This is a genomic window from Micromonospora sp. NPDC051296 (assembly GCF_040682255.1).
In the GTDB taxonomy this organism is placed as follows: domain Bacteria; phylum Actinomycetota; class Actinomycetes; order Mycobacteriales; family Micromonosporaceae; genus Micromonospora; species Micromonospora craterilacus.
Genome location: NZ_JBFBAO010000005.1, coordinates 1 through 51,613 on the forward strand (window position 1 = coordinate 1; position 51,613 = coordinate 51,613).

At 71.7% G+C, this 51,613-nt stretch carries 34 protein-coding genes and 1 tRNA gene; 7 read left to right on the forward strand and 28 right to left on the reverse strand.

Features of this window, described 5'->3' with window-relative positions; translation table 11 throughout:
• Positions 1–75: 75 nt before the first annotated feature.
• The 11 genes from AB0M52_RS01105 to eccD form a co-directional block, all read right to left on the reverse strand.
• Positions 76–249, reverse strand: a complete 174-nt coding sequence (locus tag AB0M52_RS01105) for a hypothetical protein (protein WP_363947126.1) — start codon at positions 247–249, stop codon at positions 76–78.
• Positions 246–1,292: a hypothetical protein gene (locus AB0M52_RS01110; protein ID WP_363947129.1), complete on the reverse strand. Its 1,047-nt coding sequence runs from the start codon at positions 1,290–1,292 to the stop codon at positions 246–248. The genes AB0M52_RS01105 and AB0M52_RS01110 overlap by 4 nt, the downstream gene beginning before the upstream one ends.
• A 77-nt stretch (positions 1,293–1,369) precedes the next feature.
• On the reverse strand, positions 1,370–13,699 hold the full coding sequence (locus AB0M52_RS01115; RefSeq protein WP_363947132.1) for a hypothetical protein: 12,330 nt from the start codon (positions 13,697–13,699) through the stop codon (positions 1,370–1,372).
• Positions 13,700–13,747: 48 nt separating this feature from the next.
• Positions 13,748–14,065: a hypothetical protein gene (locus AB0M52_RS01120; RefSeq protein WP_363947135.1), complete on the reverse strand. Its 318-nt coding sequence runs from the start codon at positions 14,063–14,065 to the stop codon at positions 13,748–13,750.
• A 5-nt stretch (positions 14,066–14,070) separates the two neighbouring features.
• Positions 14,071–14,487, reverse strand: a complete 417-nt coding sequence (locus AB0M52_RS01125; protein ID WP_363947137.1) for a YbaB/EbfC family nucleoid-associated protein — start codon at positions 14,485–14,487, stop codon at positions 14,071–14,073.
• Between the two features lie 29 nt (positions 14,488–14,516).
• Positions 14,517–16,817 (reverse strand): hypothetical protein, encoded by a 2,301-nt coding sequence (locus AB0M52_RS01130; protein ID WP_363947140.1) that lies wholly within the window; start codon positions 16,815–16,817, stop codon positions 14,517–14,519.
• A 59-nt stretch (positions 16,818–16,876) separates the two neighbouring features.
• Complete coding sequence (locus AB0M52_RS01135; RefSeq protein WP_363947143.1) at positions 16,877–17,224, reverse strand: hypothetical protein; 348 nt, start codon at positions 17,222–17,224, stop codon at positions 16,877–16,879.
• A 20-nt stretch (positions 17,225–17,244) separates the two neighbouring features.
• Positions 17,245–17,541, reverse strand: a complete 297-nt coding sequence (locus AB0M52_RS01140) for a WXG100 family type VII secretion target (RefSeq protein WP_363947146.1) — start codon at positions 17,539–17,541, stop codon at positions 17,245–17,247.
• Between the two features lie 34 nt (positions 17,542–17,575).
• Complete coding sequence (locus AB0M52_RS01145; protein ID WP_363947149.1) at positions 17,576–17,875, reverse strand: hypothetical protein; 300 nt, start codon at positions 17,873–17,875, stop codon at positions 17,576–17,578.
• 66 nt (positions 17,876–17,941) lie between these two features.
• Positions 17,942–19,333 carry a type VII secretion protein EccB gene (gene eccB, locus AB0M52_RS01150; protein ID WP_363947152.1) on the reverse strand — a complete coding sequence of 464 codons (1,392 nt, stop codon included), beginning with the start codon at positions 19,331–19,333 and terminating at the stop codon, positions 17,942–17,944.
• 3 nt (positions 19,334–19,336) lie between these two features.
• Complete coding sequence (gene eccD, locus AB0M52_RS01155) at positions 19,337–20,728, reverse strand: type VII secretion integral membrane protein EccD (RefSeq protein ID WP_363947154.1); 1,392 nt, start codon at positions 20,726–20,728, stop codon at positions 19,337–19,339.
• 140 nt (positions 20,729–20,868) lie between these two features.
• On the opposite strand from eccD, the gene eccCa reads away from it, so the two are divergent.
• Positions 20,869–24,858 carry a type VII secretion protein EccCa gene (gene eccCa, locus AB0M52_RS01160; protein WP_363947157.1) on the forward strand — a complete coding sequence of 1,330 codons (3,990 nt, stop codon included), beginning with the start codon at positions 20,869–20,871 and terminating at the stop codon, positions 24,856–24,858.
• Between the two features lie 30 nt (positions 24,859–24,888).
• On the opposite strand, the gene AB0M52_RS01165 is transcribed toward eccCa, so the two are convergent.
• Both AB0M52_RS01165 and AB0M52_RS01170 read right to left on the reverse strand, forming a co-directional pair.
• Positions 24,889–26,085 (reverse strand): S8 family serine peptidase, encoded by a 1,197-nt coding sequence (locus AB0M52_RS01165; protein ID WP_363947159.1) that lies wholly within the window; start codon positions 26,083–26,085, stop codon positions 24,889–24,891.
• Between the two features lie 10 nt (positions 26,086–26,095).
• On the reverse strand, positions 26,096–26,623 hold the full coding sequence (locus AB0M52_RS01170; protein ID WP_363947162.1) for a sigma-70 family RNA polymerase sigma factor: 528 nt from the start codon (positions 26,621–26,623) through the stop codon (positions 26,096–26,098).
• A 156-nt stretch (positions 26,624–26,779) separates the two neighbouring features.
• Between AB0M52_RS01170 and AB0M52_RS01175 the strand changes: the two genes are divergently transcribed.
• Together AB0M52_RS01175 and AB0M52_RS01180 are read left to right on the forward strand one after the other, a co-directional pair.
• Entirely contained in the window at positions 26,780–27,841 is a 1,062-nt protein-coding gene (locus tag AB0M52_RS01175; RefSeq protein WP_363947165.1) for a hypothetical protein, read from the forward strand.
• Positions 27,835–30,195 carry a hypothetical protein gene (locus tag AB0M52_RS01180; RefSeq protein ID WP_363947168.1) on the forward strand — a complete coding sequence of 787 codons (2,361 nt, stop codon included), beginning with the start codon at positions 27,835–27,837 and terminating at the stop codon, positions 30,193–30,195. The genes AB0M52_RS01175 and AB0M52_RS01180 overlap by 7 nt, the downstream gene beginning before the upstream one ends.
• Here AB0M52_RS01180 and AB0M52_RS01185 read toward each other — a convergent pair.
• Positions 30,179–31,264: an RICIN domain-containing protein gene (locus AB0M52_RS01185; RefSeq protein WP_363947171.1), complete on the reverse strand. Its 1,086-nt coding sequence runs from the start codon at positions 31,262–31,264 to the stop codon at positions 30,179–30,181. The genes AB0M52_RS01180 and AB0M52_RS01185 overlap by 17 nt on opposite strands.
• Before the next feature lie 131 nt (positions 31,265–31,395).
• Entirely contained in the window at positions 31,396–32,115 is a 720-nt protein-coding gene (locus AB0M52_RS01190) for a zf-HC2 domain-containing protein (protein ID WP_363947174.1), read from the reverse strand.
• A 234-nt stretch (positions 32,116–32,349) separates the two neighbouring features.
• Between AB0M52_RS01190 and AB0M52_RS01195 the strand changes: the two genes are divergently transcribed.
• Positions 32,350–33,177 (forward strand): DUF72 domain-containing protein, encoded by an 828-nt coding sequence (locus AB0M52_RS01195; protein ID WP_363947218.1) that lies wholly within the window; start codon positions 32,350–32,352, stop codon positions 33,175–33,177.
• A 28-nt stretch (positions 33,178–33,205) separates the two neighbouring features.
• Here AB0M52_RS01195 and AB0M52_RS01200 read toward each other — a convergent pair whose 3' ends face one another.
• Entirely contained in the window at positions 33,206–33,940 is a 735-nt protein-coding gene (locus AB0M52_RS01200) for a PHB depolymerase family esterase (protein ID WP_363947177.1), read from the reverse strand.
• Between the two features lie 277 nt (positions 33,941–34,217).
• Between AB0M52_RS01200 and AB0M52_RS01205 the strand changes: the two genes are divergently transcribed.
• Positions 34,218–35,192, forward strand: a complete 975-nt coding sequence (locus tag AB0M52_RS01205; RefSeq protein WP_363947180.1) for a helix-turn-helix transcriptional regulator — start codon at positions 34,218–34,220, stop codon at positions 35,190–35,192.
• Positions 35,193–35,225: 33 nt separating this feature from the next.
• Here the strand turns inward: AB0M52_RS01205 and AB0M52_RS01210 are convergent, their stop codons facing one another.
• From AB0M52_RS01210 to AB0M52_RS01220, 3 genes are all read right to left on the reverse strand, one after another.
• Entirely contained in the window at positions 35,226–35,627 is a 402-nt protein-coding gene (locus AB0M52_RS01210) for a hypothetical protein (RefSeq protein ID WP_363947182.1), read from the reverse strand.
• Between the two features lie 13 nt (positions 35,628–35,640).
• Positions 35,641–37,776, reverse strand: coding sequence for a M48 family metalloprotease (locus AB0M52_RS01215; RefSeq protein ID WP_363947185.1), 2,136 nt, complete (start codon positions 37,774–37,776; stop codon positions 35,641–35,643).
• A gap of 1,184 nt (positions 37,777–38,960) precedes the next feature.
• A tRNA-Lys gene (locus tag AB0M52_RS01220) sits at positions 38,961–39,036 on the reverse strand.
• Between the two features lie 185 nt (positions 39,037–39,221).
• Here AB0M52_RS01220 and AB0M52_RS01225 point away from each other — a divergent pair.
• Positions 39,222–40,475, forward strand: a complete 1,254-nt coding sequence (locus tag AB0M52_RS01225; protein WP_363947221.1) for an Ig-like domain-containing protein — start codon at positions 39,222–39,224, stop codon at positions 40,473–40,475.
• A 125-nt stretch (positions 40,476–40,600) separates the two neighbouring features.
• On the forward strand, positions 40,601–41,893 hold the full coding sequence (locus tag AB0M52_RS01230) for an Ig-like domain-containing protein (protein WP_363947188.1): 1,293 nt from the start codon (positions 40,601–40,603) through the stop codon (positions 41,891–41,893).
• A 101-nt stretch (positions 41,894–41,994) separates the two neighbouring features.
• Here AB0M52_RS01230 and AB0M52_RS01235 read toward each other — a convergent pair whose 3' ends face one another.
• The 9 genes from AB0M52_RS01235 to AB0M52_RS01275 all read right to left on the reverse strand — a co-directional run.
• Entirely contained in the window at positions 41,995–42,741 is a 747-nt protein-coding gene (locus AB0M52_RS01235) for a GntR family transcriptional regulator (protein WP_363947191.1), read from the reverse strand.
• Positions 42,742–42,829: 88 nt separating this feature from the next.
• On the reverse strand, positions 42,830–44,032 hold the full coding sequence (locus AB0M52_RS01240; RefSeq protein WP_363947194.1) for a membrane dipeptidase: 1,203 nt from the start codon (positions 44,030–44,032) through the stop codon (positions 42,830–42,832).
• A 38-nt stretch (positions 44,033–44,070) separates the two neighbouring features.
• Positions 44,071–45,060, reverse strand: coding sequence for a dipeptide ABC transporter ATP-binding protein (locus AB0M52_RS01245; protein ID WP_363947197.1), 990 nt, complete (start codon positions 45,058–45,060; stop codon positions 44,071–44,073).
• Complete coding sequence (locus tag AB0M52_RS01250; RefSeq protein ID WP_363947200.1) at positions 45,044–46,027, reverse strand: ABC transporter ATP-binding protein; 984 nt, start codon at positions 46,025–46,027, stop codon at positions 45,044–45,046. Before AB0M52_RS01250 ends, AB0M52_RS01245 begins: the two co-directional genes overlap by 17 nt.
• Positions 46,024–46,860 carry an alpha/beta hydrolase gene (locus AB0M52_RS01255; protein WP_363947203.1) on the reverse strand — a complete coding sequence of 279 codons (837 nt, stop codon included), beginning with the start codon at positions 46,858–46,860 and terminating at the stop codon, positions 46,024–46,026. The genes AB0M52_RS01250 and AB0M52_RS01255 overlap by 4 nt, the downstream gene beginning before the upstream one ends.
• Positions 46,857–48,038, reverse strand: a complete 1,182-nt coding sequence (locus tag AB0M52_RS01260) for a Xaa-Pro peptidase family protein (protein ID WP_363947205.1) — start codon at positions 48,036–48,038, stop codon at positions 46,857–46,859. Before AB0M52_RS01260 ends, AB0M52_RS01255 begins: the two co-directional genes overlap by 4 nt.
• A 3-nt stretch (positions 48,039–48,041) precedes the next feature.
• The gene (locus tag AB0M52_RS01265) at positions 48,042–48,926 is read right to left on the reverse strand and encodes an ABC transporter permease (RefSeq protein WP_363947208.1); all 885 of its coding nucleotides are present in this window, start codon (positions 48,924–48,926) and stop codon (positions 48,042–48,044) included.
• 85 nt (positions 48,927–49,011) lie between these two features.
• Complete coding sequence (locus AB0M52_RS01270) at positions 49,012–49,965, reverse strand: ABC transporter permease (RefSeq protein ID WP_363947211.1); 954 nt, start codon at positions 49,963–49,965, stop codon at positions 49,012–49,014.
• Positions 49,966–49,996: 31 nt separating this feature from the next.
• A partial coding sequence (locus tag AB0M52_RS01275) for an ABC transporter substrate-binding protein (RefSeq protein ID WP_363947215.1) occupies positions 49,997–51,613 on the reverse strand: 1,617 nt, incomplete at its 5' end.

A 51,613-nucleotide genomic window follows, 5' to 3' on the forward strand; every position in this document is an offset into this window, starting at 1 on the left:
TCAACGCCAGGACCGCAAGCAGCCTCCGCTGTTGGCGTGGCCCGAGGTCGAGTTGCCGTTCCCCGGACCATGCCTCTACGGCGCCCAGAAGCCGACGATCGTGACGTCACCGATGAGTCGCAGTTCCTCCTCGTACACCCCGGGTTGGAGCATGACGGTCGTCCCGGCCCCGGCGACTGCCAGGGCGTCGCCGATCCGCGGCAGCCCGCCGGGTTCGTTGTGCGACACCGATACGACGGCTTGGTTCATGGTCGCGGCCCTCCGCTGGTCGCTGGTGTCGGTGCCGGGAAGGGGTGCCCCTGCGGGTCGAGGCCGAGCGCGAAGTCGAGGCTGGACGGCTGGTCGGCGACAGTGGCCTGGCCGTGCTGCCGCAGCCGGCGCAGCGTCTCCTCCCGCCACGTGCCGTCGCCGGGTCGCTGGCCGGTGCGGTCCCGCAGCAGCACCCGCATCGGCTGGTCGCCGGCGGGCTCGTCGACCGCCAGGACCGCGAACCGGCTGCCCGGTGGGAACGTCGCCACCGGCTGCGCGGCCGGCATGAACTGGTCGACGCGGCGCGCGCTGACCGACCAGATGACGTACTCCACCGCCACCGCGCGTCCGCCGCCGGTGAGGTGAACATCAACGAAGGCTGGTTCGACGAGTTCGTCACCCGCTCGATAGCTGGCGACCACGCTGGTCGCGCTGGTGGCGTAGACCGGACCGATCACCGTGGGCAGTCGCCGCAGCCCGCTCACCGCGCCGCGGGCGATGAGGCTCTGCGTCTCGCTCCGGCCGTCGGCGCCGCGCAGGACCTGGTTGACCGCATCGCGATCGGCGCCGTACGCGCACAGCGCGACCAGGTCGCCGACCAGGTCTGCGCCGCCACCGGCGGCCCGCAACCCGGGTTCTTCGGCGAGGGTACGGGTGACCACTCGGGCGTAGGCGTCATAGCGTTCGGAGAGTGCGCGGCGCAACTGCGCCCGGTCGTCCGCGCCCCACCGGGTGGTGTCGATCCATCTCGGCTGGGAGGGTGCCGCCGACGCAGCGGCCTGCGGCGGCGGTGGTTGCGGCGCCGGGCCCGGCGGGTGCTCGGCCGGTGCCGGCGGGGGTGGCTCGCTCACCGGCGCGGCCTCGACGCTCAGCGCCGGCGTACGCGGCACGGTCAGCGCGGCGGCCCGGTTGAAGCGACCGACCCAACGGCCTCCGTCCAGTACGCCGGCCTGACCGCTCACCACCTCGGGCGTGTCGTTGCACGGCGGTGCCGGGGCGACCGGAAGGGCCAGGGCGGCACCGGCTTTCGTCGGGCTGCTCACGTCGCTCCCCCTCTCGACCGGCTGTCCGGGACGCGGACGTGTCCCGGAGACAACGGCCGGATCGACGCACCGGTTCATCAGGCGTCGCCGCCCTGGTCACCGGTGGCCGGTGGTGGTGAGCCAAGGTCCCGCCGACGGGTCGGCAGGTAGTGCTCGTTGACCAGGACGATCACGTTCATCTCCGGGTCCGACAGCCGTTCCACCTGCACCGGATTCTCGGTCAATACCTCGAAGTCGACGTCGAGGTCGCCGTCGGTGTCCTGCGCGAGCTGGCGTCCCCAGCGGAGGAACTGGCCGATCAGACTCGCGAAGCGGACGCCTGCCTCGCCGCCGTAGCTGCCGTGCTGCCGCAGCGCCGCCGCGAAGGTCGCCACGTCGAGCTGGCCCGGCTCCGGGTCCGGCACCACACCCATGTTCCCGAGCGCCAGGGCAGTGTGCACGTCGGGGTTGGTCCGTCCCTGCTCGACCAGCAGGGCGAGGAAGTCACGCAACGCGGGCGCGTCCGTGAGCTGGCCCGGCGGTGCGAGCCCGACCGCGTTCGCGACCAGGCCGGCCGCGGTGCCGACCCGCTCGGCGGAGAGGGTCGCCAGGACCGCGGCGAAGGCGCAGTCACCGTCCGGGCTGACCCAACCGACCGCACGCCCGTGCTGACTGAGCCAGCGCTGCTGGGCGGCGTTCGGTGCGTAGAACTCACCGGGTCGGTTGCGTTCGCCCTCGTGCCACCAGTCCGGCGGCACCGGCCGTGACCGGGCGGCCCGGTCGTCGGAGGTTCCCGCGTGGGCCGGGACCCCGGTGCCCTCGTTCAGATCGTCGCCGTCGCCCTCCGGCAGGAGGTCGTCGTCGCCCTCCCTCAGGTCGTCGTCGCTCCCCTCCGGGGCGTGCATGCCGGCCTGCGGGTGCTCGGCCCCGTCGCTGGTGCCAGCGGGTCCACCCAGCCGGAGCACCGACGGACGCGGAGCCTTGTCCTCGTCCTGGTAGGTCGCCAGCAACCGCCGCAAGATGCCGATCAACTCGCTGGTGGTGGTGACGCTCTGCGCTGCCGGTGCCGAGGTGTGCAGATCGATGGTCCGCAGTCGCGTTTCCCGGCGCGGGTGGGCGTCGACGTAGTCGCGTAGCTCCCGCTCCACCGTGGCGCGTTGCCGGTCCAACTCGCGCTGGCCGCCCAGGAACCGGCTCAACAGCGTCGTCGACGTCTCGGCCGTCAGCTGCGCCGAGGTCGGCGTGAGCGGCGGCTGGACGGCCGGTTCCTCGGCGACCTGTTGGCTGATCGGCGACTCAGCCGTCGGCTGGCTGGCCAGCGACTGGGTCACCGGCTGGCTGGCCGGCGACGGAGGCGTCGGTATGCGCGGCGGCCTGACGAGGGTGGGCGGGGTGAGACCCTCCAGCGTCAGGCTCAGTCGACGCGGCATGGGCGGCACCGACGCGGGTGCCGGCTCAACTGCTGCTGCCTGCTCCGGCTCGGACTCGGACTCCGGGTCCCGCTTCGCCTCGGACAGCGGCTCCCGCTTCGCCTCGGACTCTGGGTCCCGCTTCAGCTCGGACTCCCGCTTCGGCTCCTGGATTGGCGACGGAATGGGAGCCTCGCCAGCCTTGGAGGCGGTCTCGTCGACCGTGTCGAGGCGGGTCGGGTCGTCGTCCGTCTTGACGCCGAACTTCGGCGGCAGCTGTGGCGGTTTCGGCGGCGGCGGGACGGGGACCGGCGCGGTCGGCCGGTAGCGGGTCTCCCCCACCGTGACCACGGTGAGTGGTGGATCCACCATCGGTCCGGTCAACGGAGCGGACCGCGCGCTCCGGCCGTCGGCACCGGCGATCGACCCGGTCCCGTCGGCGTCGATGGTCTCCACCCGGATGCCGAGCGTGGCGGCGATGGCGGTACGCGACGGCAGGGGTGCGTCGTCGGCGAGCCCGCGCCGCTGGGCGATCGTCTCGCGGAGGCCGTCGACCGTCGCCGCCGCGACCTCCCGCACCGCCGCGGACGGGTTCGGCTGGTGCCGCGCCGTCGTGATCAACGCCTCCAGCCAGGCATTGCGGCCGGTCGCCTGGTCCAGCGGCCGCAGCCCGCGCGCGAGGAGGGCCTGCGTCTGGGCATCGGTCAACGGTGCCGGCGGCGGGGTTGGGATCGCCTGCCGGCGGGCCTGGACCAGGGCCTGGACCAGGGCCTGGACCTGTTCGGAGAGCCGGGTCCGGCCGTCGTGGAGGGCAACCAACTCGTCGCGGCCGATGCCGAGTTCGGCGGCCTCGTCCCGCAGCGGCTGCGGCAGCATGCGGACGGCCTGTTCGGCGGGAACCAGACGCTGGCTGCCGGCGGTCGGCACCAGCTCCGCGTACCAGCCGTCCCGGTCGATGCCGAACCGCTGGTCCAGGCCGCCGGTCGCCCCGTACAGCCGCAACTCGACCGGGGCGTGCAGCTCCCGCGCGAGCGCCCGGGCGGTTTCCAGCGGGTCGCGGTGCAGCCGGGCCAGCAGCGGCGGTTCGAGCCGTCGGTCGTCCGGTCGGGCCGCGTTGACCTCGTCGACCATCAGCGTGAAGAGGTCCGGGCCGGTCGGGTTCCGGCGGTGCCGGTCGTGCACGTCGGCGATCTGCCGTGCGGTGAGATGCGGCCGGGCCCAGGCGTCGAGGACCTCGCCGAGCCGCCGGGCCTGCTCGGCTGGGTGGACCTCGGCGACCAGGGCGTCGTTCTCGCCGACCTGCAGCCCGGCGGCAACCGCGCGGAGGTGCTCACGTACCGCGATGTCGGCACGTCCGGGCGGCCCGGCCGCCCCGGTGACCACGGCCGGTATCCGGCTGAGCGCCGTGGTCACGTCGACCATGGGCGACCCCTGACGACCGACCGGGGGAACGGTGCGACGCAGTTCGTCCCGGCGCTGCTGGGCGACCATCTCCTCGTAGTCGGCCTTGAACATCACCACGTAGACGTCGCCGGTGAACTCGTCGCTGATCCGCTGCCGGCCGGGCGAGGTACGGCGCCACTTGTGCACGATGTGCTTTCTGCCGTCGAGCCAGTACCGCCCACGCATCCGGACGAGCACCGCCGGCCCCTGCTGCTTCACATGGTTCTCCCGCCGGTACGCGTCGGCGGTGGTGTCGGTGTGCGATCTGGGCGCCTGCCGGCTGTTGTCGGTGTCGCCCTCGGTACGGTGCGCGCCGTACGGCTCCCCCGGGCTGTTCTCGTCCGAGACCGCGACCCGGATGGGGCCGCCCGAGGAGCCGGAGAGCGCGACGTACGGGGTGCTGTGTGTGGTGCTGGCGCTGACCCCCTGCTGGTACTTCACGTACCGTCCGGTCCCGGTGTTCTCCAGCTCGGCGACCGCCACCAGTTCCTCGAGCCGGCCACGCAGGCTGACGTCCGCCCGGCGGCTGGAATGGCCGGGCAGGAACACCCCTTCGGCGATGGTCACGCCGTCCGGTGCCAACGCCGGAACGAGGTTGGCGGCGAGCATGTCCCGCGTCGCGAGGGCGCGCATCGCCGGGCTGGTGTGGTAGCCGCGCCGGGTGGGCCAGCGCGAAGGCCACCAGCGGTCCCATTTGACCGGGCGGGAGAAGAGCGCGCCGAGCAGGTCGCGGCTGGCGTCGTGCGCGCCGTGCAGCTGCACCGCGTCGACAAAGGAGTCCGGCGGCATCCGGAGCGGGGTGATGGCCCCGCGCAGCCCGGTGGGCGGGGCCATCGGGGTGGCTTCGGCAACGCTCTTCGGCACCTTGAGCAGCACCGTTCCGGCCGTCTGAGCGGTGTGCGTGACGCCCAGCATGCGGGGCCGCCGGCCGCTCCAGGCGCCGAGCCGGTTGATCTTGGTGGTCATCCAGTTGGTCGGCCGCCGCCCGCCCAGTTTGACCCGGCGCACCTCGACCGTGATCGCGACACGCGCCTCAGCCCGATAGTGGTCACCCCAGTCGTAGACGGTCGACTCGTAGGTGAACTGCTCCGTGGCCGTACGGCCGCGGCTGACCCCGTCGGCCCAGCGCACGCCCGGGCCGCCGGTGAACTTGACCTCGTTGTCGGCGCGCTGCTGCTCCGAGGTGGGCGGCTCCTCCGGCCGGTCGTCCATGGTCATCTTGAAGCCGAGCCCGGTGCCGCGGTTGAACTGGCCCCGGCTCGACTCCTGCCGCTCGACGTACCGGTGCCGGTAGGTCTCCAGTCCGCTCTCCGGCACGTAGTCGCGGTACTCCGGCGTGCTGGTGACCCGCGCGGTGACCTTCACCTCGATCATGTCCTGGGCGATCCAGGCGTGCGGGTTGGCGAGAGTCAGGGTGACTCCCTCGGGGTCCAGCATCTGTTCGAGCAGCGGCTTGGCCCGGCCACCGTCGAAGATCGCCTGGATGGCGTCGATACCACCCTGGAGCCGGCCGACGAACGGCAGGACCTGCGGGGCCCGGTGCCACCACCGGCGCAGCCCGGTGTTCTCCACCGTCGGCAGATCCCGGTGCTTCCTGCCCAGCAGGCCGGGCTCGAACGCCTCCACCGCGTCGGCGACGAGGTCCGACAGTTCCCGGCCCTGGTCGAAGTTCAGCGAGTGCACGCCGGTGTGACCGAGCGAGATCTGTCCGGTGCCGGGCCGCAGGTAGTCGGGCACCACCAGGCGTCGGGCGGTCGCGGCCGGATCGCGTTGCAGTGGTAAGCCGAACTCGGCCAGGAAGTCGTCGGCGACCTGCCTCGGCATCTCCAGATCCGACCACCCGTAGCTGCGCGCCAGGTCCCGGGCCGCGTCCGCGCGCAACTCCGACAGCGGGTCACCGTCCGGGGCGGCGTGGTTCCACTGCGTCAGGACACGGGCCATCAGCCGGTGCGAGAGCTTCAGCTCGCCGCTGCTCCACCGGGTCAGTACGTCGAGCAGTTGGTCGGTGTCGAGCGGCACCTCGCCGTTGGCGTAGTGCTCGAGCGCGTCCGGCTCGGAGAGCACGTAGATCATCGGCTCCGCCGTGACCTGCTCCTGTCTCGGCACGTAGTCGCTGTTCGGAAAGAGCTTCGCCCGCTTGGTCTTGCCGGTGACCAACGAATAGTCGATCGGCGCGCGGAAGGCGTACGCCCGGTGGAAGTTCAGCTCCAGCAGCTCCCGCCCACCGGTCTGCTTGGCGGCCTGGCCGCGCTCAGATCCCCATCGCATCCCGTGGCCCATCGAACCGCTGAGCCCGACCACGTCCGACCGCTGCGGGTCGCCGCCGGCCGCGATGTCCACCGGGCTGACTCCCACGCCTTGGCTGCGGCTGGAGGACGTGCCGGCCTGGGTCAACGAGAGCTTGATCAGACCCAGCACGTACGGGTCGTCGGTCGCCCCGACGAACTCCGACGCGCCCAGCTGCGCCTGGACCGACAGGGTCCGGTACTTGTCCCGCCAGAACTGAGCCTCGAACAACGCGTCGGTGGTGTAACGGCCCGCGACGATCTCCGGCAGGTGGGAGATCACCTGCGCGTGGTCGAGGAAGGTGGAGACCTCCTCGTCGGCGGTGCCGCCGGGCCGCGCCATCGCGCCGACCGCCTCCCGGCCGCGCGGGATCAGGCCGGTGGAATCGAGGTAGGTGATCGCGGCGTGTTCGAGCACCGAGGCCGGCGTCGCCGGGTTGCCCGGCAGCGCCCGGCTGCGGCCGGGCTTGTGCACGTCCCTCGAGTTGAACGCCGGCACCACCCGGGCCAGCGCGGTGCTGCGGACCCGCTGCCCGACGTACGACGGCCTGGTCCACATCCAGAACCGCCGCCAGGACCAGGTCCGTCCGTAGTCGATGGTCACCTGGTAGTCACTGGTGGATTCGAACTCGGTCAGCTCGCCCTGGTACTCCATCAGCCGGGGCATGTTGCTGACGTGGTTGACCGACTGGTTTCCCGACACCCCTCGGTCGTACTCGATGCCGAAACCGACGCCCTGCACCTCTGTAGCCCCGGTGGGGATCAACCGGGCCTTCACCCCGCCGGTGATCCGCTTTCCGCCGCCAGCCGAGGAGCCGGCCGAGTCCAACCCCATCTCCAGGTTGACGATCTGCTTGTCCCTGGTCAGCCGGGGATTGCCGGTCGACTCCATGGCCGGGCCGAGTTCGCCGTCGTCCAGCCGGTCCCGGGGCGCTTCGGCCTTGATCGTCACCCGGGCCGTCCGTACCCGGTAGAAGGTGAACCAGCCGGTATGCCGCTTGCGCAGGGTGATCGGCAGGCCGTCCTGGTGGATGCCGTCGTAGTTGGATTCCAGGCTGGCGTTGGAGAGCAACTTCCGCAGTAGCGCCCCGTTGTTGACCTGGCTGTCCCGTTTCCGGCTCCACCGCGACCGCGACTCGAACGGCTCGTCGGGGTCCACCACGACATAGCCGTGCTTCTCCAGCTCGCGTTCAATCTCGTCGACGAGGTGGTCGATCAGTTGCGGGTCGACCTCGACCATCCCCTTGCCGATGCCACGGCCCTGGCTGGCATGGTGCGGTACGGCGGCCGGCACCTTCGTGGTGAACGTCGTCGGCGGCACGGTCGGGGTCGCGGTCGGCGTCGCCGTCGCGGTGTCGGCCGATGGCGGCTGCTCGATGCCGTGCGCAACCGCGTCGGCGGTGGGCAGCCGGACCATCGCCCGTCCGGGCACCGTCTGCGGATCGTGTGGCGGGCGGTGCCTTCGCGACAGGTTGTTCCGCAGCCGGACCCGCCAGGGCGTGCCCCTGGGGTGCCGGCGCAGCACGTTGCGGCGCCGCCGGACGTGCACGGTCGCCTGGTGTTCGAAGTCCATCTTGTACGCGGTGGTGAAGCCGGCGTACCGGGACACGAGGACCCACAGCCCGAGCCGGCCGGAGCTGTTGCCGTCCCGGTTGCTCCAGCTCCAGCGCAGGAACGGCGCCTTGACGGAGGCCCGCAGCGCGGGCACGCCCGCACCGGCGATGACGAAGTCCAGACCGGGTTCGATGCTGGTGTCGTTGCTGACCGTCTGCCCGGAGGTGGTTCCGCTGATCGCTGTGCGGACCTCCTCGATGTGTGACTTGTCGTGCGGCGCGCTGATCGCCTCGCCGTGTCCACTGCGCCGGCTGCGGATCCGGACGTCGGCGATGACCCGGCCGTTCTCGACCAGGGTGAACGTGTAACCCCGGTGCCGGTTGACCGCCTTGTCCAGGTGGGTGTCCAGGTTCGACACCCGTTGCCACACCGCGGCCCGGATGGGGTCGCCGAGCGGGATCCGGCCGCGGATCGCCTCCAGTTGCCGGATGATGTCGTCGGCCAGTAGATGCGTGCCGGTCAGGCCGGAGGCGTACAGCACCTTGGGCAGGCGCTCGGCGGCACCGGCCGGTGCCTGCCGCCGGGGGCGCTCCGCCTCCGCGATCTGGCCGGCCAGCCCGGGTTCACCACGCTCCAGGTAGTTCTCCGGCAGCGCGATGGTCAGCCGCTCGGCTGCGTCAAGTGTCTCGCCGGTGATCCCGTCCCACGTCTGCTCGGCCCGGTCACGCACCTGGATCCGATAACTCGCGGCGGCCGAGAACAGCGTCGCGGGTGACCGGGTGTCCTCCACCCGCCCGACCTCGGCGTCGCGCACCGTGCCGGTGGATCGCGAGACGAGATTGCCCATGAACCGCAGGGCAACGCCCAGGCGTACCGCGAGCAGGCCGGTCGGCGCGACGCCGATCGCCGCGCCGATCGAGAAGCCGCCACTCGTGTACTGGGTCGGCGCGCCGCGGCTCTCGCTGTGCGCGCCGACCTGGAAGGCGCCGTGGATGGTCTCGGTGGCCTTCACCTGGGCGGTCCGGCTCGACGGGTCGGGCGCGGTCGTCGGCTGCGGTGCCTCGGGCGCGACGGTTTCCCGACGCGGATCGGTCGGCGTCAGTTGGACGAGCACCTCGATGTTGCCGAGGAAGAGCACCATGCCGTTGCCGACCAGGTGCCGGTAGTTGTTGATCAGGTAGCCGGGGAGTTGCTGCCAGGCCGCGTCGTCCAGCGGAACGCGGTGCTGGTCGCCGATCTCCCGCAGTCGGGTGGCCAGGCGTTGCAGGTCGGGCAGGGTGTGGGCGGGGATGCCGGCGGCGAACGCGATCGCGTCGAGTTTCCAGTCGTCCGCCTCGTACTCGGGGGTGTTCGGGGCCAGCCCCGGGTTGACCGGCGTACGGCTGGCCTGCCACGAGTCGCGCACGCTGATGTCGATCGTCACCGCCCGGTTCGCCGCGCCGGGTGCCCCGGCCGGGCCGGCCGCGCCGGTGGCCCCGTCGGCCGGCTGGTCACCGCGGGAGCGCTGCCGGAAGGCGACGACCGGCGCCCGGGCGCCGAGCCGGCGGTTCAGCTCGGCCCGGACCGCCGGCTCGATCAGCTCGGCGACGGTCGCCGCGCGCCGGGCACCCATGTCGAACGGCGCGGTCCATCGACGCCGGGTGTTGCCCCCACCCTCGACCGTGACGACGATCGGCGCCCCGTCCGCGGGCCGGTTGGCCGCCACCCGCGCGATCCGGTCGGCGATCTGGGCGGCCAGCAGGGTCGGGTGCTGACCGGGGGCCAGCGTCTGGTATCTGCCCCGGGCGAAGTGGACCACGGCCCTCGGCTGGTTGACCGTCGTCGGATCCACCGGCGGTGGCACCCCCGGCAGGGCCGGTGCCGGTACGGGTGCCGCGGGCTGTGCCGCGGACTCGAGGTGGGCGTGGAACTCGGCGCTTCCGGTGCCGTTCTGGACCCGGCGGAACAGCCGGATCGGTTCGTTCGTCGTCCCGGGGCGGTCCAGCAGCGTCGCGCCCGTGCCGTCGTCGACCACGACGGGACGGTCCAGCAGCGCCCCGATGAGCAGCGGACCGGCGGCGGAGTGGTCGTGCGGCGCATCGGCGTCCAACACGTTCCGCAGCGCGTTGATCAGGGCGGGGTCGTCACCAAGCTGGGCGGTGCGCAGGGCTGGACTGTCCACCCGCCGCAGGGCCGCGAGGTCGGCGGGGGCGAGGTGGTCGATCCGGCCGGCGAGGTGCCGGCGCAGTTCGCGGACCGCGTTGGTGAGCGCGGTGGTGCTGACGGTACGCCGGCCCTCGTCCCGCCAGCTGCGCAGGTTCGCCAGCTCGGCGCGGGCCTCCGGGGTCCATGGCACCCGCGACTCGACCGCGTCGATGTTCCCGTACAGCACCGCGGCCAGCAGGTGGTTGCCGTCGCCGAGCAGGTACGCCCGGTCCTGCGACCGCAGTCGCTCCGGGGCCGTCGTGGTCGTGGTGGAATCGCCCTGCGGTGACCCGCCGCGGGGTGCCGGCCGGGTCGGCCTGGCGCTGTCCCGTCCGTCGTCGTCGGACTCGTGCGCCTGCTCGGCCCGCGAGTGCCAGCCCGTGAACTGGGCAGCGCCGCCGCCGCTGGAGGTCGGTGAGGTCGAGGTGCCCGCTCCGATGGACCCGATGTACAGCGGGTCGTCGGAGGTCAGCAGCCGGCGCCGGCGGGCCCGCTCCTGGTCCGCCAGAAAGTGGAACTCCGGCGCGCGCAGGGGGCCGTGCTCGGTGGCCAGCTCGGCGTCGAGGGTCCCGTGCTCGGCGTCGACCGTCGCCTGTTCGGCCGGCTCATGCCCCAGCGATTCCAGCTCGATCGGCTCGTCCTCGACCGTCCGCTGGACTCGGCCCTTGCCCTTGTCCTGCTGCTGGCCCGGAACCCCGGCGGCGGCGCGGGCGCCGGTGGGCGCGTCGGTCAGACCGGCCACCCTGAGGCCGCGCGGTGCCAAGGTGAGGTCGACGGGCCGGCCGTCGGGCCCGAGCACCAGGATCCTGGTGTCGGGAGAACGGAGCTGCTCGGCCCAGAACTCGGTGTCCGGGGTGGTCGCCCGGGCGTCGTGGTCGAAGATCTCGGACTGCTGGGGATCCACCCACCGGGGCACCACCGGCCCGTTCCGGCCGTCGGCCACCATCCAGAAGACGTGCGAGCGGTCCTTGCGCGGGCGCGCCACCACCAGCGCCATCGCACCCGGGGTTCCGTCGAGGTAGTCGAGCACGGCGGAACCGTCGTTGGTGGTCGGCGTTTCGCCACCGAGCGTACGGACCAACTCGGCGGCGTCGATGGCGGTGGTGCCCTTGGAAAGGGTCTCCGCCACCCCGGAACCGGCGGTCAGGTTGCCCGGCAACGGGTTGGACCGGCGGCCGTGCATCTCCGCGAAGACGTCCCAGGCCCGGGGCACACAGTCGACGGCCGGATCACCGGTCAAGGCAGCCTCGGTGCCGGCCGTCCGGTGCAGCCACCGCTCCAGGTCGGCGACCTTCCCGTCCGGCTCGGCGGCCACCGGGCGGTCCCACGGGTGGAGCCGCCCGTTCCCGGTACCGTCCAGCAGCGAGCGGGCCGGACCCACCGGACCTGGCTGCGATGCGGCTGCGGGAGTCGCGGTGGGGTTACCCACCGTGGTGGCGGGTACGGTCGGGCCACTGCCGTTCGCAGCCACGATCGGGGCGCCGTTCGCGGTGGTGCTCGGGTTGCCGTTCCGCAGCACGGCGCCGGTTGGGGTGGCGAACTCGTCGCCCGATTCCAGCGACGGCACCGCCGCCGGATCGGCGTCGGCCCCGGAGTCGTGCTCCGTCCCGTGCGAATCGGCGGACCATGCGCCGGGCGGTTCGGCCGGTCCGGCGGCGCCGAACTCGGTCGCCGACGGCGACTCCGGGACGCCGTTCTGCTCCGGATCTTCACGCCCCTCGTCGAGGTTGCCGTCGGGAATCCCGTCGGCGTTGCCGTCGACGGCGGCCGGCGGGCCGGTCGAGGCGTCGCTGGCCGCCGTCCGAGGGTCGCTGGTGGCCTCCGGGTCCGCCCCGGCCTCCGGGCTCGGACCGTCGCCGCCGGTCCGCGACGCGGAACCGCCCGCCTCAGCTCCAGCCTCCCCCGAACCGGAACCATCCGCCCCGGACACGTCGCGATCGGCAGAGCCGGAACCACCTGCCGGGGACGTCCCGGAGCCGGAACCACCCGTCCCGGACAGCCCGGTGCCGGCCCCTCCGGTGCCAGACCCGCTGGACGTGGAACCGCCGGAACGGGAACCTTCGGAGCTGGAACCGCCGGGTCCGGAGCCGGTTGCCCCAGTGTCGCTGCCGCGTTCGGTGCCGACGGGCTCGCTGCCACCTCGACCGTCGTTGCCGGCAGGGTCACGGCCGGCACCCGTACCCGAAGTGCCGTCGGGGTCGACCGGATCGTCCGCCTCGGGCGGCACCGTCGTCACCGGCGGAGACGAGGGGTCCGATGCGGACGGGGCGGTGCCGTCGGTGCCCGTACTCTCGGGCTGTCCTTCGGGGTTGTTGATCCTCTGGTTCAGGGCGTTGCCGCCGGCTTCCCCGCCGATGTCGAGGGTGGCGCCGATGGCGGCCGAGGTCGCGATCCCACCGTGCACGGTGAAGCCCTGGCCGTTGATCGCCGAGAGGCTGCCCTCGACGATGACCTCGGTGACGATCGCACTACCGACCTCACCGACGAACCCGCCCGCGTTGTCGAGCAACCGTTGCCCGCGACTGGGTGGCTGGCCGCCGGGGTGGTCGCCGCGCGGGAGATCGGACCGGTTGCTGCCGACGGGCAGCAACTCCGGTGCCGGATCGCTACGCGTCGGAGTCGGCGGGCGCGACGGGGCGGGTGAGGGCGTCGGCGACGGCGGGCGCGAGGGCGAAGGCGTCGGCGTCGGCGAAGGCGAAGGCGTCGGCGAAGGCGTCGGCGTCGGCGTCGGCGAAGGCGAAGGCGAAGGCGTCGGCGACGGGGTGGGCGTGGGCGACGGGGTCGGATCAGGGGTGCGATCCGGCGTAAGCCGGGGCGGGTTGTCCGGCCCGTCGGGGAGGTTCAGGCGGATGTTGTTGAACAGATTGCCCCGGGCGAGGACGTTGCCGATCCCGCTGAAGGCGGCACCGAGCGCCAGGGTGATCACTCCGGCGATCGAGCCGTCGCGGACCGCCTGCCAGAACTGCTCCTCGTCGAACTCGTCGCGGGTACCCAACCGCATCTGGATCCGCTGGATGATGCCGTCGAGGAATCCCTCCAGCGCGGCCTCGCTGCCGACGACCAGCAACGCCGCCATCAGCAGTCGGGCGAAGAGCGACCGGATGATGAACCGGAACACCGCGACGCGGGCCGCGAGCCAGGCCATGGCCGGGCCGGGGTTGCCGAACGCGAAGGCGAACGCCAGCACGAACGAGGCGAACATCTCGATGGTCGACGCCAGGATCATCATCTTCTGGTACTGGACCTGCGTGCCCGCGTCCCGGGCGGTCCGACCCGTCGAGCGCGTGTGCTCGGCCGAGCTGGTGACGTAGCCCGGGCTACGCACGTAGTCGTTCATGCTGGCCAGGAACGCCTCAAGGGAGTTGCCGCCGACGCCTTCGCGGATCCGGCGCACGGCGGCGGCCAACTGCGGGCGGGATTCGTCGACGCCGTCGGCAGCGGCGGACAGCGCGGCGTCGATCGCGAAGAGCCGGTCCTCGTTGCTGCCGGGGAACCGTTCTCCGGTCAGCCAGTAGAGGAACTCGGCGAGCCGGTTGGAGATCTCAATGGCCACGGCCGTGCCCTTCGTCGGGTGCGCTGCGGTCTTCGGATGTGCCTGGCGTCAGGTGGTCGTTCTGCCGAAGTCGGCCACGTCGGTGTTGAGTTCCTCGACCTGACCGAGTAGCTGGCTCAGGAGCTCTACCTGGTTCGCGTCGCCCCGGGAGAGGTCCCGCAGCCCGACCAGGATCAGCCGGATCTGGGCGATCTGGGCGGCAATGCCGTCGACCAGGGCCTGGTCGGACTCGTCCCGGATGGAGTCGGCCACCGGCAGGTTGCCGTCGAGGGCGGCTTCAAGGGCGTCGATCACACCCTGCATGTGCTCGACGAAGGCGGCAAAGGATTCGCCGCGCAGCAGGTCGGTGTCCGCGTAGACCGCCATGTCGGTCAACCCCGGCCGGTGCTCGGCGCGCCGGGCTGGTCGCGGACCAGCCGTACCGCGTCGCTGATCATCTGGTCGATGTCGGCGGTGCCGTTGAGCATGTCGACGATCGGGGTGCCCTGGGGAAGCACCGCCGTGAACATCGCGGCGAGTTCGTCGGTCGCCCGCCGCCGGGCGTCCGCGATCGTCTCGATGAGCAGCGCGGCGAGTTCCGGCCCCGCCATCGACCGGTAGGCGCGAGTGGGGAACGTGATGTCGACGATCGTTCCCTGCGCGTCGACCACCACGGTGAGCGCCCGATTCGGCGCGGTGACGGTGACCGTACGCTCCGACATGTCCCGCTGCACCTGGGCTATCGCCTCCTGGCTGCGCTCAAGTTCGGCGTACGCCCGCTCGATCTCCTCATGCCACGACGTCGACATGGCTGCCTGCCTCTCTGTTTGTGGCCCTGCTATCGGGTGCCGCGCCCGCGGGTGGGCTCGTACGTCGGTTGCCCGGGACGCGGGGCGCTCGGACGCCGGGTCGGCTGGTCGGCGGGCTCGGGCTGGTAGTCCTCCCGGCCGATGACCGCCGCGGTGACGTCCGGCTCGGTACCCCAGACGTCCTGTTCCTCGGCGAGCCAGGTGGTGCGCTCGCGTTCCTTCTCGTTCTCCCGGCCGCCCGGGTTGCCCATGCCCCCGCCGCCCATCGGCATGAACGGCATGCCGCCCATGCCACCCATCCCGCCGGGCAGGGTGCCGGCGTTGTGGCCACCGGCGGCCAGCGAGCCACCGGCGAGGGCGGCGGCCGAGTAGTTGTCCAGCGGGGAGGGAAGGTGACCGGCCGGCGGGGTACCGAGGGGCCCGAGCGCGAAGCCGGCCGGGCGATCCGAACCGAACTCGCCCGCACCGCCGGACCCCAGGCCACCCGAGCCGGACCCGGAAGCACCGGAGCCCGGTCCGAATCCGCCCAGGTCGAACCCGGACCCACCGGAGCCCAGACCAGCGCCACCGGAGCCGGAGCCGGAGCCGCCGGACCCCGGACCGAGACCGCCCAGGTCGAGCCCGGACCCGCCGGAGCCGGCCCCGGAGCCGGAGCCGCCCGAACCGCCGCCCGAACCGCCCGAGCCGAGACCCCCGGAGTCGAACCCGGAACCGCCCGGAACCAGCGGGGACGGCGTTCCGCCCACCACACCCCCGCTGCCGGCACCCGAGCCGCGATCGTCCGAGCCGGGGAACGAGCCACCGGAGCCGGACCCGGCACCGGGGCGGCCCGTGCCGCTCCCGCCGCCGATCCCGCCGATGGCGCCACCGACGCCGGGGAAGCCGCCACCGCCGATCACGCCGCCGGCACCACCGGACCCGAGACCACCCGACCCGATACCCGCCCCGGCACCGCCTGAGCCGAAGCCGCCAGGCTCGAAGCCGCCGGATCCCCCGGACTCTCCGCCGCCGAGGCCCAGGCCACCGACGTCCAGGCCGCTGCCGGATCCGCCACCGGATCCGCCACCATCGCCACCGGAGCCACCAAATTCGGACCCGCCATCATCGCCACCGAAGCCACCGAACTCGGACCCGCCACCGGACCCGCCACCACCACCGAACTCGGACCCGCCGCCGCCACCACCGCCGCCGAATTCCGAACCACCGTCACCGAACTCGGAACCGCCGCCACCACCACCTCCGCCACCGCCGAAGTCGCCGTCGCCGTCGCCACCGCCGAACGGGTTGGCACCGGGGTACGGGATGTGTGGCAGCGCGATCACGCCCCGTGCGAACGCCTCCAGCAGCTCGTCGTAGCTCGCGATCAGCGTCCGGGTGGCGCCCAGCGAGGCCTCGTTGAGCTGTTCGTATCCGGTCCACCACTCATTTCTCAGGTCGGTGTCGAGCCGGTTCCACTCGGCGAACTGGATCAGGTCGTAGCTGGAGTTGGCGCTGTTGGGCAGCACCTCACCGAAGTCGAAGACCCACGCCTCCTGCCGGTTCCCGGTCCGGCCCCGGCGGGGCGCCGCGTCGACCTGCCGCTCCATCGACAGCAGCAGCTCGCGGACGAGCCGGGACGGATCGTGGTTCGTCAGGGCCAGAAAGGCCGACCAGGCGCCCTCCATCCGGTCGCGGAAGTGGTCGATCGTGGCCGCCGTCTCGTCGAGCACGTACGGCCAGCCGGTGTTGAGGTAGTGGTTATAGAGGAGTTCGAAGCGTCCGCTGATGTTCTCGGCGAGCTGCTCCATGCCCAGCGCCATGTCCCGCATCGCCCAGGCGAAGGCGTCCGCCGCCGAGCCGTCGATGGCACCGCCGTTCTCGATCTCCTCGTGCAGGGAGCGCAGTGGCGTCTGGCCCTCGCCGGTCAGGTATGTGTGCAGGTTGCGGAAGTAGGTGGCGACGTCGCGGAACATCTGTGGGTCGAGATGCTGGTTGCCGCGGATGCCGTCGATGGTGGCGCGGCTCGTGTCGATCAGCAGCTGCGCCTGGTTCCTGGGCGAGTCGTTGCCACCCTCGTAGAAGTTCACGGTGGCCCGGATGAGCTGGAAGTTGATCGTGTTCCGGCTGCCGAGGTTGCGGTAGCGGTAGAGGGTGATCTTGTTCCAGTCGGTGCCGTTGGGCATCAGGTGCTGCCACGGCCGGGCGGTGTGGCCCTCGGTGCTCTCCCGCGACTCCCAGAACGACATGTCGAGGGTGATCCAGACCCAGTCGATGACCCGGGACGGGTCGATGTCGGCCTCCGCCCCGAGCACGGTGCGGATCGTCGGGGCCCACTCCAGCGGCTGCGTCATCGTCGTTCCTTCGGTCGGTGCCGGTCGGCACGGCCGCTGCGGCCGTGCCGACCGGCGGGTCAGCTACCGGAGCCGCCCGGCACGTTCCAGGCGGGCGTGGTGGAGAGGAACTCGGCGGCCGAGACGTTGTTGATGCCCTCGGTGTTGTCCGAGATCGCGACGTACATGTCCAGCTGTGCCGACCGGTTGTTGGCGGTGTCCCGGATCTCGGTCAGCCGCGCGTGCATCGCCGAACCGACTCCGGAGACGGCGGTCTGCACCCGAGCACCGAGCGCGAAACTGATGTGCCCGGGCCGGAGCGTGATGGAGTCGATGTTGCCGCCTGGGGCGGTGGTGACCTCTTCGGCGATCCGGCTGTTCAGGTCCGAGGCCCGGCGTAGGAAGGCGTCGTCCACGTTGATGGGCATGGCTGCATCTCCCGCGCGAGCTAGACGTTGCCCTGGAAGAGGGCGGCGCCCTGCGAGTCGGCGATCTGGTAGTTGTCGCGAATCTGGTCGATCGCGACCGCGCCCCGGTCCAGCGCCTGGTTCATCTGGGCCAGCCCCTGGTTCCAGGTGTTCTGCGCGGTCTGGTACGCGACCGCGGCGCCACCGGCGTTGCTGGCGATGAACTGGTTCACGTACCCGTTGAGGTCGTTGATGGCGTTCTGGATCGAGTTCGTCACGCCGCGCAGTTCCGCGCCCGAGTCGAGCAGGCCGTTCGGGTTGAGCGAGTACGTTGCCACTTCGGAGTCCTTTCTGGATGGGGTGCGGCGCCGGTCAGGCGTACCACTGGGCGTGCTGGGAAGCCTCGTCCTCGGCGTTGGACGAGATGCTGAGGTGCTGGGTCATCGCCGTGCGCAGCTGTTCGAGGCCGTTGCGGACCCGGATCACCCCGGCGCTCCAGTCCTGCAGCGCGGTCCGGTACTGGTTGGCCGCGACGCCGGTCCACGGCACCGACGAGCCGACCGCCTCGACCGACTGCAACGCCGCGTTCACGTTGGCCATCGTCGTCTCGAAGGCGTTGAGGGTGTTGACGATCGTGGCGTCGTCGACCTGGTTCTGGAACTGCGTACTCATCTGTCTGCCTTTCGGATGGATCGTGGTTGGTGGCACCGGTGCGGTCCGGCGGAAGCGACTACCGCATCACCTCCTCGCCGCGGCGGGGTCGAGCACCGGGCCGGTGGCCAGCAGGGCCAGCAACGGAGCCGGCACCGTCTGCGCGGCCTCGAGCGGGTAGCCCAACGCCTTGGCCGCGTCCGCGCTGGCGATCGGGTACTTCACCCCGGCGTCGGTCACCAGGAAGAAGCTGGTGCCGTTGACCTGGCCGGGACGTCCCTGGCGGACGAGACCACCCGCGCCCGGGTCGACCGAGACGGCGACCGCCGTGTGCCCGGCGCGGTCGAAGCCCGGCACGTCCCCGGGCACGATCCCGACCGGCACCGACCGGGTGGTGATCACGACCGGCCCGTCCGGAGTGTGACGCTCGGCGCACCAGGTCTGCCCGGTGGGCGGGGTGACCGGGGCCGGAGGTCGCACGGGCAGCCCGGCGGGCAGCGGATCCCCGGCCGACACCGCGAGACCGGCCAGCGCGCCGGCGGTCAGTTCCCGGGGGCGTACCGGCTCGTCGGGGTAGGCCGCTGCGGTCGCCGGGTCACCGAGCAGGAGAGCCACGGCGGTGTCGCCGGCCGCGCTCAGGCCGTCGCGTTGCAGCACGAAGTAGCGGTCCGGGGTGCCCACCACCCGGGCCACGAAGACCTGGCCGATCCTGGTCGGCCGGCCGTCCACTACCGGGCCGGGATCGCCCAGGCCGGCGATCACGATCGGTTTGACGTCGGGCCCGGGCGGCAGTTGGTCCAGCCAGCCCGCCGGAACGGTCGGTGCGGCCGGATAGCCCAGCACCCGAGGGATCCACGGCTCGGTCAGCGCCATCCGCCGGCCGTCCGCGACGAGAAACGTCCGCCCGCCGGGCGCGGTGACGGTGAACCCCCCGTCGACTCGGACCGGCGTACCGCCGCCGTCCCGACTCAGGATCAGCATGGTGCCGGTACGCGTCGGCTCGGTGTCGCCGACCGGGCCGAGCGCACAGGCGCTCCAGGTGACATTGGCCAGGCCGTCGACCGGGGGCAGCGAATCGGGTGCGCCGACGATGCCGAGCGGCAGCCCCCGGGGCACCGAGTTCAGCGACGCCGCCGACGCCCGCACCACGGCCGGCCGCTCGCCGAAGATGAGGGCCGCCGACGCGTAGTTGTGCACCGGGCGGAGCTGCCCGTCCACCAGGATGAAACGTCCGCCCGACTCCTTCTCCGCGATCAGCGTGCCCGGCTTCTGCCAGCCGGTGGCGCCGCCCGGGCGCAGCAGGCCGAAGACGACGAACCCGCCGGCCACCAGGCAGCCGATGAGCAGCCCGGCGAGGATTCCGGTGAGCATCCGGCGGTGTGGGTTCTCCAGCGCCTCCGGCTCACCCATCACCAGCGCGGCGGTGAGCCGGCCCACCATGTACGACTGGGCCTGCGCCTGGTCCCGCCTGGACTGCACGGCTCAGCCCCCGATCCCACGGGCGAACCCGTACACGTCGAGGACGGCGAGGAAGACCGGCACCATCGCGGTCGCCGTGACGGTCTGGACGAGGTCGCCGGCCCGGCCCCAGTACGGGGTGAGCCGGCGGTCGGGCAGCACCCGCGCGGCGGCGAACAGCGCGGCGGCGCCCAACGGCACGACGACCAGCGGCGCCACCAGCCGGGCGGCCGGGTCACCGGCGGCCGACAGCGCGACGGCGAGGGTGACCAGGCCCACGGCGGCGGGCAGCAGTTGGGCCGCTCGATGCCACGCGCTGGTCATCGGCCGGGCCGCGAGGAAGCGTCCGACCACCACCAGGGCGACCAGCGTCGCCGGTGCCCAGCCCGGCGCGGCAGCCACCAGCACCACCGCGACCACGGTCGGCGCCGCGATGCCGGCGTACAGGGCGGTCATCAGCCGGTCGGCGGTGGCGGCGTTGGGCAGCAGTTCGGTGCTGGGGATCGGGTCCAGATCCTCCTGGAGGTGCTCGGGCTGGGTGGGCAGCGGCGGCAGCCGCAGGCCGGTGAGGCGGAACGCGACCACCGGCACCAGGATCCCGGCGAGCGTGGCGGCCACCAGTAGCCCGGCCGCGGCCTGGAGCACGGTCAGGCCGGCGTAGGTCGCCAGCGCCGACGCGCCGGCGGTCAGCGTGCCGGCCACGATGACGCAGAGCAGCAGCGGCCGGGCGGCGGCGAGGGCCAGCGCAGCCAGGACCGCGGTGGCCGCGACCGCCACGGCGGCGGTGAACAGGGTGGGCGGATCGAGGCGGAGTGCCACCACGCCCAGCCGCGGATCGGCCGCGGACAGCCCGGCGAGACCGGCGTACGCGAGCGCCGCGATCAGGAACGTGACGCTGGCCGTTCGGTCGATGACGGCGTACCCGGCGACGAGCGACCCGATGAGGCAGGCCAGCGCGAGCCCTCCGGCGGCGAGCGCCCGGTGCCCGGCGTGTCCCGGCAGGGCGAGCACGGCGATGCCGGTGCCGAGCAGCACGACGAGTCCGGCCAGCGCCGTCCAGCGGGTCAGCGCGGGGGTCCACCGTCCCGGCCGTTGCTTGACACCGTGGGCGATCCCGTCGACGAGGTCGTCGAAGTCGACGGGCGGTATCTGCTCCGCGCGCGGTCGCAGGTGGACCACGTCGCCGTCGCGCAGACCCAGCGCGGAGACCGTCGAGTCCTGCGGGAAGGGAGCCGAACCGAGCCGCTGCAACACCCAGCCGCCGTGCAGCAGGCCCGTCTCGACCAGATTCTCACCGAGGTACTCGAGCAGCACCGGCAGCAGGTCCGAGACCACGACGTGCGCGGGCACCGACACCTCGGCCTCGCGGGTCGGTCCACAGACGACCAGGCGGCACATCTCGCCGGCAGCGGTCACGGTCATGGCGTAGACAACGTCTGCCCGCGCCCAGGGTTCATCGCCGGGACGAAAAATCAGAACCGGATGATCCCCGGGTACGGCGGGCCGCGTTGTAATGCCCGGCCGGCCCGACCCGGTGCCGGCAGCTGGAGGTGACCGTGAGCACCGTCTATTTCCGGCGTCCGGCACGCCGGGCCGGACCCGAGCTACCCAGCGGCGAGATCAGCCTGCAGGAGCCGCCGGTGCTGCCCGAAGTGACCCCGGGCGGGCTGCGCGGTGTCATGACGATCCTGCCGATGATGCTGATGTCCGGCGTGATGGTGATGATGTTCCTCGGCGGCAGCCGCGGCATGCTCACCTGGGTGATGGCCTCGATGATGGGCGTCGCCATGATCGGCATGGTCGTCGGGCAACTGGCGATGAGTTCGGGCGAACGCAAACGCCGGATGGGCGGCGATCGACGCGACTACCTGCGCTACCTCTCGCAGCAACGCAGGCGCGTCCGCCGCTCGATCGAGACGCAGCGCGAGGCGACCGTGTGGCGACATCCCGAGCCGGGCGCGCTCTGGTCGGTGGCGTCGACCACCCGGCGCTGGGAGCGACGGCCTAGCCACCCCGACTTCCTCGAGGTACGGATCGGCACCGGCCAGCAGCGGTTGGCGACCCGGATGGCCCCTTTGCAGACCAAGCCGATCGAGGACCTGGAGCCACTGGCGGCCAAGTCGCTGCGTCGGTTCATCAACGCCTACAACACCGTGGCCGACCTCCCGGTGGCGCTGTTCCTGCCGGCCTTCCACCAGCTCCGGGTCACCGGTGACGCGCAGCGGCGGCGCTCGTTCGCGCGGGCCCTGATCGCGCAGGTCGCGACGTTCCACGCGCCGGAGGAGGTGCTGGTCGCCGTCTGCGTCGGCGAGGAGACGGCGCCCGAATGGGAGTGGATCAAGTGGCTGCCGCACGCGCAGCACCCGACCGAGCAGGACGCCGCCGGCCCGGCCCGGCTCGCTGCGGAGAGCGTGGACGCCGTCGAACGCCTGCTCGGCCCGGAATTCCTCGGCCGACCGCGCTGGGAGGCGGGGGCGACCCCCAGCCGCGACGAGCCGTACGTCGTCGTGGTCTGCGACGGCGGGCGCATCCCGCCCGGCTCGCGGATGACCTCCGGCGGTTACCGCAACGCCGTCCTCATCGACCTGGGTACGCCGCCACCGGCGGTGCCACGCGGGGTGCTCTGGGCCGACCTGACCGACGAGGGGCTGCACCAGGTCAAGCACGACCAGGTCAGCCGGGAGGTGCGGACCAGGCTGGCCCGGCCGGACGAGTTGACCACGGCGGAGGCCCGCACGGTCGCCCGGATCCTCTCGCCGTACCGGCTGAGCATCGCCACCGAACCGGCGGCGGAGGCGCTGAGCACCGACTTCGACCTCGGCACCCTGCTCGGCGTGCCCGACGTGGGCGACCTCGACCTGGTTCGACAGTGGGGGCAGCGGTCGGTCGCCCAGCGACTGCGGATCCCCATCGGGGTGGACGCGGACGGCCAGCCGGTCGAGCTGGACATCAAGGAGTCGGCGCTGGGCGGGATGGGCCCGCACGGCATGCTGATCGGTGCCACCGGCTCGGGAAAGAGCGAGCTGCTGCGGACCATCGTGCTGGGCCTGGCGATGACCCACTCCTCGGAGATCCTCAACTTCGTCCTGGTCGACTTCAAGGGCGGCGCCACGTTCCTCGGCCTCGACCGGCTTCCGCACACCTCCGCCGTGATCACCAACCTGGCCGACGAGGCCGCCCTGGTCGGCCGGATGCGGGAGGCACTCAACGGCGAGCTGGTCCGCCGGCAGGAGTTGCTGCGGCAGGCCGGCGGCTTCACCTCGGTGCTCGAGTACGAGCGGGCCCGGGCCAGCGGCGAGCCCCTCGACCCGCTCCCGACGCTGTTCGTGGTCGTCGACGAGTTCAGCGAGCTGCTCGCCGCACACCGCGACTTCATCGAGCTGTTCGTGATGATCGGCCGGCTCGGCCGGTCGCTCGCCGTGCACCTGCTGCTGGCCAGCCAGCGGCTCGACGACGGCCGGATCACCGCCCTGGAGACGCACCTGTCGTACCGCATCGGGCTGCGCACGTTCTCGGCGATCGAGTCCCGCACCGCGATCGGCGTACCCGACGCGCACGAGCTTCCGTCGCAGCCCGGGCACGGTTACCTGCGGGCCGACGTCTCCTCCCTGATCCGGTTCAAGGCGGCGTACGTCTCCGGGGCGCACCGCGCCCAGCGACGCCGGCTGGACCTCGACGTGGTGCAACGGCAGGTGGTGCCGTACCGGCTGCTGCACACGCCCCAGCCGGAGGTGACGGCGGTCGCCGAGCCGGACCCGGCAGAGAACGCCGAGGCCACCGCCGCAGGCGAGCCACCGGAGGGCCGGGGACCGTCGGTGTTGCAGGTCGTCACGGCGCAACTGGTCGACCAGGGCCCGCCGGCGCACCAGGTCTGGCTACCGCCACTGCTGCGCCCGCCCACCCTGGACCAGATGCTGCCCGCGCTGGCGCCGGATCCGGAGGCCGGGCTGCGGGCGGTCGGCTGGCCCGGCAACGGCGCCCTGGCCGTGCCGGTCGGGTACGTGGACAAGCCGTTCGAGCAGGCCCGCGAGCTGCTCACCGCCGACCTGTCGGGAATCGGTGGGCACCTCGGCATCGCCGGCGGGCCGCAGAGCGGCAAGTCGACGCTGCTGCGCACGCTGATCTGCGCGCTCGCGCTCACCCACAGCCCGCGCGAGGTGCAGTTCTACTGCCTCGACTTCGGCGGCGGCACGCTGGCCACACTCGGCGACCTGCCGCACGTCGGCAGCGTCGCCGGGCGGCTCGAAGCCGACCGGGTCACCCGTACCGTCGCCGAGGTGAGCGGCCTGATCGCGGACCGCGAGCGGCGCTTCGCGGCCGAGGGGATCGACAGCATGGCCGCCTACCGCCGCCAGCGGGCGGCCGGGTCGGTCGACGACCCCTACGGCGACGTGTTCCTCGTCGTCGACGGCTGGTTCACGCTGCGGCAGGAGTTCGAGGCCGTGGATACGGCGATCCGGCAGATCGTGGCGCGCGGCCTCAACTTCGGTGTGCACCTGCTGCTCACCACCGCGCGGTGGTCCGAGGTGCACCACGGGCTGCGCGACCAGATCGGCACCCGGCTGGAGCTGCGGCTCGGTGATCCGGTCGACTCGGCGATCGACCTGCGGGCGGCGGCGACCGTCCCGCGGGTGCCGGGCCGTGGGCTCACCACGCAGAAGACCCACTTCCTGGGTGCTCTCCCCCGGATCGACGGGATCACCGACGAGGCCAGCATGCCCGACGGCACCCGGGCGCTGGCCAGCGCGGCCAAAGAGTTCTGGGACGGCGAGCCGGCGCCCCGGGTGCGGACCCTGCCGGCGGTGCTGCCCGCCGGTGACCTGCCGCCGGCCGAGGGCGACCTGCGGCTGCCGATCGGGGTCGACGAGGAACGCCTCCAGACCGTCTGGCACGACTTCGGGGAGCTTGCGCACCTCACCGTGCTCGGTGACGCGCAATCCGGGAAGACCAGCCTGCTGCGGTACGTGGCCGGTGCGCTTACCCAGCGGTTCACCCCGAAAGAGATTCGGATCATGGCGGTGGACTTCCGGCGGGCCCTGTTCGACGGGATCCCGGAGGCGTACCGGCTCGGTTACTCCGTCTCGGTCGAATCGACCAGGTCCACGGTGGCCTCGGCAATCGAGGGGCTCAAGCTACGGATGCCGGGCACTGACATCACCCCGGAGCGACTGCGGGCCCGCGACTGGTGGACCGGGCCGCGCCTTTACCTGCTGGTGGACGACTACGACATGCTCGGCGGGCACGAGAGCCCGCTGCTGCCGCTGATCCCATACCTCGCGCAGGGTACCGACATCGGCTTCCACGTCCTGCTGACCCGGGCCGCCGCGGGTGCGATGCGGATGCAGATGGACCCGGTCATCCGGCGGCTCCAGGAGACCAACAGTCCGGACGTGGTGCTCTCCTGCCCGCCGAACGAGGGCCCGTTGCTGGGCAACACCAAGCCGAGGATCCTGCCGCCCGGGCGGGCGCTGCTCTGCACCCGGCGCGGCAGCCGGATGATCCAGACCCCGTACGCCGAACCGGCCGCCGAGCCGGCGGTCCGATAGCGGATCGGTGGGCCGGCTCGGGGCCACGCGTCAGGAAGGTGACCGCCCCGACCGGTTCCGCCGCCAGCCACGCCGGACGCTGAGGACAGCGGCCAGGAGCAGCGTCAGCGTGACGATCGCGACGGTGACGAGCCGGGCGCGGGCGAGCGCGCCGTCGGGCGGCGAACCGGCCGGGACGACGACCGGCGTGACGCCGTGCCGGACGGTCCGGGCCGCCGCATCGGGGTCGATCGCTGCGACCGCGCTGTAGGGATCGATGGTGCCGACCGGCACGCCCGCCGGGCGTTCGGCCGTGGCGAGCAGCCGGTCCCGTACCTGCCCTGCGGTGAGGTCGGGATGGTAGGCGCGGACCAGCGCCGCGGCGCCGGCCGTGTAGGCGGCGGCGACCGCCGGGCCGTCCACCGCGTAGACACCGGGCCCGTCCGGTCCCGGGACGACGGCACCGACCCCGGGGGCCAGTACGTCGGGGCCGCCGTCCGTTGCCAACTGCTGGGTGGGCCAGCCGTCGGGGCCGACCCCGCCGACGGCGAGGACCTCCGAATAGGCGGCGGGGAACCAGGCCGGCGGCGGCTGTCCGGCCACCGCCGCAGGGCGGTCGTTGACCGGCGCGACGATCAGCACATCCCCGCCGGTCGCGCGAGTGACCGCAGCACGCAGGACGGGACTGTCGTCCTGTACACCGGTGCCCAGGACGACGATGTCGGCGCCCCCGGCGACTGCGGCGTCGATGCCGTCGGCGAGGTTGTTCTCAGTGATCTTGCGGTGGGCGTCGATCACCCGGACCGGAAGGACGGTCGCCTCGGGCGCCATGCCGAAGACGGTGCCGCCGGGCCGGTCGCGGCCGGCGACGATGCCGGCCAGTGCGGTGCCCCGCCCCAGGCAGTCGGCCTGCGCGGCGCCGCCGGAGACGACGTCGCGGCCGGGCAGCACCGCACCGGTCAGCCCGGTGGCGGCTGCGCTGACCCCGGAGTCCAGGACCGCCACCACCACGCCCGCTCCCCGGCTCAGCTGCCACACCTGTTCGGGCGCCAACCGGGCAAGCGGCCAGGAGATCCGGTTGCCGGCCGGGACCGGGGAGGGGCCGAGGCAGCCGTCGGTCACCGCCGGAAGCGTGGGTGGGTCGGGCTCGTCCGCGGCGGCCGGCGGCGCGGCCGCCGCAACCAGGCCGAGCGCCGCGCAGGCCGCAACGACGCACCTCGTGGCGGTCCGGAGGGTCGTGCGTGGCATCCGCCGCTCCTCACCGTTCGAGCTGGGCACGCAGGGCCTGCTTGGCGTAGTAGGCGCGGGACTTCACCGTGCCCAGCGGGACATCCAGCAACGCCGCCACCTCGGTGGGCGACCGGCCGTGGAAGTAGAGCTCGAGCAGCACGACCCGATGCTCGACGCTCAACTGGCGCAGGGCGTCCCGGACGATGTGGGCGCCGACCACCTGGTCGATCCGGTCCTCGCCGACGCAGATCCGGGTGAGGTCCTCGGCCATCACCTCCGTCGGTCGCGCCCGACGCGCCCGGAGCATGTCCACGACCAGGCGTCGGGCCACTGTGAACAGCCACGGCCGGAAGATCTCGATGTCCGCGTCTTCGTTGCGCAACAGGTGACGCCAGGCTCGCAGGTAGGTCTCCTGCAGGATGTCCTCGGCCAGCAGGCGGTCGCCCAGGGTGAGCTTGACCAGGTAGTTGAAGAGTGACGCACTGTGGAGCTGGTGCAGCGTATCGAGCTTCACCTCGGCGGATCCCGAGGTGAGGCAACCAGCCGTCGCGATCATGTTGCCCTCCGTATCAGTCGCTGACCCGACGGTCCCGTGCGCTGGTTGGCGAAACATCGCAGAGGCCAGTGATTCTTTGCGGCGAGGTGAACCTTCTGTGCCCGCCTGACGAAGTAGGGGTCACGCAATACGCCAACGTCCTATCGGGAGGCGGGTGTGTCGGTCGCCGCGTTCCACCACTTGCTGCTGCGGATCGCCGGATGGGCGCCGGACGAACTGGTCGCCACCGCTCGCGATCGGCTCGCCCGCGGTGCCGTCGAGGAGGTGGCGGCGATCGTCGACTATGCGCGGGCGGCCGGCCGGATCCCGCTCTCGGAATTCGATCTCGCGTTGCTTCCGGCGGCCGGAGGCCCCGCGACCGACGCGGGGGTGGCGCACCTCGCACTTCCACCGGTGTCGTTCCGCGCCACCGATCCGGCGCTGCCGGCTTCCGCCGCCGAGCTGGGCGGGGCACCGCCGACCGGCCCGTGGGCGGGCTCGGCCGCCCCGCCGGTCGAGCTCGGGCCGCCCGCCGCGGCGTGCGTCGCGGCGGTGGAGCTGGAGTCGGAGGGTACGGCCCGAGCCGTGTGGCGGGTGTGGCGCGCGCCGGACCGGGCGACCGGGTACCCGCAGCCGAAGCAGCTCTTCCTCGTCCTGGCCGTGGCGGAGGGTGAACTCCTGGCATTGACCGCGGCCCGGTTGCAGGAGGTGCTGTCCCATGCGGGCGAGCCGGCACCGCAGGTGGAGGTGTTCGCCGCCCCGCTGCTGCTGCCGCCCTATCAGCGGGCCGCGCTGGCCAGTTCGGCGCTGCTCTGGGCCGCCGACCCGATCGGAGCGCTCGCCCGGACGCAGCCGGCAGCACTGGCCCGGCCTCGCGTGGCCCGGCTGCTCGACCCGGGCACCCCGCCGGGACTAGCCGGGCAGGTGCTCGCCGAGGACGAACGCGACCGGGTGCTGTCGTTCCTCGCCGGTGGCTCCCCGATCGTCACCACGACGGCCACCATGGACGACGTCCTGGACGGCACGCCGGGGGTGGTCCCGATGGGCTACCGCTCCGACGGGGTCTGGGTCTGGCCGGACGGGCTGGCCCACTACATCCGCAGCCACGCGCTGGCACCGGAGGCCGACCTTCTCGACCACATCAGGGCCACCGGCTACCGGGCCGGCCCGGTCGTCCCCGTCGTCGCCCACCAGGCGATGGATGCCCTCACCGCGGCCGGAACGGACGCGCCGTGGTGACGATGGCCGCCGGTCGGCCGGCCCGTGAAGACGCCCCACCGGTCCGGCTCGAGGAGCTCCACGGAGCACTGCTGCTACACGCCGGCACCAGCCGGGCGTCGGCGCTACGGGCCGTGACGACCGCGCTCGCCCGGGCCCACCCGGAGACGGTCGTGGTGACCTCACCGGCCGTGACCGGCCGGGCCGACGTCTTCGGGCTCGTCGCCGAGGCCCTCGACCGCACCCCGCCGGCCCGGCCCGCAGTACGGCTGGTGCTGATCGGGGCCGGCCCCGATCGCGCGGCCCGGATCGCCGGGATCGGGGAGATCGCCGTACGCCTCGGTCGGCCGGTCACCGGGCCGCTCGGCCGGGTCACCGTCGCCTCCGACGGAACCTGCGTCAGCGTGGCCGAGCCGGCGACGCCCGACGACCTCGTCGACGGGCCGCCCGGCTGGCACACCCGGACCGGGGTCGGCGACGGTCACGACGAGTCGCCCTGGTCACCCGCACCGGCCTGGCCGGAGACGCCGACACCGCAACGCTGGCAGGGGCCGGGGGTGGTCGCCCGGCCCGTACCGGCCGGGCTGTGGCTGCTGCCACCCGGTGTCGCCGCCGACGTGTCGGGGGTGGTCGCGGGCCTGCCCCGCGAGCCCGACGCCGCGACGCTGCTCGTCGGTGGTTGCGGCCGGCCCGTCGAGGTCGACGACCTCGTCGCCGCGGTGGCCGCCCTGCGTCCCGACCCGGCGACCCGGCTGGTGCTGTTGCCCGGTGCACTCCCGGCCGGCGCCGGGCTCGGCGCCCTCGCCGAGCTGCCGGTACGGCTCCGGTGCGCCGTACCGGTGAAGACCGGCACCGGCCGGCGACTCGCGCCGGTCACCGCCGACGGTGTCGTGCTGCCGATCGACGCGATCGCCGCGCCGCCCGAGCCCAGCGGGCGGGCGGAGCCGGACGGCGCCCCGCCGGTCCCCGAACCGGCCGCCGCCGGCCGGGGCCCGCGCACCTCGGGTCCGGTCGCCGGCCGGCCCACCGCTGCCGGGTGGTCGTTCCTGCCGGGCGGATCGCCGCCGTTCGGTTTCGTCGCCGCCATCGCCACCACCGTCATCGAGGTGGCCTCCGGCCGGCGCGGGTTCATCGTCGACGGCGCGCCCGTCGGCGCCGTGAAGCTGGCCGACCTGCTGCTGGCGGCGGGCACACCCGCCCGGGTGCCGCTGGTCGTCGTCGACCCGGACAGGGCCATCCGGGCGCCGCTGCTCGCCAACCTCGCCGCCGCCTGGGGTGCCACGGTGTACGCACCGTCCGGTCCGGCTGCGTTGACGGTGTCCGGCGCGCTGCTCGCGTCCGGCGGTTTCACCGCCTACTCTCCCGGCACCGCCGCCCGAGCGGTCGGCCCGGTGCTGCCGACCGCCTGTGCTGACGCGCTGGCGGCCCTCGCAACCCGGATGACGCCGCCCCCGCCCGACGGCCGGCGGACGTACCGGCGGCGCACCGGTTGGCGGATCAACGGCCACCACCAGCGGGGCGAGGGCGAGGTCCACGCGCCGGGCAACCTGGACCCCTCGCTGGCCTCGCCGGAGGCCACCGCGCAGGGGCGCGCCGCCGTCCCGGTCGCCGACCCTGACCGACGACTCGACGACGCACCGCCGCCCGGTGACCTGGCCGCCACGGTGGCGCGGGCCCTCGGCCCGGACTACGCCCGGTTCGCCGAGGAAGTCGGCGCCGGGCATCCGGGTACCCGGGACGACGGGGAATCCGCCGGTGCGGACCCGGCGCTGATCGCGCTGCGCGCGTGGGCCGGCGGCGACCCGGTCGGGGTCGACGCCCACCTGCGTGGCTCGCGCGCGGAGCAGGGTGAACCGGAGGGACCATGGCGGCCCGCGCCGGCGGTGTTGGGTGCGGCGGCCGCCCTGGCACTGACCCGGATGCCGCTGGTGTTCGGGCCGGTCTTCGCGGCCAGCGACGGGCCCGACAGCGGCTACGCACCCGGGATGGAACTCGTCGAGCCCGGTTTCGTCAGGGCGCGGCTCACTCCCGCCACACGCACCGCCGGTGGCCTGACGTACGTCATCTGGTCGGCCTCCGGCCGCCACCTGGACGGCGGATTCGGCGACGCTCCCGCCTGCGTCTTCGTCCCGGGCAGCCGGTTCCAGGTGCTCGGTGTCGACCGCGACGCCGGACACCCCACCGTCGTCTACCTGGCCGACCAGGCTGCCGACCGGCAGTTTGACGTCGAGGGCCTGCTCTCCCGGCTGCGGGCCGCGCGGACGGATCGGACCGAATCGCCCACGGCCGAAGCCCAACCGGTGGCCCGCCCGGCGGGCGCGCTGATCGGCCTGGCCGACGGTGGCCGACCCTACCCAGTCACGACACCTGGATAAGCCGCCACGTCTGGTTGGCGTTGGGGTTCGCGGGATCGGCGTTCCACTGCTGCACGGCGACACCGTCGGCGGTCCCGCCATCCCGGATGTCGAGCAGGAACCCGCTGGTCATGTTCTTGATCGAATATCGGCTGTCGCCCAGACCGGTGAAGCACCAGATCTGGTTCGGGTTGCCGTTGTCGTAGGTCCACTGCTGCATCTGCATGCCGTTGACCGAGGTGCCGTCGGTGTTGTCGAAGGCCTTCCCGGTACCGACGTTGACCAGGTGGTAGCAGCCCGACCGGCCGGCGAGGATCCGCCAGTGCTGAGCAGTGTCGCCCGCGCTCCCGCTCTGCACCACCCGTGCTCCGTCCGCACCGGAGCCTCCGCTCACGCTGGCCGACTTCCCGGTGGCGTAGCTCACCATCCGGACGGTGATGCCGGCCCGCGGGGCGGTGTACGCCGGTGCCGTGGTGGCCGGCGGGTCAACGGCGCGCGACGTGACCGGTGCCGGCCGGTCCGGCGGCGAAGCGTTCCCGCCCCGCTGGCCGCTCTCGCGCGGCTCGGCACTGCGCCCTTCGCCGACACCGCTCCCGCTCGGACCGAGGTCCCCGCTCCGGCCGCGCCCGTCCCCACCGTCGGGCTCAGCGCCGTCGCCATCGCTCGGCTGAGCGCCGTCGCCGTCGCCGTCGGCCGGCGTGACCGGGACGGTCGGCGCGGTCGGCGGAAGGTCGGCCGGCTCGGTCTGTTGGGTGACCGGAGGCCGGTCGTCCTGAGCCGCGCGGTCGGCCTGCGATGTCGCGCCAGGCTGGTCGGAGGATCCACCCACGGCAGTCAGGCCGACCGTCGCCGCGACCACGACGAGCGTTCCGGCGGCGACGAACAGCTTCGTGGGCACCGCACGGAGCAGCCGGCGTGGCGTGGGGACGACCGGCTCCGGTTGGCCGGAGCCCGGTTCCGGGACGGCCTCGCCCTGACCAGGCCCGCCGAGAATCCAGTCGCCGCGCGCCGACTCGTCCTGGTTCTCCCCGGCCACGCGCTCCCATTCGGCGGCCTGGTCCCAGGCGTCCTCGCTGGAGTTGTCCTTCACCGCGCCCTCCACGTCCTGTCGCTGTGCTGGCGGCAAGCCGCAACCGCTCCGGCCGGGCTACCGAGCCACAGCGACTACGTACCGGACCGTTCGGGGGTTCACCACCCGGCGTTCCCAGTCCCATGCGGGGATCACGGCACCGGTGCGACGAGCAGGACACCGGCGCCCGGCTGGGAGAGCACGAAGAACCGGATATCAGGGCGCGGAACGGCAAGACCGCCGAGCACGGTCTGCCGCCCTCCGTCGGCGACCCCGCTCACCACCAAGTGGACGCGGTCACCGGCACCCACGGCGACCAGTTCGAAGCCCACTCCCGGCCGCATCCCGCTCACGATCCCGCGTACCTCGACCCCGCCGTCGGCCCGGTCGGTCACCGTCACCGAGAGCTGCCCGCCGGCCGCGCCGGAGGGTTCGCTGCCCACCGCCGTCGGGGCCGCCCCGCCCCCGCGGACCACCGCGAGCCCACCGGCGCCCAGCACAGCTCCGACGAGCAACACCACGGCGTACCCGAGCGCCCGGCGGAACCGGTTGCGACGCCGGGCCCGCGGACCTGCGCCGCTCCGTGCCACCGGTCCACCAGCCGGTGACGCCAGCCGTGGTTCCGTGCCGGCGGCCAGGCCGGCATCCGCATCCGGCCCGTCCGCCTCAAGCTCACGGACCGTGCTCGCCGGCAGGGTCACGACGGAAACCGCCACCTCGCTCAACGCCGCCGTGGTGGCACGGCACGCGGCGCAGCGCAGCAGATGCGCCTCGACCTCGAACTCCTCGTCGGCCGGCAGGGACCCCAGCAGGTAGAGGGCCAGCCGTTCCCGCCCGCCGTCGCTGCCGGCGATACATCGCTGCGCGCTCATCCGGAGCCTGTCTCCCGTTCGGTCGGCCGAGTCTGGCTGTCGACCCGTACTCCGGTTGAGAGCCCCGGACGGTTCGATCTCTCGACGAATTTCACCCGACCGCGCCGCCACCGGCCGCCGCCGAGCGCCCGGATACCGTACGTCGGCGGAGTGAACAGCCCTGGCCGGCCACCCGGCGGTCAGGGACGGTGGTGGGAGGTTGTCGTGGGCCTGCGTCTGCACGTCGGATGCGCGATGTGGACGCACAAGTCGTGGCAGGGACGGCTGCTGGCTCATCCCCTGCCGGCCCAGGAGCGGCTGCGGCACTACGCCGGCTGGTGCGACGCGGTCGAGGGCAACACCACCTTTTACGCCACACCGGCCCGGGACACGGTGGCCTCGTGGGCGCAGCAGACCGGCACCGACTTCCGGTTCGTGGTCAAGCTGCCGAAGGTGGTGACGCACGAGCGCCGCCTCACCGAGGTCACCGAACCGATGCGAGTCTTCCTGGACGCGATCGAGCCGCTCGGCCCGCGCGCCCACGCCCTCTGGGTCCAGCTGCCCGGCTCGTTCGGGCCGGACGACGTACCCACGCTCGCCCGTTTCCTGCGCCGGCTGCCCGCCGCGCACCGGCCCGCCGTGGAGGTCCGCCATCCGGCGTTCTTCACCGACCCGCGGTCGGCGCGGCAGTTGGAAACGACGCTCGCCGAGACGGACGCGGAGTGGATCCCGTTCGACACCACCGCGTTCTTCGCCAGCCCGCCGACCAGCGACGCCGAACGGGACGCGTGGACCAAGAAACCCCGGATGCCGTTGCGCACGGCGGCGCTGACCGACCGGCCGATCGTCCGGTACCTCGGGCGCGACGACCCGGACCGGACCGTCGAGGGTTGGCAACGCTGGCTCGACATCACCGCCGGCTGGCTGCGCGAAGGTCGCTCGCCGACCGTGTTCATCCACACCCCGGACAACGCCGACGCACCCACCCTCGCCCGCCGCTTCCACGACGAGGTACGCGCCCGGGTACCCGGGCTGGCGTCCCTGCCCGAGCCGATCCCGGTCGAGCCCACCACCCTCTTCTGATCGCCCGTCCGCGCGCCGGCGACGGCGATTAGCGCTGCCGGGGATGGGCGGCGAAGAACTTCCAGATCAGCTCGGTGGCCGCCACCCCGACGTCGGGTGCCGCCATCCCGCCGCCGGACGCCCCCGGCCAGGAGTGCCCCATGTTCTCGATCACGTAGGACTCGACGTCACTGCCGTCGGCGCAACGTGCCCGGGTGAGCGTGCTGTCGGCGGCCGGCGGACTCGGCGGCGGCGTGACCGGGATGCAGCGCAACCGCTCCTGCCAGGCACCGACCCCGGTCCGGAACTGCTCGGCGTACCGGTCCTGACCCCCGATGAACGTGATCACCGAGACCGGCTGCTTCGGCACGTAGCCGGCGGCGGCGGCCCGCTCGCCGATGAAGCCGCCACTGACCACACCGATCGCCGCGAACGTCCCGCTCGCCTCGACCGCCGCGCGGAAACTCAGGTCACCGCCGTTCGAGATGCCGGTCAGATACACCCGGTCCGGATCGACCCGCCAGGTGTCGACCAGACGGTCGGTGAGCGCGGCGAGGAACCCGACGTCGTCCGCGGAGCCGCAGCAGACCAGGGCGTTGAACCCGCCGCCGATCCCGTCGGGGTAGGCGACCAGGAAGTCCTCCCGGGCGGCCACCTCGTCCAGACCGATCAGCTGGCTCATCTCCCACCCGGTGCTCGGGTACGGATGCAGCGCGATCACCAGCGGCACCGGTGTGCCCGACTCGTACCCGGCCGGCGCGTGCAGCCGGTACTCACGGGTCACCCCGCCGTGGTCCAGCGTCAGCTCGTGTTGTCCCGGCCCGGGCGATGGGACGGGCGCGGACGACGCCGGCCCGGGCCGCTGCGGCGCGGGCGAGGACAGCGGGCCGCTGTCCCCGCCACACGCCGCAACCCCCGTCAGCAAACTGATCGTCACGCACCAACCGGCTATCCGACGCAAGACCCAACCCCTCCCCCGTCCTGGTCCGTCCACCCTCGCCAGCGCGTCACCGCCGGATCAACCCTTTCGGCGTACGCCGAAATGCTGGCAACCTTGACCAGTGATCAGCCTGCGGCTCGGCGCGGCGGACCTGGCCCGGATCCGATTCAGCGACCGCCCGCACCCGGTCGGCACCGCGATCCTGGCCTGCCAGGCGCTGCGCGATCCGGCCCAGGCGGCGCTGATGCCCGACCTGGCCGCCCGCGCCGGGGCGATCGCGGCGACCACCGGCCCGCTGCGACACCTGTTGCCGGCCCGCGGCCTGCTGCCCGACTTCCTCACCCCCTACGAGGGAATCGAATCGGTGGCCGCCGGCATCGAGTCGATCCGGGCCACACCACGGCGTCGGATCACCGCCGAACTCACCGACACATACGCGAACCTGCCACCCAGCCCATGGCGACGACGCCTCGTCGCCGCCGATCCGCAGGTGCTCGGCCTGCTCACCACGGCCCTGCACCGCTACTTCGACGCGGTCCTCGCCCCGGCCTGGTCACACCTGACGCTCAGCCACCGCGACCAGGTCACCCGCTCCGCGCAGACGTACGCCCGATCCGGGGTGGACGGACTGCTCGCCGGCCTCCACCCGGCGATCCGGTGGCGACCGCCCGTACTGGAGATCGACAGCTGGTGGAGCGCGGAACTGTCCGGCACCGGCGAGGGGATCCTCCTCGTACCCAGCCCGCTGACCGGCCTGCGCCCACGCGTACTGGTCCAGCCGGAACAGCCGGTGCTGCTCGTCTACCCGGCCCCGGCACCCGCCGGGTCGCCCCCGTTCGGGCCCGACCCGCTCGCCCGGCTCCTCGGACACACCCGCGCGGCGGTGCTCCGCCGGCTCGCCGAGCCCGGTCGACACACCACGACCGCCCTGGGCCAGCGGGCCGGAATCAGCATCTCGTCCGCCTCCGAGCACACCGCCGCGCTACGCGCCGCCGGGTTGGTCCACAGCGCCCGGGCCGGCGGCGCCATGGTCCACCGGCTCACCCCGCTCGGCCTCCACCTGCTCGCCCAGAACGAGCGCCGGCCAGCGCCGTAGCCGCCCTGCGCATGGGCCGCGTCCCAGAACCAGCTAGACGGCCTTGTCGTCCGGGCCGGTGTCGCGGTTCTCCTGGATCGTGCGGGTGACCTGGTCCAGCAACTGCTTGGGATCGGTCCGCCCGGTCACCTGCACCTCCACCTCCGCCTCGCCGATCCGCATGCGGACGGTGGCACCGCTGGGCTGCTGACTGATCCAGGTCTGGAGCAGGGCGAAGAGGCCGGGCAACAGACTCTGCGCCACCACCGCGATGATGACGGCCTCGCTGAAGCCGGCCCGCCCGCCGCCGGTACGTCCGCCCAGGTCCCGCACCCCGGTACGGAACTCGGGGCGGCGGTGGATCCAGTCGATGAGCGGAACCTGGGCCGGCTGCCTGAGATCCGTGATCATCTGTAGCCGAACGGGCTGCCTCGCGAGCGAGTACGCGTCGGTCACCGGATGCTCCTGTTCAATCGTCGATACCAGGCTGGAACGAGAGCTGTTCTCCGGCGACGGTCACGACACCGGTGACGGCGAACGAGTAGTTCTCGGTGAACGTAGCCGCCCCGTAGTAGGCCTGGTAGGTCCCGCTCACCTGCACCTGGCCCCGCGCCTCGTAGGGCGTCGAGACCTGCGCGGCGGCCGGGCCGAGCACGTCGATCTGCACCGAGGGGTACTGACTGATCGCCCACTTGATCTTTTCGGCATCCTGATAGCCGCTGAGCCGGAAGGGGCAGCCCTGCGGTTCGGCTACGGCCTGCTGAGCGCAGTCGTCCAGATACTTCTTCACCTGCTCGTCGATGCTGCTCCGGGCTGCGGACTTCAGCGCTGGGACGACTTGGATCGGAGTGCCATAGTCGGAGCCGGGCAGCACGGTGACGGTCTGCGGTGCCGTCTCACTGAGCGGGTTGGACGCCACGCTGACAACGTGCACACCCGGCACGGAGAGCACCGAATACACCTGCGGGCTCTCACCCGCCGGCGCCGACGCCGGCACCGGCACCCCGTTGATCATGAGGCCTTGCTGGCCGGTGTCGACGGGAATGGCGGAGATCCCGTTGACGATGTGCCAGCCCTTGAAGACACCGACCGTCGACTCCTCGTCGCGGCGGAGCGTCAGCTTAGCCTCCGTCCGGTTGCCGCCGACGACGAACGAGACCTTGGCGGTCGCTTCGTCGTCCTTTCGGTCGATCGCCTCGATGTCGACGTCGGTCGGCGGCTGGTAGTCGGCCGACTTGATCCTCTCGACGAAGAGGTCGTCGTTCGACACCGCCGCTTCGGACTCCGGACTCAGCCACCCGGCAAGGTCGTCCATGTCGCGGTCCGCCAGAGCCGAGAAGTACCCGTTGACGGCAGCCTCCGGCCGGAAGAATCCCCACTGCACGACACCGAGCAGGCTGGAGAGCAGGCAGACGGACAGCAGAGCGGCCCCACCGATGAGGGCCGGGCGCCGGACATCGATCGGGTCATCTCCGCCGAAGAGTTCCGCGGTGCCGACCACCCGCCTCGGCGGCGTGCCCGGTCCGGCAGCGTCGCCCTCCGCCTGCAATCTCTCCAGCCGATCCAGGCGCAATTCGTTCGGCGGGTGCTCGGCGCAGACGGCTTCGTCCCAGCCGCTGCGCCCGCTTTCGAACGACTTGCGGCGCTCAAGGATGGCCCGCAGACCCTCGGCGTGCCCGGCTACGACCGCACCCATGTCCGCCCGGTACTCCGCCGCTCGGACATCCGTTCGATGCAGCGGCTGCACCAGGTACTTCATGGTCAGCAGGACCGGCCAGAAGAAGATGAAGACGAACAGGTTCGTGGCCGGGTGGGGGAACCTCCGCATCAGCCAGGTCGGCACGGCGTGCACGAGGACGAGCGGCAGCCCGACCCCCCGGACGAAGGCCGAGGTGATCTCATCACCGGTACGCCAGTGCACCAACTCGTGGCTGAGCAGCGCGGCGATCTCCTCCTGCGAATCGGTGAGCAGACCGGTGCTGACGACGATGTGCCGGGCATAGGTGCGCGCGTTCGTGCTGACCAGGTCGTCCTCGACCAGCAGTCGCGGCACACCTGGCAGGCCGAGCCGTTGCGCACACCCGTGCAGGATCGGCATGATCAGCTCCGCCTCGCGGCGGCTGAGCTCGCGCGCGCCCGACACCCGCAGCAGCCGATGCTCCAGCAGGACCCGGTACAGGGTGTAGAGCACCCCCACCAAGATGGCCGCGGCCGCTATTCCGGCCAGCTCGGCGAGCAGGGACACGCCATTATCCACTTCCCTGAACCGGAGGATCGGCACGAGCAGCAGACCGGTCAGGAACGCGAGCGCGGCACCGACGAAACCGCCGATCGCACCGCCGGACTGCTGGAGGAAGGAACTGATCAAGCCCCCGATGATCGGGGCGTCCCGAACCACCTCTGGGATCTGATCCTCAAGGAACCCGCCGCCGGTGAACGAAAAGACAAGGCCGGTGACCACCGCGGACACCACCGCGGTGAACAACGCCACCGGCACGTAGAACCACGCGGCGACGAAGGAGCCGAGCACACCGCGCCAGTCGCGCAGGATCCCGACGCGCAGCCAGACGAGCGCGTTCGGATAGCCCGGCGGACGGTTGGCCAACCGTCCGCCTTCGGGTTCAGCGCGGATGGCGTCGCCGCCGGCATCGGACGGACGCGCCGGTGGCACGGAAGAACTGTCGACCATCTGATGCCGCTGGTCGGCGGAAGGCTGCACCGCATCAGGATCGTGCTGCTGCACGCGAACTCCTTCATGAGGCCGAACAGGGCAAATGGCGACCCGGTTCGCTCGGAACTGGTTTCCGCGAGCAGGTAGCGGGCCGCGTTTCGCTCAGAGAATCAATCCGCGGTAGGGGCAGACCTTACTCCGATCGATGCCTCCCCGCTATCCAGTTGCGCAGCGATTCTTCCTCAGCTAACCCAGGGTTCCGGGCAGTTAGTGCAGAGTGGACAGTCTCAGCTATACGAACAGCGAGTTGAAGATCAGAAAGCCGGCACGGGGCACCAGAGCGACCCAAAATCAGGCCCACCCACCCGTTCGCGGCACCGGCAACAATCGCCAGCCGCATCCCCGTGGCCGGCAACCCTCGAAGCGGCGAGCCCGCTGGTGCGCGACCTGCCGACCGGCAGCGCCGGCTGCGGCTGACGTTGGCAATCTTGGACAGTTCCCGTTAGCTGCTAACGGGAACTGTCCAAGAATGGCGGCTCAGGCGGCGCGGCCGATCGCGAGAGCCCGCCCGCCGGAGACAAGCCCCGCACGGTGCGGCTTGGTCACGGCCAAGGGGCGGGGCGGCAAGCTGCCACCTCGACGCCCCTACCGCAGCGGCATGCAGCAGCTCTTGGGGGCGGCAGGAACTAGCTGGCGGGGATCGCCGTGGTTTCTCGATTCCGCCGATCCCCGCCTCGCCCCACCTACTGCGGCATGTCGCGACCCGGCGGGCAATGAACGTTGTACCGCTTCCATATGCCGCCGATAGAAACGTGCGGATCATATGCGATCCGACGAAACGCCGCGCCGGCCGTCGTGTGGGCGCCCATCCGCGAACCCCTTCCTGTTGCTGACACCCGCTTTGGCTCGACAGCCCCGAAGCGTTTCAGAAAGACGTGCAGCAGCCATGGGCCGAGGATCTTCTCACCCCGGCTGGCACCATCCGCGCCCGAGCACGAGTGCGTTGGGCCAGCTTGTGCGCTCTCATAGCCGGAAGCACCCGCCGAGCGACCACCCGCCACCGGCGTACACGAAAGGCCCCGACCGGCAGAGATCTACCAGGTCAGGGCCTTGTTCGATGGTGCGCCGCCAGGGACTCGAACCCCGAACCCGCGGATTAAGAGTCCGCTGCTCTGCCAGTTGAGCTAGCGGCGCTCGTTGGCAACGGGGAGAACCCTAGCACGCCCTCGGAGCCGGGTTCCAATCCGATACCCGGGTCCTCCCTTCGGCTGAGCTTCTCGGACATTTGGCGAGAACGCCGCACAAGGCTTGGGATGGGCTCATGCCAGACGGCAGCCATGGGGCACGATGTCCGCCAGGTGCGTGAGACAGGGGTGGGGATGGGCAGGTTCGCGCGGGCCGGGGCGGTGGTGGGCGTTCTGGGTCTGGTGGCGTCGCTGGCACTGTCGGGTTGCCGGGAGGAGAGCGGGGGCGCTCAGTTCGTGCCCGGGGAGACGGCCGGCGCGTCTGGCACGGCGACGCCGGAGACACCGGGGACGCCGAGTGGGCCGCCGCTGACGGTGAGCCCGGCCGACGGGGCGAAGAAGCAGCCGGTGAGCGTGGAGATCGACGCCGAGTTGCCGGACGGCGCCACGGTGTCGCAGGTCACGCTGGCCACCGCGAACGGCAAGGCGGTCAAGGGGAAGCTGCGTACGGATGGCTCGTCCTGGGTGCCGTCGGCCCCGCTGAAGTGGTCCACCCGCTACACCGCCACGGTCACCGCGAGCCGACCCGACGGCACGGTCAGCGAGGGCACCAGCACGTTCACCACGATGGCCAAGCCGAACTCGGTGATCACCTCCGGGCTCTACCTGTTCGACGACAAGACGTACGGGGTGGCCATGCCGGTGGTGGCGGAGTTCCACCCGGGCATCCCGGAGAAGGACCGGGCCGCGGTGCAGAAGCGGATGTTCGTGCAGACCGACCCGCCGCAGCCGGGTGCGTGGCACTGGGTGGGCAATGGCACCCAGGCGTACTACCGGGCACCGGAGTACTGGAAGCCGGGCACCAAGCTCTCCGTGCGGATCGCGCTGGCCGGCATCCCGTTGAGCAACGGCCGTTACGGCAACGTCGACCGGAGCGCCACCGCCAAGATCGGCTCCGCCTTCGAGATGAAGGTGACCAACTCCGACAAGCAGATGCGGGTCTACGAGGACGGGCAGTTGATCAAGACGCTGCCGGTCAGCCTGGGCAAGAAGAAGACCCCGTCGTCCAGCGGCACGCTGGTGGTGATGGAGAAGAAGGAAGCGACCGTCTTCGACACGATGGACGACCCGGACCCGGCGAACCGCTACGTCACCGACATCCAGTTCGCCCAGCGGCTCACCTGGGGCGGCGAGTACATCCACGCCGCACCCTGGTCAGAGCACGTCCAGGGGCGGCAGAATGTCTCCCACGGCTGCGTGAACGTCTCCATGGCGAACGCCCGCTGGCTCTTCCAACGTACGAAGATCGGTGATCCGATCACCGTCACCGGCACCGAGCGCAAGCTGGCGCACGGCAACGGCTGGACGCCGTGGAACCTGAGCTGGGCGGAGTTCGTCAAAGGCAGTGCGCTGCCGGTTCCGGACGGTGGTGCCGGTCCGGCCCTGTGACGGGACGGGATGTGCCACTATCCGGACATCCCGCTCCACGTGTTTCGGTTCACCTTCCGCAACGGGTACGTGTTCCGGTGCGTCTGTGATGTGGACGGGCAGCGGACCACGACTGTGAGGACACCATGCGAGTTCGGGACCAGCGCAACCGCCGGCGGGGGGTGCTCGCCGCGGGGGTGCTCGCCGTGGCGTTGGCGCTGACCTCCGCCTGCACCGGCGGCAAGGGCGGCGACAAGGGGCCGGGCTGGCAGGACGGCGCGGAGCAGCCGGCCGCGAAGGCGTCGGCGAGCATCAGCGAGCCGGCCGCCGACGCGAAGGACGTACCTGCCTCCACGGCGATCACCTTCGCCACCAAGGAGTCCAAGGAGACCACGGTCGAGCTGACCGACGCCAGCGGCGAGGCGGTCAAGGGCAAGCTGGCGGCGGACGGCAAGAGCTGGCTGCCGTCGACGGCGTTGACGTACGGCGGGTCGTACACGGCCAAAGTCACCGCGACCGGCGACGACGGCCGCCCGGTGACCGCCACCAGCGCGTTCACCGTCATGGCGAAGCCGGACAAGCAGGTCCGGATCAGCAGCTTCCTCGGCGACGACCAGACCGTCGGAGTGGCCATGCCGCTGATCGTGAAGTTCGGCCGGGCCATCCCGGAGAAGTACCGGGCCGATCTGCAACGGCGGATGACGGTGACCTCGACGCCGGCCCAGGAGGGCATCTGGCACTGGGTCAGCCCCACCGAGGTCCGCTACCGGCCGAAGGAGTTCTGGCAGGCCGGCAGCAAGGTGTCGTACCGGGTGCAGGCGGGTGGGCTGCCGCTGGGCGACGGCTGGTACGGCCGGGCCGACCTGACCGTCGACATCAAGATCGGCCCCAAGCTGGTAATGACGGTGGACAACAAGACCAAGCGGATGGTCGTCACCCGGGACGGCTCGACGATCAAGACGATCCCGGTGAGCCTGGGCAAGAAGAGCACCCCGTCCTCCAGCGGCACCATGGTCGTGATGGAGAAGCTGCGCAAGACGGTCTTCGACACGTACGACGAGCTGGGCCCCGAGGACGGCTACCGGACGAAGATCGACTATGCCCAGCGGTTGACCTGGGGTGGCGAGTTCATCCACGCCGCGCCCTGGTCGGAGGGGCAGCAGGGCACCACCAACGTCTCGCACGGCTGCGTCAACGTCTCGATGGCCAACGGCGCCTGGCTGTTCACCAACACCAAGGTCGGCGACCCGATCGTCGTCAAGGGCACCGAGCGCAAGCTGCAACTCGGCAACGGCTGGACCGACTGGAACGTCAGCTGGGAGCAGTACGTCAAGGGCAGCGCCCTGCCGTACGAGCCGGCCAACGACGAACCGGCCGAGGACGAGCCGGCGGCGGACGACGTGGCCGACCCGGACGTGTCGGCGAGCGCCACCGCCTGAGCCCGCAGTGCCTAACCACGCGGCTCTGCACCACTGAAGCCGGTCAGCCACGGCCTCCAGGCGACGGCCCGATGGTGAGCGCCCCGGTGACACCGGGGCGCTCACCGTGCTGGCTGGGGGTCCCCTCCCCGGCTGATCCGCAGGGTCAGCACGTCGGTGCGGACCGTGATGTGCCCGTGGAAGAGGGCCGCGCCACCCGTTCCGTAGCCGATCTGGGTCGCGGTGATCAGCGGATGCCCGACCGCCACGCCGAGCCGGGCGGTGGACTCCTCGTCGGCGAGCACCGCGGCGAGTTCGATCTCGGCCCGCCGCACCGGCATGCCGGTCGCGCTGGCGAGGAACTCGAACATGTCCAGGTCGATGCTGACCAGCCCGGACGGGTCGAGGTCGCGGTCGTCGAAACGCAGCGGCAGATGGTCACGGATCCAGGCCGCAGGGACGCCGTCCACGGCGAAGAGCCGGTCGACCCGCCACACCGGCGAGTCCGGCTCCAAGCCGAGCACCTTGGCACAGTCGGCGGGACATTTCGCCCGGCTGACCGTGGCGTCCTGAAGCGTCGGCCGGTGGCCCGAGGCGGTGATCCGGTCCCGCAGCGCCGTGACGTCGCCGATCGACACCGGCACCCGCTCGGCGCCGTCGTGCACGAAGGTGCCGATCCCCCAGGTACGGGTCACCACGCCCTCTGCGGCGAGTTGGCCCAGCACCTCACGTACGGTGGCCCGGCTGACCTCCAACCGATCGGCCAGGTCCCGCTCGTTGGGCAGCTTGTCGCCCGACCGGAACTCACTGCCGATCAGCTCCCGGAGCCGACCGTGCGCAGTTTGTAGCGCGGTTTCGCGCCGAGCCATCCGCCTTCACCTCATCGTTCCCCGCCGCCCCGGCGGCCTAGGGAGTGTAGTTCGTCGGTGCCCTCCTGGCCGATCCGCCAGGAGGGCATTACCAGACCTGTTCGAGCACCCGAATGGTGTTGCCGCCGATCACCTTGGCGATCTCGTCGTCGGAGTAGTCGTGCTTGACCAGCCAGCCGACGATGTTCCCAAGCGCCTCGCCCGGGTTCTCCAGCCCGGACACGTACTCCACCCGCGGGTGCTCCGGCCGGTTGCCGGCGTCGTGGGCGTAGTTGCCGGCGTAGGTGTTGTGCACCCCCACGTGGTCACCGAACATGGTGTCCGGGCCGAACGTGACGTGGTCGATGCCGACCAGGTCGACGCAGTACGTGAAGTGGTCCATCACCGACTCGATCGAGTGGTGCTTGTGCGCCTCGGAGAGGGTGGTGTGCGGAGCGGCCTCGATGCCGATCACGCCACCGCGCTCGGCGCAGGCCCGGATCACCTCGTCCGGCTTCATCCGGGAGGTGTCCCAGACCGAGCGGGCGCCGGCGTGGGTGATGAAGACCGGCACCCGACTGGCCTCGATCACGTCCAGGCAGGTCTGGTCGCCGGAGTGCGAGATGTCGATGGCGATACCGAGCTTGTTCATCCGGTCCACCGCGCGCCGACCGAAGTGGGTCAGCCCACCGTCGTGCTTCTCGGAGAGGCCACCGCCGAGCATGTTCGCCTGGCTGTAGGCGATGCCCATCTGGCGGACGCCGAAGCCGTAGAGGATGTCGATCCGGTCCAGCTCGTTCTCGATCGGGCTGCTGCACTCCAGGCCGGCGACCAGGGCCAGCCGGCCGTCCCGCTTTGCGGCGTGGATGTCGGCCAGCGAGGTCGCCAGGAAGACGTGGTCCTGCTTGTAGAGGTCGCTCATCCGCATCCCGAGGGCATAGATGAGGTCGTTCCACTTCCAACCGTTCTCGCTGGTCACGCAGGAGGCACCGGCCATGAAGTTGTCGAAGACCGCGGTCAGGCCGGAGCGGGCCAGGCCCTCGTAGCCGGTGCGCTGACGCGCGGTCCGGTTGTAGGCGCGCAGTTCGCGGACGTCCTCGGGCAGGATCACCGGGTGCTCGTGCAGCGAGATCGCGGCGTGCTCGGTGAGCAGCCGGGTCACCCGCTCACGCTGGGCATCGGTCAGTCCGAGGTCGTGCTCCGGTACCCGACCAACTTCCGTCGCCAACGCGAACACCCGGTAGTCCGAGTGCGGCTCCAGGTACGAGTACGACCTGTGGCCCTGGTACCGGGGGGCGGGTTCTTGCAGCAAGACACCTTCTCCTTCGGAAAACAAACGGTCGCCGGCCGTCACGCGGCCAGCGGGTAGTGGCAGGCAACCGGATGCTCACCGGCGGCCAGCGGCGGTTCGGTGCTGGCACAGGTATCGGTCGCCTGCCAACAGCGGGTCCGGAACCGGCAACCCGACGGCGGGTTGACCGGGCTGGGCGGGTCACCGGCCAACAGGACCCGCTGTCGCTGCTGACGGCCGACCGGATCGGGCACCGGCACGGCGGAGAGCAGCGCGCTGGTGTACGGGTGCCGGGGCGACTCGTACAGGTCGATCTCCGGACCGGTCTCCACCAGCTTGCCGAGGTACATCACGGCCACCCGGTCGGAGATGTGGCGCACCACCGACAGGTCGTGGGCGATGAAGACGTACGCCACGCCCAGCTCGTCCTGGAGCCGTTCCAGCAGGTTGACCACCTGGGCCTGGACCGACACGTCCAGCGCGGAGACCGGCTCGTCGCAGACGATCACGTCGGGGTTCAGCGCGAGCGCCCGGGCGATGCCGATGCGCTGGCGCTGCCCGCCGGAGAACTGATGCGGGTAGCGGTCCAGATGCAGGCTGGGGTCGAGGCCGACCAGGTCGAGCAGTTCCTTGATCCGCTCGACCCGACGCTGGCGGTCCAGCACGTCGGGGTGGATCTCGAAGGGCTGGAGCAGGATCTCCCGGATGGTCCGGCGGGGGTTCAGCGACGTGTACGGGTCCTGGAGCACGATCTGGATTCGCCGGCGCAGCGCGCGCAGTTCCCGCCCCTTGGCCTGGTGCACCACCGACCGGCCGAAGCGCACCGCGCCCGAGGTGGGCTGTTCCAGCCCGACCAGCATCCGGGCCAGCGTGCTCTTGCCGCAGCCGGACTCGCCCACCACGCCGAGCGTCTCGCCCCGGCGCAGGTCAAAAGAGACCCCGTCGACGGCCTTGACCATCCCGCCCGAGGTGAACGGGATCCGCCCCTTGACCGGGAAGTGCTTGACCAGGTTCTCGACCCGTAGCACCACGTCATCGTCGGGTGGCACCGAGCACCTCCTCGTGGTGGTGGCAGGCGCTGGCCCGGTTGGCCGGCAGCGCCCGAAGCGGCGGCAGGGTCACCAGGCACTCGTCGGTGGCCCGAGGGCAGCGCAGGTGGAACGGGCAGCCGGCGGGCAGCCGGGCCGGGTTGGGCGGGGCGCCCGGGATCGCGTAGAGCTGCTCGTCGCGCCGGTCCACCCGGGGCATCGAGGCGAGCAGCCCTTCGGTGTAGGGGTGGGCCGGACCGACGAAGATCTGTTCGACCGTGCCGCGTTCGACGATCCGGCCGGCGTACATCACCGCCACGTCGTCGGCGACCTCGGCCACCACCCCCAGGTCGTGGGTGATCAGCAGCAGGCCCATCCCGCTGTCCCGTTGGATCTCCGCGAGCAGCTCCATCACCTGGGCCTGCACGGTCACGTCCAGGGCGGTGGTGGGTTCGTCGGCGATCAGCAGGTCCGGCTCCAGGGAGATGGCCAGCGCGATCATGATGCGCTGGCGCATACCACCGGAGAACTGGTGCGGATAGTCCCGGATCCGGTCCTTGGCCGCCGGGATCCGAACCCGGTCGACCAGCTCGATCGCCCGGCGTCGGGCGTCGGCCTTGGACATGCCCCGGCGGACCCGCAGCACCTCCATGATCTGGTGCCCGACGGTGAAGACCGGGTTGAGCGCGGCCATCGCGTCCTGGAACACCATGCCGATCTCTTCGCCGCTGACCCGGTCACGCTGCTTGCGCGGCAGGGTGAGCAGCTCCCGGCCCCGCAGCCGGACCGAACCGGTGATCGTGGCGGGCGGCACGTCGAGGATGCCCATCACCGCCTGCGCGGTGACGCTCTTGCCCGAGCCGGACTCGCCGAGGATGGCCAGGGTCTGCCCGGAGTCGACGCCGAGCGACACCCCGTTGACCGCGTTGACCGGCCCGCTCGGGCCGGGAAACGCGACCCGCAGGTCGGCGATCTCCAACAGGGTCATCGCAGCACTCCGGCTCTGCCGAGGAAGTCCCGCACCACCTGCTGGAACAGTTCGGGCTCCTCCAGCTGCGGGGAATGGCCGGAGTTCTCGAACACCATCAGCTCGCCGTTCGGGATCAGGTCCGCGATGACCTGCGAGGCCGCCACCGGGGTACGCCAGTCGTGCCGGCCCACGGTGACCAGGGTCGGGCAGGTGATCGACGGCAGCTTCGGCTTGAGGTCGTAGCGGGGCATGTTCTGCCCGAAGGCCGCGTTGTGGGTCCGGTAGTGGAAGCGGGTGGCGGCCAGCCGCGCCTCGTCCTTGGCCGGGTCGTGCTGGTGGTCGTAGAGCGGCAGGATGGCCCGCCAGTACTCACGCAACTGCTCGTTGCTCTCGAACCGGCCGGTGCCGATCCGTTCGATGACCCACTCCGGGATCACCGAACGGTCGGTGTTGCGGGCCCGCTCCACGGCCAGGTGGTCGTGCGCGGTGTCCGCCGCGGTGTCCCGCAGCACCAGCGCGGAGACCCGGTCCGGGTGGGCGATGGCGTACTCCAGGGCGATGAACCCGCCGTACGAGCCGCCGGCCATGACGATCTTCTCGTAGCCGAAGTGCTCCCGGATCGCGTCCACGTCGGCCACCCACTGCTCGTGGGTGAACGGTTCGTCGTCGCTGGACTCGCCGGATCCCCGGGCGTCGAAGACGATGACCCGCATCCGGTCGGAGAACGGGCCGAACGAGCGCTTGGGCTCACTGCGCGAGCCCAGACCCGGCGCGCCGTGGTGCACGATCATCGCCGGCCCGTCCTCGGGGCCGAACGCCTCGACGACCAGTTCCGCTCCGTTGATTTTCATCGGACCCCCTCGATGACGTTGAATGCCAGGTCGCGCGGGTAGCCGGTGAGCCGGCGCGGGCCGGCCTCCTGCACCAGGACCGTGTCGGAAATGCGGTAGCCGGCGTGGCCGGGAACGTAGACACCGGGCTCGCTGGAGAGCAGCATCCCGGGGGCGAGCACGGTGTCGTCGCCGTCCTCGACCCACGGCGCCTCGTGGTTCTGCAACCCGATGCCGTGCCCCTGCCGGTGCCGGATGTAGTCGCCCAGTCCGTGCTCCCGCAGCACGTCCAGGCAGATCTTGTTGACCTCGGCGCAGCTCCGCCCGGCGATCATCGCCTGGGTGCCGACCTCCTGCGCCTCCCGGTCGGCCTCGTAGTAGCGCACCTGCTCGGCGGTGGGCTCACCGACGATGAAGGTGCGTTCGCTCTCCACGAACCGGCTGGCCACCGCCGCGCCGAGGGAGAGGATCAGCGTGTCGCCCGGCTGGATCCGCCGACGGGTCGGCAGTCCGTGCGGCAGGGCCGAGTTCGGCCCGGCGTAGACGAGCCCACCGGCCAGCTTGGTGGTGTAGACCACCAGGTCGTAGTGGGCGTACATCCGGTCGGTGCCGTACCCGATCACGTGCCGGGCGATCTCGTCCTCCCGCGGCAGCGGGCCGCCGGAGGCCAGCGCCTCCTCGATCAGCCCTCGCCCGGCGGCGAGCATCTCGTCGCAGATCCCAGCGGCCGCCTCGTGGAACGGGATCTCCTCGGGAAACTTGCGCAGCCGCAGCTTCGCCACCGCGTCGGTGGTGACCAGCTCGGCGCCGCCGATGGCCCGGGACAGTGCCCGGTACGCGGCCACCGACACGCCGGCGCTCACGCCGATGCGGCGTCCCGCCCCGCCGGGGCGGGACAGCGCGGCGGCCAGGGTCTCCTCGGCGCTGACCACCCCCGGGTACTCGAAGTAGCTGACCATCGGGGTGGTGACGCCCTGCTGCGCGGCGTACTCCTCGTCGAGGCGCGGGATCACCAGCAGCGGGTCACCCTCGCGCGGCATCCACAGGTAGACCGGGCGCTCGGTGGCGATGTAGAAGAAGCCACTGAGGAAGGCGACGTCCGCCGGGGACGTGGCCAGGAAGCCGTCCAGGCCGCGCTCGTCGAGCGCCTCGCTGAGTCGGGTGCGGACGCTGGTGTAGAAGCTCTCGGGCAGTCGCACTGGTCAGCCTCCGTTGCGGCGGGGATCACGGGTGTCGTTGAACCGCATTCCGGCGAGGGTCGCGGAGAGCACCAGCAGCAGGATCGCCAGGGACGGGAAGAGCGTTTGCCACCAGGCGATCGCGATCGTGCCGCTGCGCTGGGCGTTGAGCAGGATCCGTCCCCAGGACCAGGCGTCCGGGTCGCCGAGGCCGAGGAAGCTCAGACCGGCCTCGGAGATCACCGCCCGGGAGGCGGTGAGCAGCACGCTGACGATCATCAGCGAGACGACGGCGGGCAGGATCTCGCGGGTGACGATCCGCCAGCCGGTGGCGCCCAGCACCCGGGCCCCGTCGATGTAGGGCATCGCGCTGATCACCAGCCCTTGCGAACGGATCAGCCGGGCCACCTCGGGCCAGGCGAAGAATCCGATGATCAGCGTCAGGGTCCAGACGCTCGGGCTCACCACCGCGGCCAGCATGATCATCAGCGGCAGGGTGGGCAGCGCCAGCATCACGTCGGTGATCACCGTGGCGAACGCGTCGATCGGGCGGAAGTACGCCGCCGCCAGCCCGATCGCGGTGCCCAGCACGATCGCGATCAACGAGGCGGCCAGGCCGATCACCAGACTGGTCCGGGTGCCCCAGACCACCTGGGCGAAGATGTCCTGCCCGAGGTCGTCGGTGCCGAACCAGTGCGCTCCGGACGGCGGTTGCAGCACGTCCGGGCCGGCGCCGCTGGGCTCGTCGGCGATCAGCGGCGCGAAGACCGCCATCAGCACCATCACGAGCAGCACCAGCACCGACAGCGCCACGGTGGGCTGACGCAGGTAGGCGTACCAGGAGGACCGCTTGCTCGTGGCCGGAGCGACCGGCGGAATCGCCTGCTCGGTCAGCACGGGGGCGCTCACGGCACCCTCCCTTCGTTGGTGGCGGCGCTCACGGCGGTTTCTGAGTTCGCGACTGCGGGGCTCCGCTTCGCTGCACTCCTCGCGCTCACAGCCGGATCCTGGGGTTGAGAACGGCGTAGAGCATGTCGGTCAGCGCATTGGCGATCACTACGGTGACGGCGAGCATGATGAACGCCCCCTGGATCACCGGGTAGTCCTGCTGCCCGACCGCCTCGTAGATCAGCCGGCCGACCCCGGGGTAGGCGAATACCGTCTCGGTGAGCACCGCGCCGCCGACCAGGGTGCCCAACTGGAGACCCATCAGGGTCAGCGCCGGCAGGATCGCGTTGCGCAGGCCGTGCTTCCAGACCCGACGCCGGGCCGAGAGGCCGCGGGCCTGCGCGGCGCGGATGTAGTCCTCACCGAGGACTTCGATCATGTTGGTACGTAGGGTCAGCGCGTACGGGCCGAGCTGCACCAGGATCAGTGACAGCACCGGCAGCACCAGGTGGTGGGCCAGGCTCAGGTAGGCCCCGACGCCCCGGGTGTCCGGGTCGATCGCCCCACCGATCGGGAACCAGCCGAGCTGGGCTCCGAAGAAGACCAGCAGCAGGATGGCGACGCTGGGCACGAAGAGCGCATTCGCGCTGATGCCGAAGCCCTGGAGCGCGCGGTCGAGCCACTTGCCACGGTTGACCGCGGCGGTCACGCCGATCGGGATACCGACGGCGATGGTGAGGACGAACGCGCTGCCGGCCAGCAGCAACGTCCACGGCAGGCGGTCGAGGATGATGTCGGTGACCGGCTGGATCTGCCGGAACGAGATGCCCAGGTTGCCCTGGACCAGCTCGCGCAGGTACGACACGTACTGCTCCCACAGCGGACGGTCCAGGCCGTACGTCTTGAGCAGGGCCGCCTGCATCTCCGGCGTCATGTCCCCCTCGACCATGAGGGTCGTGGGGTCCCCCGGCAGTAGCCGGAGCAGGAAGAAAGTCGACGTGATCGCAATCCACACGGTCAGGACGGCCTTCAGTGCCCGGCTGAGCACGAAACGCACCACGGGGGACCCCTCCTTTCCCTCTGGTTGGGGGTTACTTGACCGGGGTGACCTGGGCCAGCGAGTACGCGGTGACCATGCCGAGCAGGTCCGACGGCGACGGAGTGAAGCCGGTGAACTTGCTGGCGTTGTAGGCGAACTGGAAGTTCTCCACGTACAGCGGGGTCAGGTACGCCTGCTCGTGCACGACCTGGTCAAGGTTCTTGATCTTGACCTTGAACGCCTCCGGGTCGGTGGTGCCGGCCGCGTCGTTGATCAGCGTGTCCATCTCCGCCGACTCGAGCAGGTTGTAGTTGATGCCGCCCGGGTTGCTGGACAGGTAGGTGCTGCGCAGCTGGTCCATCGGGTTGTCGAACACGCCCCACTGCGAGGCGTCGATGTCGTACTCGCCGTTCTTGGTGCGGGTGAGGAAGGTGTTCCGCTCCACGCACTCGTTCTCCAGCTTGATGCCGGCCTTGGCCGCGCTCTCCCGGAAGAGCTGCACCACGCGGGTGATGTTCGCGTTGGACTGGTCGCACGCCACGCCGAAGGACAGCTCGTCGAAGAAGCCGTCGTTGTTGGCGTCCTGGTAGCCCGCCGCGGCCAACTTGGCCTTCGCCCCCGCCGGGTCGAACGGGTACGGCTGGATCTCGGTGTTGTCGTACTCGGCGAAGATCGGCGAGATCGGCCCGGACATCTGCTGGCCGTCACCCTGGAGCACCGCGTCGATGATCGCCTTGGTGTCGACCGACATCGACAGCGCCTGCCGGACCTGCTGGTCGGCGAGGTACTTGTTCTTCATGTTGTAGGTCAGGTGCGCGAAGCCCAGCGCGCCGACCTTCTCCAGCTTGATCTTCGAGTCGTTCTCGAAGGTCTTCGCCGCCGACACCGGCACCGGGGTACCCATCAGGTCGATGTCGCCGTTGCGCAGCGCCAGCATCATCGTGTTCACGTCCGGGTAGACCCGGTACTCGACCTGGCTGACCGCGGCCTTGCCCTCCGGCGCGAGCGGGTAGTGCTCGTTGCGCTTCATCACGTAGCGCTGGCCCTTGGTCATGCTGTCCAGCACGAACGGCCCGGCACCGACCCAGTTCGAGTCGTTGGGGAACTTGGAGAGGTCGCCGGCCTTCTCGAAGATGTGCTTCGGCACGATCGACATCCAGAAGCCGACACCCTCGGCGAACGGCGCGTACGGCTGGGAGAGCTTGAACTTGACGGTGGTCGCGTCCGGCGCCTCGATCGATTCGACCCAGGTCAGCTTCGCCGCCACGTTGCCGAGCTTGTACTCCATGATCTTCTCGGCGCTGAACTTGACGTCCTCGGCGACCACCGGCTGACCATCGGTCCACTTGAAGTCGTCGCGCAGCTCGAACACGGCAGTCTTGCCGTCGTCCTCGTAGCGGTACTCCTTGGCCAGCTCGGGGGCCTTCTGCGCGTTCTCGTCGATCCGCAGCAGGTGCGGGTACATCGCGTTGAGGATCCACGAGTCGGTCTTGCTCAGCGACTGGAGCGGATTGAAGTTGCTCACGTCGGTGGTGGTACCGATCCGCAGCACCGTGTCCGACGAGCCGCCGGAGGACGAGTTGTCCTCGTTCAGACCACAGCCGGAGACACCCAGCGTGGCCACCACGCCGAACGCGACAGCGAGCCGCCACCGACCCTTGACTGTCTT

Coding starts and splice junctions, on each gene's coding strand:
- AB0M52_RS01105 (WP_363947126.1), bottom strand. CDS start 249: ATGAACCAAGCCGTCGTATCGGTGTCGCACAACGAACCCGGCGGGCTG.
- AB0M52_RS01120 (WP_363947135.1), bottom strand. CDS start 14,065: ATGGCGGTCTACGCGGACACCGACCTGCTGCGCGGCGAATCCTTTGCC.
- AB0M52_RS01125 (WP_363947137.1), bottom strand. CDS start 14,487: ATGTCGACGTCGTGGCATGAGGAGATCGAGCGGGCGTACGCCGAACTT.
- AB0M52_RS01130 (WP_363947140.1), bottom strand. CDS start 16,817: ATGACGCAGCCGCTGGAGTGGGCCCCGACGATCCGCACCGTGCTCGGG.
- AB0M52_RS01135 (WP_363947143.1), bottom strand. CDS start 17,224: ATGCCCATCAACGTGGACGACGCCTTCCTACGCCGGGCCTCGGACCTG.
- AB0M52_RS01145 (WP_363947149.1), bottom strand. CDS start 17,875: ATGAGTACGCAGTTCCAGAACCAGGTCGACGACGCCACGATCGTCAAC.
- AB0M52_RS01165 (WP_363947159.1), bottom strand. CDS start 26,085: ATGCCACGCACGACCCTCCGGACCGCCACGAGGTGCGTCGTTGCGGCC.
- AB0M52_RS01170 (WP_363947162.1), bottom strand. CDS start 26,623: ATGATCGCGACGGCTGGTTGCCTCACCTCGGGATCCGCCGAGGTGAAG.
- AB0M52_RS01190 (WP_363947174.1), bottom strand. CDS start 32,115: ATGAGCGCGCAGCGATGTATCGCCGGCAGCGACGGCGGGCGGGAACGG.
- AB0M52_RS01195 (WP_363947218.1), top strand. CDS start 32,350: ATGTGGACGCACAAGTCGTGGCAGGGACGGCTGCTGGCTCATCCCCTG.
- AB0M52_RS01225 (WP_363947221.1), top strand. CDS start 39,222: ATGGGCAGGTTCGCGCGGGCCGGGGCGGTGGTGGGCGTTCTGGGTCTG.
- AB0M52_RS01230 (WP_363947188.1), top strand. CDS start 40,601: ATGCGAGTTCGGGACCAGCGCAACCGCCGGCGGGGGGTGCTCGCCGCG.
- AB0M52_RS01235 (WP_363947191.1), bottom strand. CDS start 42,741: ATGGCTCGGCGCGAAACCGCGCTACAAACTGCGCACGGTCGGCTCCGG.
- AB0M52_RS01250 (WP_363947200.1), bottom strand. CDS start 46,027: ATGACCCTGTTGGAGATCGCCGACCTGCGGGTCGCGTTTCCCGGCCCG.
- AB0M52_RS01255 (WP_363947203.1), bottom strand. CDS start 46,860: ATGAAAATCAACGGAGCGGAACTGGTCGTCGAGGCGTTCGGCCCCGAG.